This window comes from Oryzibacter oryziterrae (genome assembly GCF_021864535.1).
GTDB lineage: Bacteria > Pseudomonadota > Alphaproteobacteria > Rhizobiales > Pleomorphomonadaceae > Pleomorphomonas > Pleomorphomonas oryziterrae.
On the sequence record NZ_JAKJIC010000026.1, the window covers coordinates 1 to 52984 of the forward strand.

A 52984-nucleotide genomic window follows, 5' to 3' on the forward strand; every position below is an offset into this window, starting at 1 on the left:
TAGAGCGCCAAATGAATTGCGCCCCGTGTCCCTCGAACGCGGCGTGTCGCGCCATGCGGAAGGCTCCTGCCTCGTCAAGTTCGGCGAGACCCATGTGCTGGTGACCGCGTCGGTGGACGAAAAGGTGCCGCCGTGGCTGCGTGGCGGTGGCAAGGGCTGGGTCACCGCCGAATATGGCATGCTGCCGCGCGCCACCGGCGAGCGCATGAAGCGCGAAGCGGCGGCCGGCAAGCAGTCGGGTCGCACCCAGGAAATCCAGCGTCTCATCGGCCGCTCCATGCGCGCCGTCGTCGACCTGATCGCGCTCGGCGAGCGGCAGATCACCATCGACTGCGACGTGATCCAGGCCGATGGCGGCACCCGCACCGCCTCGATCACCGGCGCTTACGTTGCGCTTTATGATGCCATCGAGTGGATGCGCAAGCGCAACCTGATCCCCGCCGGCGCCAAGGTGCTGCGCGATCAGGTGGCCGCCATCTCCTGCGGCATCTACGAGGGCACGCCGGTGCTCGACCTCGACTACCCCGAGGATTCCTCCGCCGAGACCGACGCCAATTTCGTCATGACCGGCACTGGCGGCATCGTCGAGATCCAGGGTACGGCTGAAGGCAAGCCCTTTTCGGAAGACGAACTTGCCCAGCTGATGACGCTCGCCAAGGGCGGCATTGCGCAGCTCATTGAACTGCAGAAGAAGACCATCGCGGGGTGAGCATGACCGAACAGCGTCGCATCGACGGCAAGCGCCTGATCATCGCCAGCCACAACAAGGGCAAGATCCGCGAGATGCATTTCCTGCTCGGCGGCCTTGCGATCGAACTGGTGACGGCCGGCGAACTCGGCCTGCCCGAACCGGTGGAAGACGGCACCACCTTCGTCGAGAACGCCCGCATCAAGGCGCTGGCCGCGGCCCGCGCCTCGGGCGAAGTGGCGCTGTCGGACGATTCCGGGCTTTGCGTCGACGCACTCGACGGTCGCCCCGGTGTCTACACCGCCGACTGGGCCGGTCCGAACCGCGATTGGTCCATGGCCATGCGCCTCGTCGAGGAAGAGCTGTTCAAGGTTGGCGCCTCAAAGCCCGAGCAGCGGCAGGCCAGGTTCGTCTCGCTGCTCTGCCTCGCCTGGCCCGACGGCCACACCCAGGAATATCTCGGCGAACGGCAGGGCACGCTGGTCTGGCCGCCGCGCTCGGGTCCGATCGCCTATGGCTATGATCCGGTGTTCGTGCCCGACGGCGAGGACCGCACCTTCGGCGAGATGACAGCCGAGGAAAAGCACGGCTCGATCTGGCAGGCTCCGGGGCCGCTGTCGCACCGGGCCCGTTCGGTCAAGGCCCTGGTCGAGGGCGCCTTCCCCGTGGGTATTCGCCCATGATCGCACGCGGGGACGACCTTCTGGCCCGCATCGAACCGCGCCCGACAGGCACGCCGGACATCGGTTTCGGCGTCTATGTCCATTGGCCCTTCTGTGCGCAGAAATGCCCCTATTGCGACTTCAACAGCCACGTGCGCCACGGCGGCGTCGATGAGGCGGCTTTCCTTGCTGCCATCCGCAAGGAGCTGGCCGCCAATGCCCGCCTGACGCCGGGCCGCACCGTCACTTCGGTGTTCTTCGGCGGCGGCACGCCGTCGCTGATGGCGCCGGGCACGGTCGGTGCGGTGCTGGAGGCCATTGCCGGTCACTGGGCGGTGGCTGATGACGCCGAGATCACGCTCGAAGCCAATCCCTCTTCCGTGGAAGCGTCGCGCTTTCGCGGCTATCGCGACGCCGGCGTCAACCGCGTGTCGCTTGGCGTGCAGGCACTCAACGATCCCGACCTCAAGTTCCTCGGCCGGCTGCACGACGTCGATCAGGCGCTGGGTGCGGTGAAACTGGCCCGCGACACCTTCCCGCGCCTGTCCTTCGACCTCATCTACGCCCGTCCCGGGCAGAGCGTCGAGGCGTGGAGCGCCGAACTCCGGCAGGCCATCGGCTATGCCGCCGATCATCTGTCGCTCTACCAGCTGACCATCGAGCCGGACACCGCCTTCGCCCGCCTGCACGAGGCCGGCAAGCTGATCGTGCCCGACGCCGACGAGGCGGCCGCGCTCTATGAGGCGACGCAGGAGATCACCGCGGCAGCCGGCCTGCCGGCCTACGAGATCTCCAATCACGCCGCGCCGGGCGCCGAGAGCCAGCATAACCTCCTCTATTGGCGCTATGGCGAGTATATCGGTGTCGGTGCCGGCGCCCATGGGCGCATCGTGCTCGGCCCGAAGGGCGAGCGGCTGGCCACCGTCACCGAGCGCAATCCGGAGACCTGGGCGGCCCGGGCGGTGGAAAACGGCAATGCGGTGATCGAGGTGGAATCCATCTTCGGCGAGACCGCCGGCGACGAAATGCTGCTGATGGGCCTGCGCCTTACCGAGGGCATCGACATTGCCCGCTATCAGGCCATTGCCGGCCGCCGCTTTGATGAAAAGCGCATCGCCGACCTTCTGCACCACGGCATGATCGAAGTGCTGCCCAGCGGCCGCATCCGCACCACCCCCTCCGGCGCCTTCGTGCTGGATGCGGTGGTTGCCGATCTGGCGGCCTGACGGACGCGCTTTTCCCGAACAAGCAAAAACGGCCGCCGGACATCATCCGGCGGCCGTTTGCATTTCAAGGTATCAGCCTCGCCAAGCCGATCAGTTCGGCTGGCTCTGCTGCTGCTGGGCCTGCTGCAGGCGCACCATATACTGCTGATAGAGCTGCACGAAATCGATGGGATCGATCATCAGCGGCGGGAAGCCGCCGCGCAGCGCCGCATCGGCCACCACCTGGCGGGCGAAGGGGAAGAGCAGGCGCGGGCATTCGATGTTGACGAAGGGATGCAGGTGCTGCTGCGGCACGTTCTGCACCGTGAACAGGCCGCCGTAGAGCAGCTCGATGTTGAACACCACGTCATCGCCCGACTTGGCGCTGACGTCGATGCGCAGATCCACCTCGAACTCCGAACCGGAGCGCTGACGCGAGCTGACGTTGACGCCAACGGCGATCTGCGGACCGCTCTCGCGCGGGCGCAGGCTTTCGGGCGCCTTGGGGTTCTCGAAGGACAGATCCTTGACATACTGGGCGATGACGCTGATCGCCGGCTGCAGCTGGGCGCCTTCGTTTTCGGGCTCTACGGAACTCATGTGCTACTCCTCCGGTCGGCGCTCGAGACGTCCGGCCAGGACCCTCTTGCACGACGCATTTCTCAGGCAAATGAAAGCGTTAAATTGGCGGTTTCCCGCAATCGGACCGGCAGCAGCGCTAACAGGCTTGCCCAGCAAGTTCAAGCCTGTCGCTCTACGAGCCCTTGTTTTCTTCGGCTCCGCCCTTGGGCAGCGAGGTCCACGGAGAGTTCGGGTCCTGCGGTCCGCTCTGGCCGCGCTCGGTATACTCGTCGGCGTCGAGATCGACCACGCCGGGCTCGCTCTTCCGCGTCGTCCAGGTGGCCGAATGGCCGGTGGTGGTCAGCGTCATGCCGCCGAGCGCCAGACGGATCAGCAACTTGCGCAGGGGCGAGAACAGCAGCAGCAAGGCCATGATGTCGCTGATGAAGCCGGGCAGGATCAGGAGCAAGCCGGCGAGCGCCACGGCGAAGCCCTCGAGCATGCTGTCGGCGGGCATGCGCCCCGCATTGAGCTCGGTCTGGATGCGCCGCATCAGGCTGAGCCCCTGCAGGCGAAGGAGCGCAAGGCCGCCAAAGCCGGCCAACAACACGAGACCGATGGTGTTGATGACGCCAACCTTGCCGCCGACCCAGGCGAAGACCGCGATTTCGGCAAGCGGCCAGAGGATCAGGAGGAGAGGCAGGAACCGCCAGGCACGCATGTGATTTCCTTTCGAGGCCGACGGCCATGGACCGGAGGCTGCAGGTGCCATGCCTTGACGCACGCGCCGCAACACCGTCCGATGGCAAGATAGTCCCGGCACGGACATATTCAAGTAAGTGTAGGCCTTTGCCAGGGCATTGCACCCTTTTCGAGCCTTTCGGCGCGCGGGGGCTCTTCCCCGCCAGCCGCATCCGGGGCGGGGCAGTATCGGTAACATCAATTCACGACAGCATCTTTCAAGCGCTTCCTCTTGCCCTTACATAGGGGATGGAATTGGGTTAGGAACGAACCCTGATCTTCGCTGCCAGCCTGCGCAAGCCACGCCCGTCATCGGCGCAAGGCGCCGTCGGGCATCCGGTTGGAGGCCTGCGGTCGGCAGGGTGGTGCAAGCATCAGGTTTCGGCATTTGAACCGGGATATCGCGCGGATGAATAGCTTCATGGATTTTACCAGCCTGATCTTCCTGGTGGTTGCCATCGTCATTTTCTGGCGGCTGCGCAGCGTGCTCGGCACGCGCACGGGGCGTGAAAAGCCTCCTGTGGATCCCTTCGTCACCAAGGCGCCGCAACCGGCCCCCGAACCCGGCGACAACGTCATCACCCTGCCCTCGCGGACGGGCCGCAGTGATCCGGCGGGCGTGCAGACCGATGAGCGCCTCGAACAGGTCGCTCCGGCCGGCACCGCGCTCAACGCGGCGCTGCGCAGCGTCATGGCTGCCGATCGCAGCTTCGACGTGGACAGCTTCCTGACCGGCGCGCGCGCTGCCTATGAGATGATCGTCACGGCCTTTGCCTCCGGCGACCGCGAGGCGCTGCGCAATCTTCTTTCCCGCGAAGTCTTCGACGGTTTTTCCGGCGCCATCGGCGAACGCGAACGCCGGCGCGAGACCATGGACTTCACCTTTGTCGGCGTCGACAAGGCCGACATCACCGAAGCATCCGTCACCGGCGGCACGGTTCAGGTGGCTGTCCGCTTCTCCTCGCAGCTGATTTCCGTGACCAAGGCCGCCGACGGCTCCGTCGTTGATGGCGATCCCTTGAAAGTGTCCACGGTCAACGATCTGTGGACCTTTGCGCGCGAAGTCCGCAGCGCCGATCCCAACTGGAAGCTCGTCGCCACGGAAGGGGAAAGCTGAGCGATCGTGTCCGAGCCAGCCATTGCCGAACTGGTGCCCGTAGACTTTGCCGATCTTGAAGGGTGGGCGGCCGATGATCATCGAGCCGCCTTTGCTGCATTCCGCCTGTCGGCGGCGCGCATCGTCGACAAGCCTCCGAAGACGAAGCCTCTCGGCCCCGAGGGCACCCATCTCGTGGCGGCGGCGAAAGCTGCTCTCCTGGCGGGCGAGACCCTGACGGCGGCAGACGCGCGCGTCTTCTTCGAGACGCATTTTCAGCCGCACCGCGTCATTCCGGCCGAAGGCTCCGGCTTCGTCACCGCCTATTTCGAACCCGAGGTAGACGGCGCCCTTGAGGCGAGCGCGGCCTTCCCGGTGCCGCTCTACGGTCGGCCGGCCGATCTTGTGGAACTCGGCCCGGACGACGACCGGTCAGGGCTCGATCCGGTGCTGACCTGGGCACGCCGCCTTCCGGACGGCGGGATCGCTGAGTATCCCGACCGTGGGGCCATCATGGACGGCGCCATCGCCGGCAGCGTGCCGGTGCTCGCCTATGTGGCCAATTGGGTCGAGGCGCTGTTCATTCACGTCCAGGGCTCGGCCCGCATCCGCGTGTCGGGCGGTGGCGTGCGCCGGCTGACCTTCACCGCCAAGTCCGGCCATCCCTATTTCCCGGTGGCGCGCGTCATGGTCGAGCGCGGCCTATGCAAGCCGGCAGAGGCGACGGCGGACGTGATGAAAGCCTGGCTTCTCGGCCTCTCGCCCGACGAAGCCCGCGCCGTGATCGGCCGCAACCGCTCCTTCATCTTCTTTCGCGAGGCGCTGGTACCCGATCCGGCCCTCGGCCCCATCGCCGCGGCCGACGTGCCGCTGTCGCCCGGCCGCTCGCTGGCGGTGGACCGTCATCTCGTCACCTTCCATGTGCCCATCTTCGTCGAAGCCGACATCGACGCGCCGGTCGGCGCCTTCCGCCGCCTGATGATTGCCCAGGACACCGGCTCGGCCATCCTCGGTCCGGCCCGCGGCGACATCTTCTTCGGTACCGGTGAGGCCGCCTGGCATCTGGCGGCGCGCGTGCGCCATCCGGCCCGCTTCACGCAACTGGTGCCGCGGGAGCCGAAGTCGTGAGCCGGCGGCGCGGCCGACACCTCAATGAGGAAGAAGAGGCGCTGTGGGGTGCCGTGAAGCGGACCGTCGTGCCGCTGCGCACCCATGTGCCGATGGAAGCGCCGGCGCCCGAGGTCACCCCCGCCAAACCGGAGAAGCCAGCAGCCCGGCGCCCGGTGGCGCTTGCCCCCTATACGCCGCCCGGTCCGCCGCCGAAGCCGGCCGTTCCCGTCCTGCATCCGCTCGGACGCCGGGACCGGCAGCAGGTGGTGCGGGGCCGCCGCGACATCGACGGTCGGCTCGATCTGCACGGCTATCGTCAGGACGAAGCGCATGCCCGTCTCGCCGGCTTTCTCGGCCACGCCCAGGCCATGAGCTGGAGCCTGGTGCTGGTGATCACCGGCAAGGGCATGGGAGGCAGCGGCTTTGCCGAGTTGCACGAGCCCGAACGTGGCGTGCTGCGGCGCGTCGTGCCGCTGTGGCTGAGCCTGCCGGAATTCCGCCGTTTCGTGCTCGGTTTCGAGGATGCGCATCTGGTACATGGCGGTGGCGGGGCGCTCTATGTGCGCATCCGCAAGAGGAAGGCGCCATGACCCCCTTCGGTGCCCGCCTGCGCCAATTGCGCGACCAGCGCGGCATGACCATGAAGGCTATGGCAGCGGACATCGGCGTGTCGCCGGCTTATCTGTCGGCGCTGGAACACGGCCGCCGCGGTCGTCCGACCTGGATGCTGCTCCAGCGCATCATCGGCTGCCTCAACATCATCTGGGATGAGGCTGAGGAGCTTGAACGTCTGGCCGACCTGTCGCATCCGCGCATCGTGATCGATACCGAGGGTCTCGATCCGGCCGCCACCGAGCTGGCCAACATCCTCAGCCAGCGCATCCGCGATCTGGACGCCAAGACCATCGGCGAGATTCTCGTCCTGTTGACCCCGCGCAAGAAATAAGGCGCGACCCCTCAGAGCATGCTCGGCAGCACCCGGTCCGGCGGACGGTGACCGTCCATGAAGGTCTTGATGTTGACGATCACCTTCTCGCCCATGTCGATGCGCCCCTCGACGGTCGCCGAGCCCATGTGGGGCAGCAGCAGCACCCGATCGCATTTGACGAGCTTGGGATTGACCGCCGGCTCGTGCTCGAACACGTCGAGCCCGGCCCCGCCCAGTTCGCCGGCCAGCAGCATGCGCGTCAGCGCGTTCTCGTCGACGATCTCGCCGCGCGCCGTGTTGACCAGATAGGCGTCCTTCTTCATCAGCTTGAGTCGGCGGGCCGACAGGAGATGATAGGTGCCCGGCGTATGCGGACAATGGATCGACACCACGTCCATGCGCGCCAGCATCTGGTCGAGACTTTCCCAATAGGTGGCGTCCAGATGCTCTTCCAGCTCCGCCGACAGGCGCTTGCGATTGTGATAGTGGATCGACATGCCGAAGGCGCGGGCGCGCCGCGCAACCGCCTGGCCAATCCGGCCCATGCCGATGATGCCGAGCCGCTTGCCGCTGATCCGGTGGCCGAGCATCCAGGTCGGCGACCAGCCGCGCCAGGCGTCTCCCTCGATCACCTTGATGCCCTCGGCCACGCGCCGCGGCACGGCGAGGATCAGTGCCATGGTCATGTCGGCGGTGTCCTCGGTCAGGACGCCCGGCGTGTTGGTCACGGTGATGCCGCGCTGCGTCGCCGTGTCCACGTCGATATTGTCGACGCCATTGCCGAAGTTGGCGATCAGCTTGAGATTGGGCCCGGCCTGCGACAGCACGGCGGTATCGATTCGATCGGTGACCGTGGGCACCAGCACATCGGCGTGGCGCACGGCCTCCACCAGCTCGGCCTGCGTCATCGGCTGGTCTTCAGCGCTGAGACGAGCGTCGAACAGCTCGCGCATGCGCGTTTCGACGGCTTCGGGCAATTTGCGGGTCACCACCACCAGCGGCTTCTTGCGGGCCATGTTTCCTCGCCTTTCTTGTCTTGCGGTGCCTTCCGCTCGCAACAGTCTTCGCCAAGCCGAAGGTGCCGTCAATCCACCAGAGGGCGGCATTGCGGTACACTGCGTCGCAGCCCGGACGCGTCCGACTGTTGACGAAGCTGGCGCCTTGGATGACAAGGGGGAAACGGACCGTCGTTCCAGCGCCTCGCCTTCGAGGTGGTGGTAGCAGAGCGAGGGTCAAACACAACAGAGCAAAAAGACGAGTGGTTCCGGCGCGGCCGGGCAAGAGGAAAGTCGCAGACCATGCGGAAGGCCAAGTATGCGTATCGGGCGGCAGGGCTCTGCCTTCTCATGGGACTGGCCGGCGGCGCCTTCGCCCAGGACGTGAAGCTCGGCCCGAGCGGCCAGCCCATTCCGCGCTTCGTCAGCCTGAAGTCGGATTCGGTCAACGTTCGTCAGGGGCCGAGCCGCGATCAGGCCGTCGTCTGGCGCTATGTGCGCTCCGGCATGCCCGTTGAAATCACCCAGGAGTTCGAGAACTGGCGCCGCATCCGCGACGTGGAAGGGGCGGAAGGCTGGGTGTTTCACAGCCTGCTCTCCGGCACGCGCACGGCGCTGGTGGCACCGTGGGATACCAAGAAGACGCCCATCGACATCCATTCGAGCGCCGATGACGGCAGCCGCGTTACCGCCCATCTCGAACCGGGCGTGCAGGGCCGCGTCAACAAGTGCGACGGCTCCTGGTGCCAGCTGTCGGGCGACGGCTTCTCAGGCTGGATCCACCAGCAGCAGCTCTGGGGCGTCTATCCGGACGAGAAGTTCTGATCTTCCTGGCCCTGCGCCGGATCGGTAAGCGATCCGCGCCAGGTCCTTGCCCGCCGTCAGGTCGGCGGCGTACCGTTCTCCGCCAGCACTTCGCCGGCGAGATAAAGTGAGCCGCAGATCAGGATGCGCGGCGCGATCGGCCCGCTCCAGGTCTGGCGCAGATGGCCGAGCGCTTCGCCGACGCTGTCGCAGGCCATGGCCGCGAGGCCTGCGCCCTTCGCAGCTCCCGCCAGCGTCTGCGCCGGCCAGGCGGCGTCGGAGTTGCGGATCGGCACCGCATAGACCCGCCGGGCCAGACCGCCGAAGGCCTCGAAGAAGCCTTCAGGATCCTTGCTGGTGAGCATGCCACTGATCAACACCAGCGGCCGGGCGACGCGTTCCTCAAGATCGGCCATGGCCGAGGCGATCACCTTGCCGGCGTCGGGGTTATGCCCGCCATCCAGCCAGATTTCCGAGCCTTCCGGCGCCATTGCGTGGATGATGCCCTGGGTCAGCCGCTGCAGGCGCGCCGGCCATTCCACCGATTCCATGCCCCGTTCGATGGCGGCCGGGGCAACCGCAAGACCACAGGCGCGCAAGGCGGCGATCGCCGTGCCGGCATTGGCGATCTGGTGGCTGCCCGGCAACCGCGGTCGCGGCAGGTCGATGAGGCCATCGCCGTCCTGAAACACCAGCCGGCCATTCTCCTCGAAACTCGTCCAGTCCTGCCCGCCGATGTGCAGCGTGCCGGCGCGCGTACGCTGCGCCGCCGCCTCGATCACGGCCCGAACGCTGTCCGGGTTGGGGCCGAGCACCACGGGCCGACCGCGCTTGATGATGCCCGCCTTCTCGAAGGCGATCTTCTCGACCGTATCGCCGAGGAAGGCCTGATGATCGAGCGAAATCGATGTGATCACCGATACCAGCGGGTTGTCGATCACATTGGTGGAATCGAACCGACCTCCCAGCCCCACTTCGAGGAGCACCACATCGGCCGGCTGCTCGGCAAACAGCAGGAAACCCGCCGCCGTCAGGAGCTCGAAGAGCGTGATCGGCTGGTCGCCATTGGCCGTCTCCGTGCGCTCGAGCGCATGGGTCAGCGCCTCGTCCGAGACGAAGCTCGACCGGCCTGGTGCGTCGGCCAGGCGGAAGCGCTCGTTGAAGCGGACGAGATGCGGCGACGTGTCGGTGTGGACGCGATAGCCCGAGGCCTCGAGCATGGCGCGCAGAAAGGCGACCGTCGAGCCCTTGCCATTGGTTCCGGCCACATGGATGACCGGCGCAATCTGCTTCTGCGGGTCGCCAAGCGCCGACAGGAGCCGCCCGATGCGGTCGAGCGTCAGGTCGAAGCCCTTGGGCCACCGTTGCGACAGGCGGTTGATGATCTCGATCGATCCGTTCATCGTGTCAGGCTATCCCCGAGATTGGCGTGTCCGGCTGGTCAGTCCTTGAGGCTTGCCTCTGGGGGAGAGGCAAGCGCGGCCGGATCCTATCGACATGACGCATCAAATACCATCGGTCGAAGGCGCGCAGCCTCGACCGGTGGTTCCGAGGCCGACCGCTGCGGTCAGCGCAGGGCAACGGCCTGCGACGGCGCGTCCGTTGCGGGCAGCAGCAGGCGGACGAGACGCGCAATGGTCGAGCGAAGTTCCTTGCGGTGGACAACCATGTCCACCATGCCGTGATCGAACAGATACTCGGCCCGCTGGAAGCCCTCGGGCAGCTTCTCGCGAATGGTCTGCTCGATGACGCGCGGTCCGGCAAAGCCGATCAGGGCACCCGGCTCGGCAATGTGGATGTCGCCCAGCATGGCATAGGAGGCGGTCACGCCGCCGAGCGTCGGGTTGGTCAGCACCACGATATAGGGCAGCCCGGCAGCCCGCAGCATTTCCACGGCAACCGTGGTGCGCGGCATCTGCATCAGCGACAGGATACCTTCCTGCATGCGTGCGCCGCCAGAGGCGGTGAACATGACGAAGGGCGCCTTGCGGCTCACAGCTTCTTCCATGCCGCGCACGATCGCCTCACCGGCGGCCATGCCAAGCGAGCCGCCCATGAAGTCGAAATCCTGGACAGCGGCGACCAGCGGCTGCGTCTCGATGCGGCCGGCACCGACGATCACCGCGTCATCATGGCCGGTCTTGGCGCGGGAATCGCGCAGGCGGTCCACATAGCGCTTCTCGTCACGGAACTTCAGAGGGTCCTGCAGCACAGACGGCGTCTGGATCGCGTCATAGATGCCGTCGTCGAACAGCATCTTCAACCGCGCTTCCGCCGGCATGCGCATGTGATAGCCCGAATTGGGGATGACCCACTGGTTGGCTTCGAGATCGCGATGGAACACCATCTCGCCGGTTTCGGGGCACTTGACCCACAGATTTTCCGGAACGTCGCGCTTGGCGGACCAAAGCGAGCGGATTTTCGGGCGGACGACGTTGTTGATCCAGTTCACTGGGCTGATGACCTTGAATGGGCGGCGCCGGTCGAGCCGGTCCGTGCCGCGCGTTCTGGGGACGAAGCGACCGGGCAGGGGGTGAAATCACCGCTCCGCGCCAGCGAGCCTCACTCTTGTTGGCGCTCTCATAGCACAGGCTTGCCCCGCTGCGAAACCCGTTCGGATCCGCACACGCGTCTTTCCCTGTTTTCAGGCATTTTCCGCGACGTCGGTCATCAGATCGAGATAGGCCTCCGCCCGGCTCTTCACTGAAAAGTCGAGCGCCCGCGCCATCCGTGGGGCCGTCTGGCCGGGATCGGCAAGGCAGGCATCCAGCGCCGCAGCGAAGGCGGCCTCGTCCCCATGCGCGGTCAGGATGCCAAGCCCCGGCCGGTCGAGGATTTCGCGCGGGCCACCGCAATTGGTGGCCACCACCGGCAACCCGTGCGCCAGCGCTTCCACCACGGTGAGCCCGAAGGCTTCGACCCTGGAGGGCAGGGCGAACACCTTGGCGCTGGCATACCAGGGCCAAGGCTTCTCCTGATAGCCGGCAAATTCGACGCGCGGGCGGATTCCCACCCGGTCGACTTCCGCTTCGATCTGCGCCCGCTCGTCGCCTTCGCCCAGGATGACAAGGCGGGCATCGGGGGTTTTCAGGAGGGCAAAGGCACGGACGAGAAAGGGCAGGTCCTTCATCGGCGTCAGGCGCGACGCGGCCAGGACGATCGGCGGGCGGGCTGCAAGCGTCGCGTCGCTCACCTCGATCGGCGGCACGGCGACCGGATTGAGGATGGTCGCGATCCGGTCGGCGCGGCCACCATGGCGTCGCACCACTTCACGGGTGAGATCCTCGGAGACGGCAACGGTGCGCCCGGCGAGGCGAGTCAGCAGCGGCGCCAGCGTAAAGCTGAGGCGGCTCAGGCGCTTGGGTTCGTTCTCGGCATATCCGTGGTAGGAAATGATGGCCCGCCGCCGCCGTCCGGCCAGCAGGGCAGCCACCACATGCTTGATGTTGCTGGCCCCCAGCGCGGAAATGGAGACGTCCGGTCTCTCCCTGAGCAGGAGGCGCATCAACGCCAGGATCGCGGTGAAATGGCCGCTGCCAAGCTCGATGACGGGAATGGAGCCGGCGAGCATGCCGATATTGGCGGACGCCTTGTAGTCCACGGCGAAGAGAACCTCATGCCCCATCTGGGCAAGCGCCGTCGCCATCAGCGCCCAGACGCGCTCCGCACCGCCCCCTGCAAGTGCGTGGATATAGAAGACGATCTTCAGCTTCTTGACGACCATTTCGGTTCCGCGTTCGGGGCCCCTGTCCATCTTTGATAATGTACATTTCTTTACGGCGATTGAATGGATCGCAGCCTTCTGCGCCATTCACTTGCCTGCCGCTAAAAACGAAAATAATTTTATATTTGAATAGTTTGACTGCTGCGGAAATAATGGCGAGATAGCCAACCGCACGGAAAAAATTTCAATGTCAGTCGCTCGCAACGCCGCCGCTCAGATCGCTGCCACCGGCAGTGACGAGACCGACCTGATCCAGACCGCGATCGACCGGTTGTCGGCGGCGGGCGGTGGCCGGCTTCAACTCGAGGCCGGACGCCATGTCTGCGCCGGTCTGAGGCTCGCCGACGGCGTTGACCTTCATCTTGCCGAGGGCGCCGTTCTGGCGCCGGTTCCCGACTATGCCGCCTACGCCGCCAACACCGTTGGCGTGATCGCGGAAGACTCCGACCGGGCGATGATTGTCGCCAAGGGTGCGCGCAACATCGCCATTTCAGGCGCCGGCCGTATCGAGGCTGGCGGGGCGGCCTTTGCCATCGCCGACGATGCCGCCATGGGCACCTTCGTTCCCGCCGCCCGCCGCCCGCGCGTGGCCGTGTTCGAGGATTGTGCCGGCGTCGCGATCGCCGATGTCACGGTGTCCCGCTCGCCCATGTGGACCTGGCACATGGTCGCCTGCAACGGCGTGGCGGTGCGCAACATCGTCGTCGACAATGATCGCCGCATGCCCAATACCGACGGCTTCGTGGTCGACAGCTGCTCGGACGTGCTGATCGAGGACGCCAGGATTGATACCGCCGACGACGGCATCGTGCTGAAAACCAGCAAGCTTGCCAATGGCATAGGCGCCATGCGCGACGTTCGCGTGCGCCGCGTTTCCGTGTCGAGCCAGAGCTGTGCCCTGAAGATCGGCACGGAAACCTTCGGCGACATCGAGGACATCGTGTTCGAGGATTGCGTGATCCGCGACAGCAACCGCGCCCTCGGCCTGTTCTCCCGCGACGGCGGACGGCTCGCCCGGGTGCGCTTCTCGCGCATTTCCGTGGACTGCCACGAGACTCTCGACGGCTTCTGGGGCTCGGGCGAAGCCTTGACGGTCAACATTGTCGATCGCCGCCCCGACAGCCGGCCGGCCGGCGCCATCACCGACCTTGTGGTCGAGGACGTGACGGGGTCCATGGAAGGCGCGATCAATCTCATTGCCGCCGCACCCGCCGGCATCAGCACCATTCGCCTCTCCCGCATCGACCTCCGCCAGCGCCCGGGGCGGCTCGGCACCGGGCGCACCTATGATCTGAGGCCGACGCCGGCCGATCTCGCGCCGTCGCCGGATGCGGCCGGCAGAGCCAATGCCTGGGTCAGGGGCGCCGATGGCAAGGTGGTCGGCCTGACCGCCTATCCCAACGGGATGCCCGGTGTTTATGCCAAGTCCATCAAGGATTTGACGATGGACGACGTCAAGATCAGCCGGCCGCACCCGCTCCCCGCCGACTGGAACAAGGCCATCAAGGTCATCGAGGCCTGATCGCCATTGACCTCGCTGGGCGGATCGGTTCTCCTGTCGGTTCATACCCAGAGTTCCGGAGAGCCGCCCATGTCAGACGCCATCATCGAACGCCGCCGCATCGAAGCCGAGCTGCTGCGTCAGGTCTATGAGGCGGTCCGGGAAAGCCATGGCGAGGAGACGGCCGTCGACGTGGTCGATCGCGCCGTGCGCAAGGCTGCCGTGGCCCAGGGCGCCCGCTTCCGCGCCGAGCTCGGCCGCGAGCCGGATCTCAAGGATTTCAAGGACATCCTGCGTTTCTGGACCGCCAATGACGCCCTGACCATCGACGTCGAGGTGGCCGAGGCCGATCAGCTGGACTTCAACGTCACCCGCTGCCGCTATGCCGAAATGTATCGCGACATGGGCCTCGGCGCGCTGGGTGCGGTGCTGTCCTGCAACCGCGACGACGAATTCTGCAAGGGCTATAGCGGCCGCATGAAGCTCACGCGCACCCAGACCATCATGGGCGGGGCGAGCCACTGCGACTTCCGCTATCGCCTTGAAGATTAAGCCTTATCCGAACAAGGACCTGAGGCCGTCCCGGCTCGCCGGACAGACGCCGCGTTCGGTGATGAACGAGGTGACCAGCCGGGCCGGCGTGACGTCGAAGGCTGGATTGCCGAGCGGCGTTGCCTCAGGCGAGATGCGCACGGCGGCCAGGGCGCCGTCGTCCGTCCGACCCCAGACATGGGAGACTTCCCGGCCCGACCGCTCTTCGATCGGGATGTCGGCGCCGCGCTCCACCGACCAGTCGATGGTGGGCGAGGGCAGGGCCACATGGAAGGGCACGCCATTGTCGGCCGCTGCCAAGGCCTTGAGATACGTACCGATTTTGTTGGCGACGTCGCCATTGGCGGTGACGCGGTCGGTGCCGACGATCACCATGTCCACCTCGCCCTGCTGCATCAGATGACCGCCGGCATTGTCGGCGATCAGGGTGTGGGGAACGCCGTGGCCGGCGAGTTCCCAGGCAGTCAACGAGGCGCCCTGATTGCGCGGCCGCGTCTCGTCGACCCATACATGCAGGTCGATGCCGGCGTCGAAGGCCTGGTAGATCGGCGAGGTGGCGGTGCCCCAGTCGACGGTGGCGAGCCAGCCGGCGTTGCAATGGGTGAGGATGTTGACGCGCTTGCCACCCTTGGCTTCGGCGAGCTTGCGGATCAGCGGCAGGCCGTTTTCGCCAATGCGGCGGTTGATCTCCACGTCCTCGTCGGCGATTTCGGCGGCGCGGGCATAGGCGGCGTCGCGGCGGGCGGATGGGGCCAGCGGCTGAAGGCGCTGGCGCAAATCATTGAGCGCCCACAACAGGTTGATCGCCGTCGGCCGGGTACGGGCAAGGCGGCTGTAGGCCGCCTCCAGCGCCGCATCCGACGGGTCCGAGGCCATGGCGATGGCAAGACCATAGGCGGCGGTAGCCCCGATCAACGGCGCGCCGCGGATCCACATGTCGGTGATGGCGAGCGCCACCTCATCAAGGCTACCGAGCCGGACCACACGGAATTCATGCGGCAGCCAGCGCTGGTCGATGACGAAGACGCCGGCACTGTCCGGGTCGGGCCTGATGCTGCGATAGGGCGTGCCGGCAACCTTCATGGGTATCCTCTCGATCGGTTCTGACAGTCAATAGGAGCCCGCCAACGGCAATGAGACAGGGCCGGCGCCAACGTCGCGTTCAAGTCGCTCCGGCCCCGGAAAAGGCGGTGTCGAAAGTCACGCTTATGTCGCCGATGTCGCGGGCGGGGACAAAGCCCCCGTCAGACGTCGAGATTGGCGACCGACAGGGCGTTGGCCTGGATGAATTCGCGCCGCGGCTCCACCTCGTCGCCCATCAGGCGCTCGAAGATGTCGTCGGCCTCGACCGCCTCGGCCACCTTGACCTGCAACAGCGAGCGGGCATTGGGATCGAGCGTGGTCTCCCACAGCTGCTCGGCGTTCATTTCGCCGAGGCCCTTGTAGCGCTGCATGGAGATGCCCTTGCGTCCCACCGCGAAGACCGCGTCGAGCAGGCTGCTCGGACCGCGCACCTGCGTCTCCACGTCCTTGCGGCGCAGCACCGCCGGCTTGCCGTAGATCTCCTGCAGATGCAGGGCATGGCCATCGAGCTTGCGCGCGTCGGCCGAGGAGAGCAGGGCCGTGTCGATGGTGGTCGTCTCGGTGACGCCGCGCACCACGCGGCGGAATACCAGCGAACCGTCCTCGTTGGCTTCGCCCACCCAGCCCTTCTCGAAATCGTCGGCGAGAATGTCGAGGCGGCGGGCCACATATTCGGCGGCCGCGTGGGCCTTCGTGCGGTCGGTCAGAATGTCGGCGTTGAGCGCGCCGGCGATCGCCGCCTGCTCGACCACCGAGCGGTCATAGCGGTGATGCAGGCCATCGAGCAGGCTGCGGATCGAACGAGCCCGGTTGGCAACCGAGCGCAGGTCGACGCCGGCCCGCTCCTCGCCCGTGGCAAGGCGCAGCACGGCCTCTTCGAGACCCTGATCGATGAGATAATCCTCAAGAGCCGCCTGGTCCTTGAGATACTGTTCCGACTTGCCCTTGGTCACTTTGTAGAGCGGCGGCTGGGCAATGTAGATGTGACCGTTCTCGATCAGCTGCGGCATCTGCCGGAAGAAGAAGGTGAGCAGCAGCGTACGGATATGGGCGCCGTCGACGTCGGCGTCGGTCATGATGATGATCTTGTGATAGCGCAGCTTGCCCACATCGAACTCGTCGGCCCCGATGGAGGTGCCGAGCGCGGTGATCAGCGTGCCGATTTCCGCCGACGACAACATCTTGTCGAAGCGCGCGCGCTCCACGTTGAGGATCTTGCCGCGCAGCGGCAGCACGGCCTGGAACTCGCGATTGCGACCCTGCTTGGCGGAGCCACCGGCCGAGTCACCCTCGACGAGGAAGAGTTCGGTGTTGGCGGGATCGCGATCCTGGCATTCGGCGAGCTTGCCGGGCAGCGAGGCCATGTCGAGCGCGCCCTTGCGGCGGGTGAGCTCGCGCGCCTTGCGGGCGGCTTCGCGGGCGGCGGCAGCTTCCACCACCTTGCCGACCACCACCTTGGCTTCCTGCGGATGCTCCTCGAACCAGGTGCCGAAGGCGCCGTTGAGCGCGCCTTCCACCACGGGACGCACTTCCGAACTGACCAGCTTGTCCTTGGTCTGCGAGGAGAATTTCGGATCGGGAACCTTGACCGAGAGAACGCAGGTGAGGCCCTCGCGGCAGTCGTCGCCGGTCAGCGTCACCTTTTCCTTCTTGGAAATGCCGGAGGCGTCGGCATAGCCGGTGATCTGGCGCGTCAGCGCGGCGCGGAAGCCGGCCAGATGGGTGCCGCCGTCACGCTGCGGGATGTTGTTGGTGAAGCACAGGACATTCTCGTGATAGCTGTCGTTCCACCACAGCGCCGCTTCCACCGTGATGCCGTCCCTCTCGGTGATCACATAGATGGGCTTGGAGATGGCCGGCTTCTTGGAGCGGTCAAGATAGCGCACGAAGGCTTCGAGGCCGCCCTCATAGTGCAGTTCCTCGACGCGTGGTTCGACGCCACGGGCGTCTTCCAGGATGATGCGGACGCCGGAGTTGAGGAAGGCCAGCTCGCGCAGGCGGCGTTCCAGCGTCGCGAAATCGAAGTCGGTGATGCCCTTGAAGGTCTCGAAGCTCGGGTGGAAGGTGACTTCCGTGCCCTTCTCGCCGGGCGCCTCGCCGATCACCTTCAGTGGCGCGTCGGCGACACCATGGGTGAAGCTCATCTCGTGCACGAGGCCGTTGCGCCAGATCTTCAGCTTCAGCCACACCGACAGGGCGTTCACCACCGACACGCCCACGCCATGCAGACCGCCGGAGACCTTGTAGCTGTTCTGGTCGAATTTGCCGCCGGCATGCAGCTGCGTCATGATGACTTCAGCGGCCGAGACGCCTTCTTCCTTGTGGATGTCCGTGGGGATGCCGCGGCCATTGTCGCGCACCGAGCAGGAGCCGTCGGCGTTGAGGCGCACCTGGACGAAATTGGCGTGACCGGCCAGCGCTTCGTCGATGGCGTTGTCCACCACCTCGTAGACCATGTGATGCAGACCGGAGCCGTCGTCGGTGTCACCGATATACATGCCCGGGCGCTTGCGCACCGCATCCAGTCCTTTCAGAACCTTGATGGATTCCGCGCCATATTCTTCTGCGCCGGACGGGATGTCATCTGCCATGAGTGTCTTCGCTTTTCTGACGATAGGTGGTTCCAGTCATAGAGACTGTGGAGATGCGGTTCAATGACTGTGCGGCAAGCTTTAAAATACAAATGAATTCATGGGCTTGACGTGTGGAAAGATGGCTCGTGCCGCCCCCCTTGCACTCTTGTCTGGCAAAAGGGCGACAACAAGGCGAATCACTGGCGCCGCCGCCGGCAAGATTGCGCCGATCCGCGGGCCGTGCGGCGGCGCAAGTCTTTGAATCCGAAGTCGTCGCGGGTTGGCCAAATCCACGATTTCGGCGGCGATGGCCCTAGGTAAAATCAGGGGTGAACAGGCGGTCGTCGCCGGCGATCCCGAGGAGCGCGGCGCTGTCCCTGAGCGGGGCAAACGGCCGCGCGTCGGTGCCGGTCATGAAGGTCTGGCCGCCGAGACCGTCGAGGAGATCGAACAGCGCGTGCCGGCGCGCCTCGTCGAGATGGGCGGTCACCTCGTCGAGCAGCAGGAGCGGCTTCTGGCCGACCAGTTCCGCCACCAGCGCCGCCTGGGCCAGCACGAGGCCGATCAGCAGCGCCTTCTGCTCGCCGGTGGAACAGAGCGCCGCCGGCATGTCCTTGACGCCATGGCGCACGGCAAGATCGCTGCGATGCGGGCCGGTGAGCGTGCGTCCGGCGGCGCGATCGCGCGAGCGGCTGGCGCCGAGATCGACACGGTACCAGTCTTCCACATCCGAGGCCGGCCCGGTGCGCAGCGCGTCGTCGATGCTGCCCTCAAGTGACAGCCGCACGGGCGGGAAGGGACTCTGATGGCCCTGGCGAGCCACCAGGCGGCTCAGGCAATCCACCGCCTCGCGCCGGGCCGCGGCAATGGCAATGCCCGTCTCGGCGATCTGCTGCTCGATGGCGTCGAGCCAGGCCGGATCGGCGTTGCGATCTTCCAGCAGGCGATTGCGCGAGGTGAGCGCCGTCTCGAAGGTGGCAACGCGCCGGCCATGGCCGGGATCGAGCGTCAGTACCATGCGGTCGAGAAAACGCCGTCGCTCGCCGGCCGACCCGGTGAACAGCCCGTCCATGGCGGGAATGAGCCAGATGAGGCGTACATGGTCCGACAGGCCCTCGCTGCCCTTCTGCGGCTCGCCGTTGATGCGCACCTGCCTCAGATGCCCGTCCGGCTCGATGCCCGTGCCGATGCGCGTCTCGCCAAAGGGGCCGCCGTCGAGATCGGCGGAGACGGCAAAGCCGCCGCCGCCGCCGTGGCGCGCAAGTTCGGCCAGCGTCGCCCGGCGAAAGCCGCGTCCGGGTGCGAGCAGGGAAATGGCTTCGAGAATGTTGGTCTTGCCGACGCCATTGTCGCCGATGAACACAGCCGAGCGGCCGCCGAAATCCAGCGTCAGGGCTGCGTGATTGCGAAAATCGGTGAGGCGAAGGCGCGTGAGTGCCACGCGCGCGGCCGGGTCGTCAGACATCATGAAGGCGCTCCGGATCGACCGACGGCCGCCGTCGGCGACGGCACCATCGGTGCGTCGGCTCAGACGCGCATCGGCATCAGCACATAGAGCGTGTCGCCGTCGCCGGAGTCCTGCACCAGCGTCGGCGAACCGGAGTCGGCGAGGCGGAACACGGCGGTCTCCGACGTGAGTTGCGAGGTGATGTCGAGGAGATAGCGGGCGTTGAAGCCGATTTCGAGCGGCTCCTGGTCATACTCGACCATCACCTCTTCGGTGGCCGAACCGGAATCGGGATTGACCACGGTCAGCACCATCTTGCCGTCGGAGAGCGCCAGCTTCACGGCACGGCCGCGCTCGGAGGAAATGGTCGACACGCGGTCGACCGCCTCGGCGAACTCGGCCTTGTCCACCTTCAGTTCCTTGTCATTGCCTTGCGGAATGACGCGGCTGTAGTCGGGGAAGGTGCCATCGATCAGCTTGGAGGTGAGCACCACGTCGCCGACGGACATGCGGATCTTGGCATCCGACAGCTCGACGGTGACTTCGGCCTTCGGGTCTTCGAGAAGGCGCTGGATCTCACCCACGGTCTTGCGCGGCACGATGATGCCCGGCATGCCCTGCGAGCCCGCCGGTGCCGCCACGTCGGCGCGCGCCAGGCGGTGGCCGTCGGTGGCGACGGCGCGGAACAGCGGGCCGTTCGGGCCATCGACCGTGTGCAGGAAGATGCCGTTCAGATAATAGCGGATCTCCTCATTGGAGATGGCGAACTGGGTGCGGTCGATCAGCATCTTGAGCTGACCGGCTTCCAGCTTGAAGGAATGGCTGAGGTCGCCGACGGTGATGTCGGGGAAATCGCTTTCGGGCAGCATCTGCAGCGAGAAGCGCGAGCGGCCCGAGGAAATCGACAGCGTCGCGCCGTCGGTGGAGGCTTCCAGCGACACCTGCGCGCCATCCGGCAGCTTGCGCACGATGTCGTAGAACATGTGCGCCGGCACCGTGGTGGCGCCCGGCCGTTCGACCACCGCCGGCACGCTTTCCTGCGCCTCGAGGTCAAGGTCGGTCGCCTTCAGGCGGAGCGAGCCGCCGTCGGTGCGCATCAGCACGTTGGACAGGATCGGAATGGTGTTTCGCCGTTCAACGACCCGATGCACATGGGCGAGGGAGGAGAGAAGATGTGACCGCTCCAGCGTAACGCGCATCGAATAAACCCGTTTGTCCCGGAAGACGGAGAGACGGCCGGGCGATCGCGCCGCAGCGGGACCAGTCTCCGCGTTCCTGCATGCCTTTTTTGTCCCCGCGCCATCAGGCAGCGGGACAGGCACATTACGGCAACCCACAATTTGTGCAAGGGACCACGCGGAGGATCAGACCAATTCGCCCAAAAAAATGCGGAGCCCCTGATCACAGGGGCTCCGCATCTCCAATCAGACTGGCGAATGTCTCAGGCTTCAAGCATGCGCTTGAGGACCTCGATCTCCTGCATCAGCGCGTCGTCGGTGCCGAGCAGCTCCTCGACCTTGCGCACCGCATGCAGCACCGTGGTGTGATCGCGACCGCCGAAGCGCCGGCCGATTTCCGGCAGCGAGCGCAGCGTCAGCGCCTTGGCCAGATACATGGCGATCTGGCGCGGCCAGACGATGGTCCGGGTGCGGCGCGAGGACAGGAGGTCCTGCTTGGACACGTTGAAATGCTTGGACACCACGCGCTGGATGTCCTCGATCTTGACGCGACGCGTTTCGGAGACGCGGATCAGATCCTTGAGCGAGGTTTCGGCCATGCCCAGCGACAGCGGCAGGCCGGTCAGCTGGTTGTGGCCGGCGAGGCGAGTGACGGCGCCTTCGATGTCGCGGCCCGACGTTGTCACGTTGCGCGCGATGAAGTCGATCACGTCCTCAGGCACCGAGAAGGTGGGCATCTGCTGCTGCGTGATGGCGATGCGGCGTTCGACGATGGCCCGGCGCAGGGCGGAATCGGGCGCGCCGATCTCGATGAGCAGGCCGCCGGACAGACGCGAGCGCACCCGCTCGTCCAGCGCTTCCAGCTCCACCGGCGGACGGTCGGCGGCAACGACGACCTGACGGGCGCCGTCGATCAGCGAGTTCACCGTATGGCAGAATTCCTGCTGGATCTGCTTGCCATGCAGGAACTGCATGTCGTCGATCACCAGGAGGTCGATGGTGCGCAGCGCTTCCTTGAAGGCGATCGCCGACTGGTTCTGCAGCGACTGCACGAAGCGATACATGAAATGCTCGGCGGTGAGATAGAGCACCTTGAGGCCGGGATGATCGGCACGGATGCGGTGTGTGATCGCCTGCAGCAGATGGGTCTTGCCCTGGCCGACGGCCGCATGCACGAACAGCGGATTGAACTTGACGCCGCCGCCATTGGGGCCGTCCGCCACCTGGCGGGCCGCGGCAAGCGCGAGGCGGTTCGAGGCGCCCTCGACGAAGTTGTCGAAGGTGTAGCGCGGGTCGAGCGGCGAGGAGATGTCGTCAAACAGGGCGGCAGCAGCATCCTGCGTGCGGGCGGCGGCATTCGTCACCGGCGTGTCGCGCTTGACCGGGGCAGCGGTCTGCGGACGGGCGGCCGGGACGGCCTGCGGGCGCTCGGCGCCATTGAAACGGGCGGGCGCTTCCACCTTGGCGCGGACGGCGCTGCGCACGGTCACTTCCACCTTGCGGAAGGAGGCGCCCTCGCTCTGCCACAGATGGGTCAGCTTGTCGCGATAATGGGTGGAGATCCAGGTCTTGAGGAAGCGGCTGGGAACAGACAGCACCACGGTGCCGTTTTCCATCTGCTCCACGTTCATGCCGGCGAACCAGCAGGAGAAGACTTCATCACCGAGGTCGGCCTTGAGACGCCCACGCACCCGCGCCCACGCGTCCACTTGCGGCCCAGCCTCTGTGCCGATCTTCTCGATGCCCGCTTCAAACATTCTTGGCCCCTTTCAATTTGCCCCTCGAAACGCTGCCGCTCAGCACGCTTCGATCTTGAACCCATTTCCAATCCGGAGTTGACCGTTCAACCGTTGGCTGATCAGCCCTTTCTTCCGCTCCGATGACACCGGAGCCTCCGTCCGCCCCCCCCGTTGTCCGCCTGATGCACCCCTCCCCGAAGGTATTTCAGAGGACGAAAGCTCCCTTCAGCATCGGGCCGCCGCCCGAGCCGTCGCACACGCCATCACCCACTTTAGAAACTCAGCTCTGGATCCAGGGCAGACCGGCGGCCTTCCAGCCTCCGACCCCGCCCCGATGCCGCTCAGGATCGAGCGGTCCCTCAAAGCCTTCCGCCACATTGAAGGCGGCCGTATGCCCGTCCGACGTTGCCGCGATGGCCGCCGACTTGCTGCGCGCTCCCGACCGGCAGATGAAATACACCGCCGCGTCCTTGCCGAGACCACGCTCCGCCAACCCGTCGGCCAGCTCGGCAAGAAACTTGCCGTTCTGGTTCATGGTCGGAAAGGACTGCCATTCGATCAGCAGCACGCGCTTGCTCAGCGAGCTGAGATCGGGGATGCCGACGAAATTCCATTCGGCAACCGTCCTCACGTCGACAAGCACGGCATTGGGGTCGGCACTGAGCGCCTTCCACACCGTCTCGACATCAAGGTCGCCGGAATATTCGAGACCATTGGTCAATCTAGCAACTCCATCTCAACAATCAGCATTACACTTGCGTTGACTGTCGACTGGTGTGGTAAAACAAACAATTCTCGTGGCGCTCTTCGCGCACGATCATTGAAAATCTTCCCGGATGATTTAGGAGCTGTGGCACGAATAACATTATTGCAATGTATTCCGTGACCTAGCCCTTCTTTCGTCTGGTGTCCGATCAGATTTTGTCTGGCCGGTCCCGATTGAAGCGACCATACACAGACGAAATTTGTGGAGCAAGATCGGAATCTTCCGAAGCGATTAACAGCATTTTAACGATGACATCGTTGTTCCGCTTCGACCCCGGAAGGGTGTGGAGAACGCTTTGGGATTCCTCTCTTTTCGGATTCCGATCGCCTGTTGTCCCCTCGGACTGAGGCGAAATCGCGGCACGAAAAGCTTAGCCGCATTTCGGTTTCCGACGACCCCGGATCTGTCCCGGCAAAGACGACGTATGTCTAAGCCATTGAGATCACTGAGTGAATTTTGACAGGCCCAAGAAGCTCCCAAAGCGGAATACCATAGCTTGACAAGCCGGCGAAAATGAAAAAGCCCGGCGCGAGGCCGGGCATAATTCATCGATTCGCCACAATGTGACAAAGCCGCGAAAGCGTCTCAGGCAGAGAGCTTCTTCACGCGGGCGGCAAGGCGAGACACCTTGCGCGAGGCAGTGTTCTTGTGAACGATGCCCTTGATCGAAGCACGCATCAGCTCCGACTCGGTGACCAGGAAGGCCGCCTTGGCAGCAGCAGCGTCGCCCGAAGCAATCGCTTCCTCGACCTTGCGAACGTAGGACCGCATGCGGCTGCGGCGAGCCTTGTTGACCTCAGCGCGAGCCGCAATCTTGCGGGTCGCCTTCTTGGCCGACGGCGTATTGGCCATAACGAAACTTCCTTGCACCCGGCCGAGCCGGATCTTGTGTTGAACCCTTAGAACGGTGTGGGCCGCTTGAACCCGGCTGCACACAGCGGCAAAAATACCGCCGGCGGCCAAAAGGCTTCAGCCACCGTTGTTGGTGGGGGCTTATAGACGCAGATTGAGCCGGCGTCAACGCCCGTTACGCCTGACATCGCGCACAAAAGAAGGTCGAGCGCCCCGACTGGGTCTGCCGCACGACGGTGCCGCCGCACCCCGGGCGCGGACAGTCGCATCCCTCGCGGTCATAGACCTTGAAGCTGTGCTGGAAATAGCCAAGCGAGCCATCGGTGCGCATGTGGTCGCGCAAGGTGGAGCCGCCCGCCTCGATCGCCTCGGCGATCACCTCGCACACCGCTGCCGCCAGCCTCGCGCATTCGGCGCTGCCGAGGCTTGCAGCGGTCCGCAAGGGGCTGATGGCCGACCGATGCAAGGCCTCGCAGACATATATATTGCCCAGACCCGCCACCACGCTCTGGTCGAGCAGCACCGTCTTGATCGGCGATTTCCGCCCGGCAAAGGCCTCCTCCAGCAAGCCGCCGCTGAAGGCGTTGGAGATCGGCTCCGGCCCGAGCCCGGCAAGGCGCGGGTGACTGGCCTCCCCGGAGCTTGCAAAGAGATCCATGAAGCCGAAGCGGCGCGGATCGTTGTAGATCACCTCGAGGCCCGAGGTGAGGTGGATGCGCACGTGATCATGGGCGCTGTCGCGCGAGCGGGCCATGGCAAAGGCCCCAGGGGCAAAGGCGCCGGACGGTTCGGCACCGGCCACGCGGAAGGAGCCGGACATGCCCAGATGGGCCAGCAGCACGAAGCCGTCGTCGAGATCGGCGAGGAGATATTTCGAGCGCCGGCGCAGTGCGGTGACCGTTCGGCCCGTCAGGCGCGCGGCAAAATCGGTCGGAAAGGCAAAGCGCAGGTCCGGCCGGCCGAGATCGACGGACGCGATCACCGCCTGCTCGAGCACGGGCATGAGGCCCCGCCTGACGGTCTCTACCTCCGGCAACTCCGGCATGACGTCTCCCTGATCGCTGAAGGACGGGCCGCTTCCGGGCGGCATCCCGGACCGGCGGATCAAATCGCAATGCAACATAGCGTCCCGTCCGGACTTCGGCTATGGTCGCGCCAAATAATGAGGCAGCAATCTTCGGCAGGTTCCCATGAGTGAGGTCAACTCCACTTCCTTCGGCTTCCGCGAGGTCGATCCCGGCGCCAAGCAGGGGTTGGTCAACGACGTCTTCCATCGCGTGGCCAACCGCTATGACGTGATGAATGACGTGATGTCGGGCGGGCTGCATCGCCTCTGGAAGGACGCCATGGTCTCCCGCCTGGCGCCGCCGCGCTCGGGCCGCCGCCCCTTCAAGGTGCTCGACATGGCCGGTGGCACCGGCGACATCGCTTTCCGCATCCACGATCGTTCCGCCGGCCACGCGGAAATCACGGTGGCCGACATCAACGGCTCCATGCTGGAAGTCGGTCGCGACCGGGCCGAGAAGCGCGGCCTCAAGGGGCTGACCTTCACCGAAGCCAACGCCGAGGAACTGCCCTGGGAGGCCTCGACCTTCGACGCCTATACCATCGCCTTCGGCATTCGCAACGTGCCGCGCATCGAGGTGGCCCTCAAGGAAGCCTATCGCGTGCTGAAGCCGGGCGGGCGCTTCTTCTGCCTCGAATTTTCCGCCGTCGATACGCCCTTTGTCGACAAGGTCTATGACCTCTATTCCTTCCATCTGGTGCCGGTCATGGGGCGTCTGGTGGCCAAGGACGAGGACAGCTACCGCTATCTCGTCGAATCCATCCGCCGCTTCCCCAATCAGGAGCGCTTCAAGGCGATGATCGAGGCTGCCGGCTTCTCGCGCGTCACCTATACCAACATGACCATGGGCGTCGTGGCGCTGCATGTGGGCGTGAAGATCTGATGTTCCTCGTCGACCTGGCCCGTCTCGCGCGTGCCGCCTATGTGCTGGCGCGCGAGGGCGTGGCAACCGTGCTGCCCTTCCCCGAGCCGCGGCCACTCGGCCTCAGGATTGCGCTTGTCTTCGCCGCCCTCATCCAGCGGCGCGGCACCGCCGTATCGGGGGCCGAACGCCTGACGGCGGCGGTCAACCGGCTCGGCCCGTCCTATGTGAAGCTCGGCCAGTTCCTGGCAACCCGTCCCGACGTGGTCGGCCGCTCCATGGCCGATGACCTGACGGCGCTGCAGGACAATCTGCCGGCCTTCGGCCTCGACGGCGCCAAGGCCGCCATCCGCCTCAGCTTCGGCGTCGAACCGGATCGGGTCTATACCGCGCTGAGCGAACCCATCGCGGCGGCCTCCATCGCCCAGGTGCACAAGGGCAAGGTGCGCGATCGCGGCGATGACCGCGAGCGCGCCGTCGCCGTCAAGGTGTTGCGGCCCGGCGTCGAACGCCGCTTTGCCTCCGACCTCGGCGGCTTCTATCTCGCCGCCCGCCTGATCGAGCGGCTGCACAAGGCGTCGCGGCGGCTGAAGCCGCTCGCCGTCGTCGACACGCTGGCCCGCTCGGTGTCGCTGGAGATGGACTTCCGCCTCGAGGCCGCCGCCCTGTCGGAAATGGCGGAGAATACCCGCGACGATCCCGGCTTCCGCGTGCCCTCGGTGGACTGGGAGCGCTCTTCGCGCACCGTCCTGACCATGGAGTGGATCGACGGCCGCAAGCTGTCCGACGTCGAGGGCATTCGGGCGGACGGCCATGACATGAAGGCGCTGGCCGCGACGCTGATCCAGTCCTTCCTGCGCCACGCCATCCGCGACGGCTTCTTCCACGCCGACATGCACCAGGGCAACCTGTTCGTCGACGCGGAGGGGCGCATCGTCGCCGTCGATTTCGGCATCATGGGGCGGCTTGGCGCCGAGGAACGCCGCTTCCTGGCCGAGATCCTCTACGGCTTCATCACGCGCGACTATCGCCGCGTTGCCCGGGTGCATTTCGAAGCCGGCTATGTGCCGCCCGACCAGGACATGGAGACCTTCGCCCAGGCGCTGCGCGCCGTCGGCGAACCGTTGCAGGGCCACAAGGCCTCGGAAATCTCCATGGCGCGCCTGCTCACCCAGCTGTTCGAGGTGACCGAGCTGTTCCAGATGGAAACCCGGCCCGAGCTGATCATGCTGCAGAAGACCATGGTGGTGGTCGAAGGCGTCGCCCGTTCGCTCGATCCGGAGCTCGACATGTGGAAGAGCGCCGAGCCGGTGGTCACCGAATGGGTGGCCCGCAATCTGGGGCCGATCGGTCAGGCCCAGAGGCTGTTCGGCCATCTTGGCGCCATTGCGGCCCTTGGCGCGCGCCTGCCGGCGCTGGCCGACGACTTCAGCCGCCTTGCCGCCAGCCTCACGGCGCCGCCGCCGCGTCGCCATTGGCCGCCCCTGCTGGCCGCCCCGCTCTGGATCATCGCGCTGGCGCTGGTCTGGATCGCCGTCCATGTGATTTGAGCGCAGGCCTCGATCTGGAGCGCCTGTCGATCTGACGGAATCGCCTGATCGACAAGCGGCTGCTCCAGCGAGGCTGCGCGCAAGCAGATTTCAAGCCCGGGGAATGGGCGCCGCCCGGCGCCGGGTCAGCCCGCCGCCGGTGGCGCGATCGTGCCGCGCAGCGTCAGCCGGCAACCGAGTTCCACGCGGAACGCCGGCATGGCCGGATCATTGGCGAGGAGCCGCTGCTCGATGAGACGCAGGGCGGTCGGTCCCAGCTGTTCCACGGGCACATGGATCGTGGTCAGCGGCGGCTGGGACAGCTCGCCCAGCAGCGTGTCGTCAAAGCCCATCACCGAGACGTCCTGCGGCACGCGGATGCCATGGCGGGCGAGCGCCCGGAGCACGCCGAGCGCCAGATTGTCGGCGGCGCAGAACACGGCGGTGGCGCCGCCAAGGCCGACGCCGGAGGCGACCAGGCGATCGATGGCCGCCTCGGCATGCTCGGGCTCGAAACTCGGAACCTCGAGAATGCGCGGCTCGCCAATGCCCTCCACGCCGCGCAAGGCATCGCGGAAACCGTCGACGCGCCGGCGAATGGTGGCCCGGCCCGGCCAGGTCATGTGCAGGATGTTGCGATGGCCGAGCGACAGAAGATGCTCGACGGCGAGGCGCGCGCCATAGCGGTTGGCCGGCAGGACGGTGTCCACCGACATGGTCGGGTCTTCGCCGTTGATCACCACCACGGGAACGCCGATGTCGGAGAACTGCTTGAGCGCCTCCGGCCGGTCGTCGCTCATCAGGACGACGCCACGGGCGCCCTCGGTGCGCACGGCCTCGCGCACGGCGGCCGTATCGATTTCATTGGTCTCGCTGACGCTGGCGACGACGCGGATCGAGCGACGGTCGCATTCGCGGCGAAGGCCATTGAGGATGCCGAAGGTGAACAGGTTGGTGTCCACCTCGCGGGCTGCATCGCGCGGCATCGCCAGCACGATCACGCTCAATGTCGCGATCGAGGCCTTGATGCGCCGCTGATCCAGATAACCCATACGACGGGCGATCTCGATGATCCGATCGCGCACCTCACGGCTGATGGGCGCCGTCCCGTTGAGGGCGTGCGAAACCGTGCTGACTGCCACGCCAGCCTCTCGCGCTATGTCGCGTACGCCAACCTTCATTGGTAAAGAATCCACTTCCTCGATACCGGCCACACACAACGTCACCGATCGAAGAGCTTGAAAAGCCTGTCGGTGCTGTATGTCGACATTTTGTCCGCCTAAACCAGGCGATCTTACAAAAATGTAAATCTAGTCACACCAATTTGCGCGAAAACTCAAGACGTCAGGTTATGTGCTTGCAAGATTTTCTGTTGAGCGCGCGCGGTCGAGCAAAATTATCGCTCAAAGTGGCAATGTGCAATAACAGAAAAAATATTTTTATTTAACAATCGGATGGAAGCCGCAGCCCCGCAAAATCCGGATTGACAGTCGCCGAAAATCCGCGACATATTGCGCCGGACAAGACGGAGGGCGATGAATCGCTGTCTTGTCAGGGCGGAAAAAACAACAAAAATATTTTTATGGACTGGGAAATGAACGCGCTGGGCACTCTCTGTCAGGAGCATTTGGGCGTTGGCGCGGCTGTCACCGCTTGGCAAGTTTCCCCGCTTGAGGCGTCGCCCTTTGCTGGAATTGCCCGTCCGGCTGAAGATCGTGTTGGTTACCGTTTCATCAACGGATTTGTCGATGTCGGCAATCTGCCCTGTCGCGAAGCCTTCTGGGCAACCATGCAGGGACGGCCGGTCGCGCTGCGAACGGACTGGAGCGACGTCATGGCGCACCTGCCCGGTGCCAATCGTCGCGTTGAGTTCTCCACCTTCCGCCATACGCCGACCCATCTGGCGCGCTGGGCGCGGGCAACCTTCGATGCCGACGTGTCCGGGGTCCGCGCCTTCCGCCTGTCCACCTGCGGCGGTGTCCGCATCTGGGTCGATGGCGTCGAAGAGGTGCGCTTCGAGCCCTTCCAGCGCAATGTGGAATCAAGCCTCGATATCGCGCTGCCGCTGAAGGCCGGCGCGAACGAGGTGGTCGTCTTCATGGAGGAGATGGCCGAGCGCGACACCAACTGGTTCTTCGAACTGGTGCTGACGGGCGGTGCGCCCTTCGACGTCTTTCTGCCCATCGTCAGCGATCGTCGCGTGATGGCCGACCTGCAGGCGCTCGCCGCCTCGGTGCGCCCGGCCGAGGACGTGTTCACGCTGAAGGCCGCCGAACTCCTGTTCGAGACGGGGCCGAGCGTGCCGGTGGACGTCGAGGTCGTCGTCCGCAGCCATGGCCATGACCGGGCCGCGCTCCTGAAGCGCAAGCTGGTTCTCGCTCCCGGCGCCCGCAGCCTTGCCTTCGCCGAGCCGGGCAGCGTGGCCGACGGCTATCACGGCCTCGAACTCACCTTTTCCGCCGGTGGCCTCGACGTCGCCAGAGCCATCGACGCGGGCTTCCTGTCGTCGCTGGTGCCCGAGCGGGAAGGCGGCACGCTCGCCGAGCGCAAGGCGACCGCGCAGATCTTCATGGCCGATCACGGCGCGCCGCGCGCCGGCCGCCTGCTTGCCATGCTGGAGACCGGCCGGATTGACGCGGTCGCCTTCGAGGACATCCTTACCGACACGCTTGCGGCCATCAACAGCCGTGAGGACTGCTCCGACTTCGTGATGGTGCCGCTGCTCTGGCTGTGGCGGGCGCATGCCGAGCGGCTGTCGCCGGCTGACGCCGATCGCACCCGCTCCGCGATCCTGGGCTATCGCTACTGGGTCGACGAGCCCGGCAACGACGCCATGTGGTTCTGGAGCGAGAATCACGTGCTCTGTTTCCACGTGTCGCAATATCTCGCGGGCCGATTCCTGCCCGACGAGACCTTCTCCTGCTCGGGCCGCCTCGGCGCCGAACAGAGCGACCTGGCCCGCGTCCGCCTGCATCGCTGGTTCGACGCAGTAGAAGCGCACGGCTTCGTCGAATGGAACTCGGCCGCCTATTATCCCATCGATTTCATCGGCCTGCTGGCGGTTGCCGAATGGGCGGAGCCCGACCTCGCCGGTCGCGCCACGCGCCTGCTCGACGGCCTGTTCCGCATGATCGCACTGCATACGCTCGGCGGCGTGCCGGCGGGATCGCAGGGCCGCGCCTATGACAAGGAACTGCGCGCCGGCCCGCTGACCGAACTCGCCCCCTTCGCCCGCGTCGCCTTCGGCACCGGCTGGCTGAACAACGGCGTCGCCGCCCTGCCCATGTTCTGCGCCGGCGCCTATGTGCCGCCCGAAGACGCCCTGGCCTTTGCCGACCTCGAGCCCGGTCGCGCCGTCGAGGCGCGCTATGTGCAGGGGCTCGATCATTTCGCCCGCCTCGTCGTCTACAAGACGGCCGCCGCCCAGCTGTCGACCGTGGTCGACCACGGCACCGGCACCAGGGGGCACCAGCAGCATGTGATGGACATCCGCCTCGTCGGCCATCCCATGGCGCGCCTGTGGGTCAACCATCCCGGCGAAGACGATCCCTTCGGCACCCAGCGCCCCTCCTATTGGGCCGGCAACGGCATCCTGCCGCGCGCCGCGCAATGTCTCGACGTGACGCTGCTGGTCTTTGACGTGGCCGGTGCCCGCGTGCCCTGGACGCACGCCTATTTCGGCCGCGACGGCCTCGACGAGATCCGCCTGCAGGACGGCTGGCTGTTCGTCCGCTCCGCCGACGGCTATGGCGCATTGCATGCCGCCAACGGTCTCACCGAGGTTACCGAGGGGCCGATGGCCGGCCGCGAGCTGCGCTCGCCGGGCATGGTCAACGGCTGGGTCGCCGTGGTCGGCGACGGGCGCACCCCGGCCGATTTCGACGCCTTCATCCGCGAGGTCTCGGCGGCGACGGTCACCTTCGACGCCGACCGTCGCCGCCTGACGCTCAGGAACACTGCCGGACATACGCTCTGCCTCGACCATGCCGACGGACTGTCCGTCGACGGCGAGCCGCGTCCCTTCGTCCATTTCGATCCGGCACCGGCCGTCACCTATGACAGCGCCCGGACCGTCGCCACCACTCGCCGACCCATGTTCAGCCGCACCAGGAAGGATCTGCCGTGATGAGCCACCGCAGCGAAGACATCGCCGAAGCCCTCGACCGGGTAGCGCTCGGAATGTGCCGGCTGAAGGGCATTCACGACGTCGGCGGCACCGACGGCGAGGTGCGCATCCAGTTCGACGAATGGGACTGGGAGGTCGGCGTCGGTCTCTACGGCCTGTTCCGTCAGGCCGTGCAGCGCCAGGACAAGGCGACCTTTGCCGCCCTGGAAGCCTGGTATGACTGGCAGATCGGCCGCGGCCTGCCGCCGCGCCAGATCAACTCCACCGCCCCCATGCTGCCGCTGGTCATGCTGCTTGACCATGTGGATCGCCCCGACTTCCGGGCGCTGGTCTGCGACTGGGCCCAGTGGCTGGTCACGTCCCTGCCCAAGACCGAGGACGGCGGCTTCCAGCATGTGGTCAAGGAGCGCCTGAACGAGGGCGAGTTGTGGGACGACACCCTGTTCATGGCCTGCCTGTTTCTTGCCCGCGCCGGCAAGATCACCGGGCGCCGCGACTGGGTCGACGAGGCGGTCTACCAGTTCCTGCTGCACGCCCGCTATCTGTCCAATCCGGCGACGGGCCTGTGGTATCACGGCTGGACCTTCCTTGGCCGGCACAATTTCGCCCGCGCCTTCTGGGCGCGCGGCAATGCCTGGATCACCGTGGCGATCCCCGAACTGCTCGATCTCGTTCCCGAGATCGCCGGCGCCGATCGCCGTTTCCTGATCTCGGTGCTGACCTCGCAGGTTGCGGCGCTGAAGCGCCTGCAGCGCGACGACGGCATGTGGACCACGCTGCTCGATGATCCCGCCTCGCCGATCGAGGCTTCGGCGACCGCCGGATTTGCCTATGGCATCCTGCGCGGCATCGATGCCGGCGTGCTGTCGCCCGACGATCGCCATCACGCCGACCGGGCGCTCGCGGCCGTTCTGGCCCGCATCGATCCCGACGGCATCGTGCTGGATGTCTCGGACGGCACGCCCATGGGCCATGACCTCGATTTCTACCGCCGCATCGGCAACGTGGCCGCCCCCTACGGGCAGGCCCTGGTGATCCTGCTACTCGCCGAAGTGTTGCGTGGTCTTGGTCGGAAGGTGACATCCGCGGTGGCATGATCGGGGGATCATGCCACCTGTGATGAAAAACTTTTCTTATTGCTTTTTTTTGAGTTGAGAGATCATATAGCCAGGAATTGAGGATAAAGCTCGGTATATCAGGATTTTTTCTAGAAAAATTTTCATGAAATCCTCCTGTAGATCTGAAATTCTACCGAGTCATGAAATATTTTTTATTGATATTGGACGGCGGTTCGAGTGAGGAAATCTCGACCTGTGGCTGTCCGAGGGTGAGGAAAGCGGGGGTGTCTTCACGAGGGGGCATCGCCGGGAGAAACGCGGGGATCCCGCCGGGAGACCCTTTTGGAGGAACAGGTCATGTCGAGAATTGGCATTCTGAAAACCGCCCTGATCGCGCTTGCCGCGACGACGGCTCTGCCGGTCGTTGCCTATGCGTTCCAGGAAGCTCCGATGCTTGCGGACGAAGTGAAGGCCGGCAAGTTGCCGCCGGTTGACCAGCGTCTGCCCAAGAATCCGCCCGTGCTGGCTGGCGAGACCGTCGGCACCTATGGTGGCACCTGGCACCGCGCCTACAAGGGTCCTGGCGACCGTTGGGGTCCGACCAAGCTGATCGAAGAGCGCGTCGTCAAGTTCCAGCAGGACAAGGACGGCAAGCTGAGCCTGATGCCCGGCTATATCGAGAATTACTCGGTGAACGCCGACGCGACCGAATTCACCTTCACGCTGCTGGACGGCCTCAAGTGGTCGGACGGTGTGCCGGTGACCACCGACGACGTGAAGTTCTGGTATGAGGACGTGTTCACCAATCCGGACGTGGTGCCGACCATCGACACCATCTACGCGCCGGGCGGCAAGCACCTCGAAGTCGAGATCGTCGACGCGCGCACCTTCAAGGTCAAGTTCGCGACCCCCTATATCTACTTCCTGGACATCCTGGCCAAGGACTCCACCGGCGAGCCGAGCCTCGACCGCGCGTCCTTCATCATGCCGGCCCACTATCTCAAGAACTTCCTGCCCAAGTATTCCAAGGCCGAGGACCTGGACAAGGTCGTTGCCGCCAAGGGCGTGAAGAAGTGGCAGGACCTGTGGGGCTCCAAGGGCCCGATCACGGCCTGGAACCAGAATCCGGACCTGCCGGTGATCACCGCCTACAAGATCACCGTGCCGCCGCCGGCCGACGTCATGGTCATGGAGCGCAACCCCTACTACTGGCGCGTCGACAGCGCCGGCAACCAGCTGCCCTATATCGATCACATCGAGCACAAGCTGTTCGACAATCCCGAGACGTTCAACCTGATGATCGTCCAGGGCCAGATCGACATGCAGCAGCGCTATGTCCAGACCGGCGACTTCACCTTCCTCAAGGAAAACGAGGAGAAGGGTGGCTACAAGGTTCTGAAGTGGGTCAACGCCGAGACGTGGTCGATCGTTCCGAACTACAACGTCAAGGATGCCGGCATCGCCAAGCTCCTCGGCGACATCAAGATCCGCGAAGCGCTCTCGATCGGCATCGATCGCGACACCATCAACGAGCTCGGCTTTGCCGGTCTCGGCGAGGGGCGCCAGGCCGCTCCGGTGACCGGTTCGCCCTATTTCAATGCGGACCTCGAAAAGCACTGGGCCGAGTATGACGCCGACAAGGCCAACAAGCTGCTCGACGAAGCCGGCCTCGACAAGAAGGACGCCGACGGCTTCCGCCTCGGTCCGGACGGCAAGCGCGTGACCTTCGTGGTCGAATATGCCGAAAACGGCATGGCCAACGTGCTCGAGCTGATCCGTACCAACTGGAAGGACATCGGCATCGAACTGCAGCCGCGTCTCATCGACCGCACCGCCTTCGATGCGAACCGCGACAACAACGACTTCGTGATGCAGTTCACCAGCTTCGACCGCCTGTCGGACGTTCCGTCCGACCCGCGCCTGATGCTCGGCAACGACGGCTTCGCCCAGCAGTATTACGTCTGGTACCAGACCCATGGCGAAAAGGGCATCGAGCCGCCGAAGGACGACGCGATCCGCACCTCCTGGGCTGACTGGGAAAAGGCCTCGACTGCTGCGACCCGTGAGGCGGCCGACGCGGCCACCAACGACATGATCGCCAACTTCGTCAACAACGGCTGGGTGATCGGCGTTGTCGGCGAGACGCCGGCGCTCGCGGTGGTGTCGGCCAAGGTCCACAATGTGCGTGACGGTCTCACCAATGACGACGTGACGCGCGGCGAAGGCCTCGCCTATCCGGCGCAGATCTGGATGGACCAGAAGTAACAACAGGTCGCGGGCGGCGGCCGAACAGGGCCGCCGCCCCGATTCCCGGCCGATTTCAAGACAATAACAACACCGGGAGGATGACCGATGGTCGGCTTCATCATCAGACGCATTGCCTGGGCGATTCCGACCCTGGCTTTCGTCTCCTTCATCGCCTTCTTCATCATTCAGCTTCCGCCGGGCGACTATGTCACCGCCTATGCGGCGCAGCTCAAGCACAGCGGCGAGTATCTCTCGCCCGATCAGGAAGAGCTGCTGCGCCAGCAATTCGGCCTCGATCAGCCGATTTTCATCCAGTATCTCGACTGGATCGGCAACATTCTCCTGCACGGGGATTTCGGCCGCTCGCTGGAATGGAACGCCAACGTGTCCGATCTCATCTGGGATCGCCTCGGGCTGACGCTGGCCATCTCCACCTTGTCGATGATCTTCACCTGGGCGATCGCCATTCCCATCGGCGTCTACTCGGCCACGCGGCAGTATTCCTTCTTCGACTATGTCTTCACCATCTTCGGCTTCGTCGGCAAGGGCATTCCCGAGTTCATGCTGGCGCTGGTGCTGATGTGGCTGGGCTTTGTCTATTTCAACTTCGACGTCGGCGGCCTGTTCTCGGCTGAGTATGCGACGGCCCCCTGGTCCTATGACCGGGTGATCGACATGCTCAAGCATCTGTGGGTGCCGGTCGTCGTGCTGGCCACCGGGGGCGCCGCCGGTCTCATCCGCGTCATGCGCGCCAACATGCTGGACGAAATGGGCAAGCCCTATGTGGAGACCGCCTATGCCCAGGGTCTCAGCGAACGGCAGGTGATCTGGCACTATCCGGTCCGCGTGGCGCTGAACCCCTTCATCTCCACGGTCGGCTGGGCCCTGCCGGCGCTGTTCTCCGGCGACATCATCGCCGCCGTGGTGCTGAACCTGCCGACCACCGGCCCGCTGCTGCTGAAGGCCCTGCAGATGCAGGACATGTATCTGGCCGGCAGCTTCATCCTCATCCTGAGCGTGTTCACCGTTGTCGGCACGCTTCTCTCCGACATCCTGCTTGCGTGGTCCGACCCGCGCATCCGCTACGGTTGATCCCCATGAGCACCCTTGCATCGACCGCGCCCGAGGACGTCAGACAGGAAGAGCGGCTTTACACCGCCAAGCCCTGGACGCTGATCTGGTGGCGCTTCCGCAAGCACAAGCTGGCCGTGGCCTCGCTTGTCCTTCTGATCCTGTCCTACAGCGGCGCCCTCTTCGCCGACTTCGTCTCGCCCTATCGCCCCTTCGACATCGAGAAGCTGCAGACTTTCGTGCCGCCGCAAAGCGTGCACCTGTTCAGCGCCAACGGCTTCGAAGGCCCCTTCGTCTACGGCCTGAAGCGCTCGCGCGATCCGGATACGGCCCGCGTGATCTATGCCACCGACGAGACCAGGATCATCCCGGTGCGCTTCTTCGTCGAAGGCCCCGAATATGATTTCCTCGGCCTGATCCCGACCAAGCTGCACCTGTTCGGCCTCGACGATCCCAAGCAGAAGCTCAACCTTCTGGGCACCGACGCCCTTGGCCGCGACCTGTTCACCCGCCTCATGTACGGCGCGCGAGTGACGCTGTCGGCCGGCCTCGTCGGCGTCAGCTTCTCCTTCCTGCTCGGCCTCGGTCTCGGCGCCATCTCCGGTTATTACGGCGGCATGCTGGACACCTCGATCCAGCGGTTGATGGAGTTCATCCGCTCGATCCCGACCATCCCCTTGTGGATGGGCCTTGCTGCCGCCGTGCCTATCGCCTGGGATCCGCTCTATGTCTACGTGCTGATCACGGTGATCCTCTCGCTGATCGGCTGGACCTATCTGGCGCGCGTGGTGCGCGGGCGCTTCCTTGCCTTGCGCAACGAGGATTACGTGATGGCGGCCCGCCTGTCGGGGGCTTCCGAATTCCGCATCATCACCAAGCACATGCTGCCGGCGATGACCTCCTACATCATCGCCGCCCTGACGCTGGCCGTGCCCGAGATGATCCTCGGCGAGACGGCGCTGAGCTTCCTCGGCCTCGGCCTCCGGCCGCCGGTCGTCAGCTGGGGCGTGCTGCTGCAGGACGCGCAAAACCTTCGTTCCATCGCGCTCGCTCCCTGGCTGCTGCTGCCGGGCGTGGCCGTGGTCATCATCGTTCTGGCCTTCAATTTCCTTGGCGACGGCCTCAGAGACGCGGCGGATCCCTATGGCCGGTGAAACCCTCCCTCCCATGCCGCCCGAGCGGCTCATCGAACTCAACGACGTCGCGGTGCATTTTTCCCTGCGCGAAGGTCTGGTGCGCGCCGTCAACGGCGTCTCCTACCACGTGAACAAGGGCGAGGTGCTCGGGGTCGTCGGCGAAAGCGGATCGGGCAAGTCGGTGACGGTGCGCTCCATCATGCGCCTGCAGCCGAAGACGGCCCTCGACGCCGGCGGCGCCATCCGCTTCCGCCTGCCCGACGGCTCGGTGACCGAACTCAACCGTCTGCCGCGCGACGGACGCGAGATCCGCTCCATCCGTGGCCGCCACATCGGCATGGTGTTCCAGGAGCCGATGACGGCGCTGTCGCCGGTGCACAGCATCGGCACCCAGATCGCCCGCACCTACCAGCTGCACACCGGCGCCAGCAAGGAAGCGGCCCGCAACCGTGCCATCGATCTGCTGGCCCGCGTGCAGATGCCGCGCCCCAGGGAAATGGTCGACGTCTACCCCCATCAGCTCTCCGGCGGCATGCGCCAGCGGGCGATGATCGCGCTGGCGCTGACCTGCGAGCCGTCGCTGCTGATCGCCGACGAGCCGACCACGGCCCTCGACGTGACGACGGAAGCGCAGATCCTCGACCTGTTGCGCTCGCTGCAGGCCGAGTTCGGCATGGCCATCATCTTCATCACCCATAATTTCGGCGTGGTCGCCGACATCGCCGACCGCGTGGCGGTGATGTATCTCGGCCGCGTCGCCGAGACGGGCACGGTGGACCAGATCTTCTACCATCCCAAGCACCCCTATACCCGGGCGCTGCTGCAATCGATCCCGCGCCTCGGCCAGAAGCGCGTGCATCGGCTGAAGACCATTCCGGGCATGGTGCCCGATCCCTTCAACATCCCCGCGGGTTGCGTCTTCCATCCGCGCTGCGAGCACGCCGTTGCCGGTCGCTGCGACGTGGCCGAGCCCGCTTCCCGGACCTTTGACGGTGGCCAGATCGCCCGCTGCCACCTCGCCGACAGCCTGCCGGAGCTCGTGTCATGACAGCCCTCGCCGACGACACCCTCATCTCCGTCAGGGGCCTCAAGAAACACTTCCCGATCCAGAAAGGCTGGTTGCAGCGCGTGGTCGGCCATGTGAAGGCCGTCGACGACGTCTCCTTCGACATCAAGCGCGGCGAGACCTTCGGCCTCGTCGGTGAGTCCGGCTCGGGCAAGTCCACCGTCGCTCGCCTGATCCTGCGCGCTTACACGCTGACCGCCGGCGAAATCCTGTTCCGCCAGCCGGATGGATCGAACCTCGACATCTCCACGCTCAGGGAAGCCGAACTCCGGCCGATCCGCGAGCAGATGCAGATGATCTTCCAGGATCCCTATTCCTCGCTCAACCCGCGCATGACGCTGCTCGACCTGATCGGCGAGCCGCTGATCATCCACGGCCGCGGCAGCCAGGGCGAGATCCGCGACCGGGTGCAGGAACTGCTGACGCTGGTGGGCCTGAGGCCCGAATATGTGTCGCGCTATCCGCACGCCTTCTCCGGCGGCCAGCGCCAGCGCATCGGCATTGCCCGCGCGCTTGCCCTCAACCCGAGCTTCATCGCCGCCGACGAAGCGGTGTCGGCGCTCGACGTGTCGGTGGCCGCGCAGAACATCAACCTCCTGCAGGACCTGCAGGAAAAGTTCGGCCTGACCTATCTGTTCATCACTCACGATCTGTCCATGGTGGAGCATATCTCCAACCGGATCGGCGTGATGTATGTCGGTCGTCTCGTCGAGGTGGCGCCGACCGAGGCCTTGTTTGCCAAGCCCTTGCATCCCTATACGGAAGCGCTGCTGTCGGCCGTGCCCGAGCCCGATCCGCGCGCCCGCCACGCCCGCAAGCGCGTGGCGCTCAAGGGCGAGATCGCCGATCCGGCCAACGCGCCGTCGGGTTGCGCCTTCCACCCGCGCTGCGCCTATGCCACCGACCGCTGCAAGGCCGAGGTGCCGGAGCTGCGCGACATGGGGCAGGGACGCAAGGTGCGCTGTCACCACGCCGACGGTCTGTCGCTGACCGGTGTGATCCCGGCATGAACGGCCTGCCCGTGGAGACCCGGGCGGGAGCCGACGGCGACATTGCCGTCCGCCACCGCCCGCTGCTGCGCCTCGACGACCGCGAGCCCTTCCGGCCGCTCGTCTTCGGCTGGGCGGTCTATCACGGCCCGGCCCGGTCGCTGTCCTCGAAGTTCGAGATCCGTCCGCAGGCAGCCTATGTGGCCGAATATGCGGTCTGGTACGACTGGGACATCCAGCATCTCTACGATCTCGAGCATGTCTGGGTGCATGCCGAGGCCGACGGTACGGTGGTCGCCGTCGAGGCTTCGCAGCACGGACAGCGCCTCGCCATGCGCCGCGCCGACGGCAGCCTGCCGCTCGAGGGCATGCGCCCCCTGCTGGTGAGCGAACCCGGCAAGCATGCCCACTGGCCCGAGCCAGACGCGCTGATCGCCGCCTCGCGCCGGATCGAGGGCCAATGCGGCCGCGACGGCGCCGGCCTTGAGGGCGTGCACCTCGGCAATCGCTTCGCCGAAGCCGGCCGCTTTTCCGCGAGCCGCTTCGACGCCCGCCTGGCCCGCCTGTTCCTGAAGCGGCGGGCGTTCCAGCCGGCCTTCAGCTTCTCCGACAGCTCTGACCGGCACGCGCCGCGCCTCGTTGCCTGGGGCGAACTCGACGCCTGGATACCGGCCCGCGTCACCGATCTCATCGCCGGCCTGCCGACAAGCGTGCCCCATCTTGCCGCCCTCTTCCTCGATTGCGGCGACACGCTTGTCGATGAAGGCAGCGAGGTGAAGTTCGAGGACACCGAAGTGGTGACGGCGGCCGAGCTCATTCCGGCGGCCCGCTGGTGTCTCGACCGCCTGGTCCTGGACGGTCATCGTCTTGCCCTGGTCGCCGACGGTCCGCGCGCCACCTTCGAGAATGTGCTGAAGCCGCGCGGCCTGTGGGATCATTTCAGCGCCCACGCCATTTCCGAGGATGTGGGTGTGCACAAGCCCGACCCTCGTATTTTTGCGAGGGCAATTACGGACCTCGGCCTTGATTGCATTGATCGAGGTCTGATAGCCATGGTTGGCAACAATCTGGCGCGGGATATTGCCGGTGCCAATCGTCTCGGCCTGATCAGCATCTTCATGGGCTGGTCGCGCCGTCGCAGCCATCAACCGGCGGACGATTGGGAATGTCCCGACCATACCATCTACGCCCTGTCCGACCTGCCGCGCCTCATCGAGCAGATCGAACTCAACCTCCAGGCTTGAAACATGAACCGACTAGCCAAGATCGACCGTCTGCTCCAGGTGCTGTCGGAGCGGATCTTCACGCCGCTCGGCGAGTTCGTTCCCCTGATCTACAAGTCGGCACCCGAAGATGACCGGCCGAAGGTTCTGGCCGAGACCCGGGGTGACTGGGCGCCAGTGGTCAAGGATCTCGTCTGGAGCGGTCCGGACGTCTACACCTGGTTCGCCGGGACGGCGGTGATCCCCGAGGCGGCGCGCGGCCAGCGCGTCTTCGCCCGCGTCATCGCCGAGTTCGCCTATCCCATGGGCCGCAGCCTGCCGCAGTGCCTCGTTCGGGTGAACGGCAAGCTGCATCAGGGCGTCGACGGCTTCCACCAGGAATTCCACCTGATGGACAATGCCGTGCCCGGCACCGCCTTCGAACTGCTGATCGAAGCGGGCTGCGTGCATGACGGCCGCCGCCTGATGGGCTTCGAGATCGAGCTGATGGTCAACGATACTCTGGCCGAGAAGATCTATTACGATCTGAAGGTGCCGACCGACGTGGCGCGTCTCCTCAAAGACGACGACGCCCGCAAGCATCTGATCCTCAACCGCGTCGACGAGGCGCTGAAGCGCGTCGACCTGCGCGCCGGCAACCCCGAGCGCTTCGCCGCCTCGCTCCAGGCGGCCGAAAAGCTTGCGGACGAGATCTATGCCGCCGCCGATTTCACGGGCATGCCGGAGATCGTCGCCACCGGCCACACCCATATCGACATCGCCTGGCTCTGGCGCGTCAAGGAAACCCGGCAGAAGGGCGCCCGCTCCTTCTCCACCGTGCTGGCGCTGATGGAGCAATATCCCGACTATCGCTTCATGTATAACCAGTGCGTGCTGTTCGATTACATCGCGCAGGACTATCCGGAGCTGACGGGCCGCATCAAGGACAAGGTCAAGACGGGCGAGTTCGAGATCGAGGGCGCGCTCTGGCTGGAGCCGGACGTCAACGTCACCGGCGGTGAAGCGCTGGCCCGCCACATTCTCTACGGCGTCCGCTATCACGAGCGCGAGTTCAAGGTGACGCCGCATGTGGTGTGGCTGCCGGACACCTTCGGCTATTCCGCCGCCCTGCCGCAAATGATGCGGCTCGCCGATCTCGACGTCTTCGTCACCCACAAGCTGTCGTGGAACGACACCAATCGCATGCCCTACGAGAAGTTCCACTGGCAGGGCATCGACGGCAGCAAGGTGCCGGCCTATTTCCTGACCACGCAGAACTATACCTACGACGGCATCAACACCACCTATAACCCGGACGTGGCGCCGCGCTACATCATGGGCGCCTACAAGCGCTTCAGCCAGAAGCCGATCGAGGGCGAGCTGTTCATGGTCTACGGCCATGGCGACGGCGGTGGCGGCCCGACCCGCGGCATGCTGGAAAATATCCGCCGCATGGAACGCGGCATTCCCGGCTGCCCCAAGGTGCGCCACGAGCATATGCGTCCCTTCCTGGAACGCCTCGTCAACGCCATGAAGGCCGACCCCGAGGCCTATCCGACCTGGGTGGGCGAACTCTATCTCGAACTGCATCGCGGCACGCTGACCTCCGTGGCCAAGAACAAGGCCAACAACCGTCAGGCCGAGATCGCGCTGCGCGAGCTTGAAGCGCTCGCAACGCTGGCCCTCGTGGACGGCAGCTTCGACTATCCGGCGGAACGCCTGTGGCAGCTGTGGAAGATCGCCCTGCTCAACCAGTTCCACGACATCCTGCCCGGCTCCTCCATCGGCCCCGTCTATGACGACAGCGACGTGGACTACGCCGCCTTCTTCGCCGCTGCCGCCGCCCTGCGGGACGAGTTGGCCGGTCGCCTGACCGCCGGCGAGGCGGACCATTTCGTGCTGAACGTGCTCGGCCGCAAGCGCACCGGCTTCGTCACCCTGCCCGAGGGCAAGACGCTGGTGGACGGCGGCAAGGCCGTGGCGAGCCAGACCATTCATCGCGCCGACGGCCGGATCGAGGCCATCGCGCCGCTCGCCGCCGTGCCGGCCAGTGGTGGTCGTGCCGTGGCGCTGAGTGGGGCCGCGGCCACGGCTGCCGACGTGGGACCGGTCGCCGGCTCGACCCATCACCTTGAAAACGCCCTTCTTCGCGCCGAGTTCAACGCGCTCGGCCAGATCACCTCGCTGGTGGACAAGCGCACCGGCCGTCAGGCTCTGCCGCTCGGCCGTCAGGCCAATCGCCTCGTGGCCTATCGCGACATTCCCATGGACTGGGAAGCCTGGGACATCGACGACTATTTCGAGGAAGTGTCCTGGCCGATCGAGGACCTGCGGTCGCTCGAACTAGTGGAAGCCGGTCCCTATCGCGCCGCCATCCGCGCCGAATATGCCTATGAGTCTTCCAAGATTGTGCAGGTGATCAGCCTTGAGGCGGGTGCCGCGCGCCTCGACATCGACACCTTCGTCGACTGGCAGGAGCGGCGCACGCTGCTGAAGGCCGAGTTCCCGGTGGACGTCAACTCCGACGAGGTGCGCTCGGAAATCCAGTTCGGCCACGTCAAGCGCTCGATCGCCAAGAACACCTCCTGGGATCGCGCCCGCTTTGAATGCTCCATGCAGCGCTGGGTCGACATTTCCGAACCCGACTTCGGCGTCGCACTGCTGAACGACTGCAAATACGGCTATGACGCGCGCGATCGCATGATCCGCCTGACGCTGCTGCGTTCGCCCATCTATCCCTGGCCCAAGGCCGACGAGGGCGAGCACCGTTTCCGCTATGCCGTCTTCCTGCACCACGGCACCGCCGAGGCCGTGCCGGACGAGGCGGAAGCCTTCAACCTGCCGCTGCGCCTGATCGCCGGCAGCGGTGCGGCAACCGCGGCGCCGAGCCGCAGCCTGTTCGAGATCGACGGCCACGGCGTTACCGTCGAGGCGGTGAAGAAGGCTGAAGACAATGACGGGCTGATCGTCCGTCTTTGGGAAACGCGCGGCCGACGGACCGAGGTCGATCTGGTGCTGGCCGACTTCGTCGTCTCTGCCGACGAGGTCAACCTGCTCGAGCGCGACATCCGGCCGTGTTTCGTCGATGACGGTCGCGTGGCCCTGAGCTTCTCGCCCTTCGAGATCCGCACCCTGCGGCTCAACCGCCGTTGAGGCGGCGGGGGCGTCAGCGCCTGCGGCCTCCGGGCCGCCGGCGCGCCCCCAGGAGCATCAGCAGGATCGCCGGCACGCCGATCACCGCAAAGGCCGGCCAACCGATGATCGGCGCGACCAGGCCCGTCCAGCTGTCGGCGCCGATACGGGCTTGCAGGAAGCTGCGGGCGGCGGCGAACGAGGCGCTGTCGAGCGCCGTCCAGCTGTCCTCGAGCGAGGTGAACACCAGGTCGTTGGCGGCGATCGATCGGATGCCGTCGGCAATCAGTGCAACGATGGCAACGGCAAACAGCGCAAGGCCCGTGGTCCGGACCAGGAAGGCGATCATCGTCGGGTCTCCGATAGGCTCGTCCCTGCCTTGGTAGGGCAGGCCTTGCGCCCTGTCCAGTGAGCCGAACCGCTGCGATCTTGCAGATGCGACCCGCTTTTGCCAATTGTGGCGTTTTCCTTGATGGACAACCCCGCTATCATATGCCGGAAAATGAGAGAATCAGCTGGATAGCCGCAGCTGGTCTCGCACGCCTCTGCAGTCGGTGAGGCAACGGGTGGGCCTTCAGGGGCTGTCCGGGAACCGAAGGCAGACGGCTGGACCGATTGGGAGTTGTGAAGATGCGCATGAAACTGGTGTTGAGCCTTGTCCCGGCCGTTCTGATGGCAGCTTGCGGAACCTATTCGGCGCCGCCTCCGATGATCCAGCCGCTGCCGGCGGCGCCCACCAGCCCCGTGGCCTCGCAGACCCTGCCGCCGCCGATCACCATGCCCACCGACCAGATGGCAGCCGCCGACGCCGCCACCGGTGCGGGCGCTGCCGCCGCCATGCCGTCGGCCGCCACCGCGACGGAAGTTCGCAAGACCGATCTCATCGGCGGCTGGACGCTGGCGTCGGCCGGCGAAACCTGCCAGCTCTCCATGAACCTGACCACCTGGACCGGCGGTTACCGCGCCTCGACGCGCGGCTGCGCCTCGGACGAGCTGAAGTCCATCGGCGCCTGGGACCTCAACGGCAAGGAAGTGCTGCTGAAGGACGCCTCCGGCGCCGTCGTCGCGCGCCTGCTCGCCTCCGCGCCCACCCGCTTCTCCGGTCAGACCGACGTCAGCAAGCGCGGCGTCCAGTTCTTCCGCGGTTGAAGCCCGGCGCATGAAAGACGGACGGCCGTCGCGGGCGCAGACGGATTTTCGCGCCGATCTGCCCCGCGGACGCGGGGTCACCGATTGCTATGACCAGAAGGTGGCGGCGGGCGAGATTTCGCCCGACCCCGCCCAGCGGCTCGTTGCCGTCGAACTCGACCATGTGCTGCACGGCCTGGAAGAGGAAAAGCTCGCCGCCAAGGGCTCGGCTCTTGGCTGGCTGTTCGGCCGCAAGAAGCCGGCCGGAAATGCCCCCCGCGGTCTCTATGTCTGGGGCGGTGTCGGGCGCGGCAAGACCATGCTGATGGATCTGTTCTTCGAGCTCGCCTGCGAACCGCGCAAGCGCCGCCAGCATTTCCATGCCTTCATGGCCTCGACCCATGACCGCGTGGCCCGCGCCCGCAAGGCCATGGCCGCCGGCGACAGCCGCGATCCCATCGAGATCGTCGCCGCCGAGCTCGGCGCCGAGGTCAAGCTTCTCTGCTTCGACGAATTCTCGGTGACCGACATCGCCGACGCCATGCTGCTCGGCCGGCTGTTCTCCAGGCTGTTCGCGTTGGGCGTGGTGCTGGTGACCACCTCCAACGTGGTGCCCGACAATCTCTATCGCGACGGCCTCAACCGGGGCAGCTTCCTGCCCTTCCTCGGCGAACTGAAGGCGCGCTGCAAGGTGATCCATCTCGGCTCGGACACCGACTACCGCCTCGACAAGCTCGGCACGCACGAGGTCTATCTCTCCCCGCTCGGCCGCGACACGGCCGTCGCCTTCGATCGCCTGTGGGAGCGCCTGACCGGCGCCGAGCACGCCGCCCCGCTCGACCTCTCCATCAAGGGGCGGACGCTGCACGTACCCCATGTGGCCGGCGGCCATGCCCGCTTCACCTTCGACGACCTCTGCGCCCGCCCGCTCGGCGCGGCCGACTATCGCCTGCTGGCCGAGCGCTTCCACACCATCTTCGTCGAGAATGTGCCGGTGCTCGTCTACGAGCGGCGCAACGAGACCAAGCGCTTCATCACGCTGATCGACGTGCTCTATGACGAGGGCATCAAGCTGGTGCTGTCGGCGGCGGCCGAGCCCAACCACCTCTACCGCGCCGACCATGGCACCGAGGCCTTCGAGTTCGACCGCACCGCCTCGCGCCTGACCGAGATGCGTTCGGAAGTCTGGCGCACCAACCCGCCGCGCCGGGCCGACGACGCCTCTGTCAATGCCGGGTAAACCCCTTCAGGTCCTTGCCTTACGCAAACGTAAGTAAGTAAGAAGTCTGGGGCAAAACGAACACGAAAACCTCCTCTTTTTCTCAAAAATTCGCCATTAGCCTTCAGTTTGGCTTGCGTGTTTGCAGTAGTCATTGTATTGCGGGCCGACTGATGTCAGTCTAATTGACCTTTACGTAAACGGAAGGCATATAACAATGGCGCGGAAAAAGATCGCACTGGTGGGCGCTGGCCAGATTGGCGGCACCCTGGCTCACCTGGCCAGCCTGAAGGAACTTGGCGACGTCGTCCTGTTTGACATCGCGGAAGGAACGCCTCAGGGCAAGGCCCTGGATCTTGCCGAATCGTCGCCCGTCGACGGCTTCAATGCCAAGCTCGCGGGGACCAACTCTTACGAAGCCCTTGAAGGCTCCGACGTCGTGATCGTCACTGCCGGCGTGCCCCGCAAGCCGGGCATGAGCCGCGACGACCTCCTCGGCATCAACCTCAAGGTCATGGAACAGGTCGGCGCCGGCATCGCCAAATATGCCCCCACCGCCTTCGTGATCTGCATCACCAACCCGCTCGACGCCATGGTCTGGGCCCTGCAGAAGTTCTCGGGTCTGCCCAAGTCGCATGTGGTCGGCATGGCCGGCGTGCTCGACAGCGCCCGCTTCCGCTATTTCCTCTCCGAGGAATTCAACGTCTCGGTGGAAGACGTCACCGCCTTCGTGCTCGGTGGCCACGGCGACACCATGGTGCCGCTGCCGCGCTATTCGACCGTTGCCGGCATTCCGCTGCCCGACCTCGTCAAGCTCGGCTGGACCACCCAGGAAAAGCTCGACAAGATCATCCAGCGCACCCGCGACGGCGGCGCCGAGATCGTCGGCCTGCTGAAGACCGGTTCGGCCTTCTACGCTCCGGCTGCTTCGGCCATCGTCATGGCCGAGTCTTATCTCAAGGACCAGAAGCGCGTGCTGCCCTGCGCCGCCTATCTCAACGGTGAATATGGCGTCGAAGACATGTATGTCGGCGTACCCACCATCATCGGCGCCGGCGGCATCGAGAAGGTCATCGAGATCGAGCTCAAGGGCGATGAGAAGGCCGGCTTCGAGAAGTCGGTTGGCGCAGTCAAGGGTCTCGTCGACGCTTGCAAGACGATTGCTCCGTCTCTGGCCTGATACGAAGAAGGCCACAAGCCTCCTTCTTTAGTATAACCGCCTCGCCCTGGACTGGCATAAATACGGATAGTTCAGGTCAAAGCGGCAAAAAATTGGATCGGCGTGCGAAAAACTACTTAGTTTTCGCGCGCCGCTCTCGTAACCACTCTCCCCTTATTCGAGGACGCCGGATGAACATCCACGAATACCAGGCCAAGGCCCTGCTCAAAGGCTTCGGTGCCCCCGTTGCTGCAGGTGTGCCCATCTTCACCGCCGATGAAGCCGAGGCTGCCGCCAAGTCGCTTCCCGGCCCGCTCTGGGTCGTCAAGAGCCAGATCCATGCCGGCGGTCGCGGCAAGGGCAAGTTCAAGGAAGCCTCCGCCGGCGAAAAGGGCGGTGTTCGTCTGGCCAAGTCCATCGAAGAGGTGAAGCAGTTCGCTTCCCAGATGCTCGGTGCGACGCTGGTGACCAAGCAGACCGGCCCGGCCGGCAAGCAGGTCAACCGCCTCTACATCGAGGGTGGCGCCGACATCGATCGCGAGCTCTACTGCTCGCTGCTGGTCGACCGCTCGGTCGGCAAGGTGGCCTTCGTGGTGTCCACCGAAGGCGGCATGGATATCGAGACGGTGGCCCATGACACCCCTGAAAAGATCATCACCGTGGCGATCGACCCCATCAGCCGCGTGACCGCCGCCGACGTGGCCAAGATCTGCGCCGCGCTGAAGCTCGAAGGCGCTGCCGCCGAAGACGCCGCCAGCCTGTTCCCGGCGCTCTACACCGCCTTCACCGAGAAGGACATGAGCCTGCTCGAAGTGAACCCGCTGATCGTTATGAAGGACGGCCACCTGCGCGTCCTCGACGCCAAGGTCTCCTTCGACGGCAACTCGCTGTTCCGCCACAAGGACGTGCAGGCCCTGCGCGACCTGACGGAAGAGGACGAGAAGGAAATCGAGGCCTCCAAGTTCGACCTCGCCTATGTGGCGCTGGACGGCAACATCGGCTGCATGGTCAACGGCGCCGGTCTTGCCATGGCCACCATGGACATCATCAAGCTCTATGGCGCCGAGCCGGCCAACTTCCTCGACGTGGGCGGTGGCGCCTCCAAGGAAAAGGTCACGGCCGCCTTCAAGATCATCACCGCCGATCCGGCCGTGAAGGGCATCCTGGTCAACATCTTCGGCGGCATCATGCGCTGCGACGTCATCGCCGAGGGCGTGCTGGCGGCCGTGCGTGACGTGGGCCTCAAGGTGCCGCTGGTGGTGCGCCTCGAAGGCACCAACGTGGCGCTCGGCAAGAAGATCATCAACGAGAGCGGGCTCAACGTGATCTCCGCCGATGATCTCGACGATGCCGCCCAGAAGATCGTGGCCGCGGTTAAGGGGAACTGAGAACGATGTCCATTCTCGTCAACAAGGATACCAAGGTCATCGTCCAGGGCCTCACCGGCAAGACGGGTACCTTCCACACCGAACAGGCGCTCGCCTATTACGGCACCAAGATGGTCGCCGGCGTGCATCCCGCCAAGGGCGGCGAGACCTGGACCTCGGGCGTCGACGGCGCCGCCAGCCTGCCGATCTTCGCCTCCGTCGGCGAAGCCAAGGAGGCCACCGGCGCCAATGCTTCGGTGATCTACGTGCCACCGGCCGGTGCCGGCGCCGCCATCATCGAGGCCATCGACGCCGAGATCCCCTTCATCGTCTGCATCACCGAGGGCATCCCGGTGCAGGACATGGTCAAGGTCAAGGCCCGTCTCGACAAGTCCAAGTCGCGCCTGCTCGGCCCCAACTGCCCCGGCGTGCTGACGCCGGAAGAGTGCAAGATCGGCATCATGCCGGGCTCCATCTTCAAGAAGGGCTCGGTGGGCATCGTCTCGCGCTCGGGCACGCTGACCTATGAGGCGGTGTTCCAGACCTCCAACGAAGGCCTCGGCCAGACCACGGCCGTCGGCATCGGCGGTGACCCGGTCAAGGGCACCGAGTTCATCGACATGCTCGAGATGTTCCTCGCCGACGAAGCGACACAATCGATCATCATGATCGGTGAGATCGGTGGTTCGGCCGAGGAAGACGCGGCGCAGTTCATCAAGGACGAAGCCAAGCGCGGTCGCAAGAAGCCCATGGTCGGCTTCATCGCCGGCCGCACGGCGCCTCCGGGACGCACCATGGGCCACGCCGGCGCCGTGATCTCCGGCGGCAAGGGTGGAGCCGAGGACAAGATCGCCGCCATGGAAGCGGCGGGCATCCGCGTGTCTCCCTCGCCGGCCAAGCTCGGCAAGACGCTGGTGGAAGTCCTCAAGGGCTGAGGCAGCAGTTTCAACGAGCCGATGCGTCAGCATCCTGGCGAGTTGGTACCAGAACAAGAATGATGGAGCCGCGGGGTATTCCCTCCGCGGCTTTTCCCCCCGGATAGGCGCGGGACGACAAGCGCCGATACCTGAGGACGGGGCCCGACGGTCCCGATGCGGTCATGGCACGACAGGACGAAAACGAAGCATTCGCCCGCTCTTCCTTCCTCTACGGCGGCAACGCCAAGTATATCGAGGAGATCGAGGCCAAGTATCTCAAGGATCCCAAGTCAGTGGATCCGGAATGGGCGGCCTTCTTCGGCGACCTTTCCGAAGCGACCCATGACGTGGGCGAGAAACGCGGCGCCTCCTGGGCCCGGCCTGACTGGCCGCCCAAGCCGACGGGCGACTGGGTGTCCGCCCTCGACGGCGACTGGAGCGAGACCGCCAAGAAGGTCGAGAAGAAGATCGAAGCCAAGGCGGCGCCCGCCGGTGGCATCTCCGAGGCTCAGCTGCGCCAGGCGACCCTCGATTCGGTCCGTGCCATCATGATGATCCGCGCCTATCGCATGCGCGGCCACCTGCACGCCAACCTCGATCCGCTGGATATCGCCAAGAAGCAGGATCACGAGGAGCTGCATCCCTCGTCCTACGGCTTCACCGAAGCCGACATGGACCGTCCGATCTTCATCGATCACGTGCTCGGGCTCGAATTCGCCACCGTGCGGCAGATGATCGAGATCCTGCGCCGCACCTATTGCTCGACGCTGGGCGTCGAGTTCATGCACATCTCGAGCCCCGAGGAAAAGAGCTGGATCCAGGCCCGCATCGAAGGCCCGGACAAGCACATCGAGTTCACCCGCGAGGGCAAGCGCGCCATCCTCAAGAAGCTGATCGAGGCCGAAGGCTTCGAGAAGTTCCTCGACGTCAAGTTCACCGGCACCAAGCGCTTCGGCCTCGACGGCGGCGAGTCGCTGATCCCGGCGCTCGAGCAGATCATCAAGCGCGGCGGCAATCTCGGCGTCAAGGAAGTCGTCGTCGGCATGGCCCACCGCGGCCGCCTCAACGTGCTGACCCAGGTGATGGGCAAGCCGCACCGTGCGCTGTTCCACGAGTTCAAGGGCGGCTCCTACGCCCCCGACGACGTGGAAGGCTCCGGTGACGTCAAGTATCACCTCGGCGCGTCCTCGGACCGCGAGTTCGACGGCAACAAGGTGCACCTGAGCCTTACGCCGAACCCCTCGCATCTGGAAATCGTCAATCCGGTGGTGCTGGGCAAGGCCCGCGCCAAGCAGGACCAGACCGCCACGGTCTGGGAAGGCGACATCATTCCGCTCTCCGAGCGCGTGAAGGTGCTGCCGCTGCTGATCCACGGTGACGCCGCCTTCGCCGGCCAGGGCGTGGTGGCCGAGTGCCTCGGCCTGTCGGGCCTGCGCGGTCACCGCACCGGCGGTTCGGTGCATTTCATCATCAACAACCAGATCGGCTTCACCACCAACCCGCATTTCTCGCGCTCCTCGCCCTATCCGTCGGACGTGGCGAAGATGGTCGAGGCGCCGATCTTCCACTGCAACGGCGACGATCCCGAAGCCGTGGTCTTCGCCACGAAGATCGCCACCGAATACCGGCAGAAGTTCCACAAGCCTGTTGTCGTGGACATGATCTGCTATCGCCGCTTCGGTCACAACGAAGGCGACGAGCCGGCGTTCACCCAGCCGATGATGTACAAGAAGATCCGCAGCCACGATTCGACGCTGCAGATCTATTCCAGGAAGCTGACCGGCGAAGGCGTGGTGACGGCCGATGAGGTTGCCGCCTGGCAGGCCGAGTTCCGCTCCAAGCTCGACACCGAGTTCGAGGCGGGCCAGGCCTACAAGCCCAACAAGGCCGACTGGCTCGACGGCGCCTGGGCCGGCCTCAAGGTGGCCGACAGCTTCGACGAACAGCGTCGCGGCCAGTCGGGCGTCAACCTCGACATGCTGCGCGAGATCGGCCTCAAGCTGAACACCGTTCCGCCGACGCTCAACGTGCACCGCACGATCCAGCGCTTCCTCGACGCCCGCAAGAAGGCGATCGAGACGGGCGAGGGCATCGACTGGGCGCTGGCCGAGGCGCTGGCCTTCGGCTCGCTGGTGGTCGGCGGTCACAAGATCCGCCTGTCGGGTCAGGACTGCGAACGCGGCACCTTCTCCCAGCGTCACACCGTGCTCTACGATCAGGAGACCGAGGCGCGCTATATCCCGCTCGCCAACCTGTCGCCCGATCAGGCGCCCTATGAAGTGATCAACTCCATGCTGTCCGAAGAGGCGGTGCTGGGCTTCGAATATGGCTACTCGCTGGCCCGTCCGAACGCGCTCACTCTCTGGGAAGCGCAGTTCGGCGACTTTGCCAACGGCGCGCAGGTGGTGTTCGACCAGTTCATCTCCGGCGGCGAGCGCAAGTGGCTGCGCATGTCCGGCCTCGTCTGCCTCTTGCCGCATGGCTATGAGGGCCAGGGTCCGGAGCATTCCTCCGGTCGCCTCGAGCGCTGGCTGCAGCTGTGCGCCGAAGACAACATGCAGGTCGCCAACTGCACCACCCCGTCCAACTATTTCCACATCCTGCGCCGTCAGCTGACCCGCGACTTCCGCAAGCCGCTGATCCTGATGACGCCGAAGTCGCTGCTGCGCCATAAGCGTGCGGTGTCCAAGCTGGAGGAAATGGGCGCCGACACCTCGTTCCATCGCCTGCTCTGGGACAATGCTCAGTCGGACCCGGAGACGGTGACGGTCAAGCTGAAGCCGGACGCGGAGATCCGCCGCGTCGTGCTCTGCACGGGCAAGGTCTACTACGACCTCCTGGAGGAACGCGAGAAGCGCGGCGTCGACGACATCTACCTGTTGCGCGTCGAGCAGCTCTATCCCTTCCCGGCCAAGGCCCTGGTGGCCGAGCTCAGCCGCTTCCCCAAGGCGGAGTTCGTCTGGTGCCAGGAAGAGCCCAAGAACATGGGTGCCTGGACCTTCATCGACCCGTATCTGGAATGGGTGCTCAAGCAGATCGGCGCCAAGGTGCCGCGTGCCCGCTATGCCGGCCGTGCGCCGGCGGCGGCGACCGCCACCGGCCTGATGTCCAAGCACCTGGCCCAGCTTGCCGCCTTCCTCGACGAAGCGCTCGGCGACTGATCCCGGCAACCGAACCTGACACAAGTGGCGGGAGCTCAAGCCTCCCGCCTTTCCCCCGACACGATATTTCAGACGAAAGACGAGACGATCATGGCGACGGAAATTCGCGTTCCGACCCTCGGCGAATCGGTGACGGAAGCCACCATCGGACGCTGGTTCAAGAAGCCCGGCGAGGCCGTGAAGGCCGACGAGCCGGTGGTGGAGCTCGAGACCGACAAGGTCACCATCGAAGTGCCGGCCCCGGTTGACGGCGTGCTGGCCGAAGTTCTGGTCAATCCCGGCGAGACCGTCGGCGTCGGCGCGCTGCTCGGCTCGCTGGCCGCCGCCGGCGGCGCCGTTGCCGC

At 65.4% G+C, this 52984-nt stretch carries 45 protein-coding genes; 28 read left to right on the top strand and 17 right to left on the bottom strand.

Annotation, left to right across the window (positions count from 1 at the left end; translation table 11 throughout):
• The 3 genes from rph to hemW form a co-directional block, all read left to right on the top strand.
• Positions 1-709: ribonuclease PH (gene rph / locus L2I41_RS19365; protein ID WP_390634502.1), on the top strand; the 709-nt coding region annotated here is incomplete at its 5' end.
• 2 nt (positions 710-711) lie between these two features.
• Positions 712-1371 carry a non-canonical purine NTP pyrophosphatase gene (locus L2I41_RS19370; protein WP_237155232.1) on the top strand — a complete coding sequence of 220 codons (660 nt, stop codon included), beginning with the start codon at positions 712-714 and terminating at the stop codon, positions 1369-1371.
• Entirely contained in the window at positions 1368-2576 is a 1209-nt protein-coding gene (gene hemW, locus L2I41_RS19375; protein ID WP_237155233.1) for a radical SAM family heme chaperone HemW, read from the top strand. Before L2I41_RS19370 ends, hemW begins: the two co-directional genes overlap by 4 nt.
• A 90-nt stretch (positions 2577-2666) precedes the next feature.
• Here the strand turns inward: hemW and secB are convergent, their stop codons facing one another.
• Together secB and L2I41_RS19385 are read right to left on the bottom strand one after the other, a co-directional pair.
• Positions 2667-3155, bottom strand: coding sequence for a protein-export chaperone SecB (gene secB, locus L2I41_RS19380; protein ID WP_237155234.1), 489 nt, complete (start codon positions 3153-3155; stop codon positions 2667-2669).
• Between the two features lie 154 nt (positions 3156-3309).
• The gene (locus L2I41_RS19385) at positions 3310-3837 is read right to left on the bottom strand and encodes an FxsA family protein (protein WP_237155235.1); all 528 of its coding nucleotides are present in this window, start codon (positions 3835-3837) and stop codon (positions 3310-3312) included.
• Between the two features lie 441 nt (positions 3838-4278).
• Here L2I41_RS19385 and L2I41_RS19390 point away from each other — a divergent pair, with 441 nt between their 5' ends.
• From L2I41_RS19390 to L2I41_RS19405, 4 genes are read left to right on the top strand one after another with little or no spacing between them, the layout of a single operon-like run.
• A complete protein-coding gene (locus tag L2I41_RS19390) occupies positions 4279-4974 on the top strand; it encodes a Tim44/TimA family putative adaptor protein (RefSeq protein ID WP_237155236.1) in 696 nt (231 codons plus the stop codon).
• Between the two features lie 6 nt (positions 4975-4980).
• Positions 4981-6081 carry a murein transglycosylase A gene (mltA, locus tag L2I41_RS19395; RefSeq protein WP_237155237.1) on the top strand — a complete coding sequence of 367 codons (1101 nt, stop codon included), beginning with the start codon at positions 4981-4983 and terminating at the stop codon, positions 6079-6081.
• Positions 6078-6653 carry a Smr/MutS family protein gene (locus L2I41_RS19400; protein ID WP_237155238.1) on the top strand — a complete coding sequence of 192 codons (576 nt, stop codon included), beginning with the start codon at positions 6078-6080 and terminating at the stop codon, positions 6651-6653. Before mltA ends, L2I41_RS19400 begins: the two co-directional genes overlap by 4 nt.
• A complete protein-coding gene (locus L2I41_RS19405) occupies positions 6650-7009 on the top strand; it encodes a helix-turn-helix domain-containing protein (RefSeq protein WP_237155239.1) in 360 nt (119 codons plus the stop codon). The genes L2I41_RS19400 and L2I41_RS19405 overlap by 4 nt, the downstream gene beginning before the upstream one ends.
• A gap of 11 nt (positions 7010-7020) precedes the next feature.
• Here the strand turns inward: L2I41_RS19405 and L2I41_RS19410 are convergent, their stop codons facing one another.
• Positions 7021-8007: a 2-hydroxyacid dehydrogenase gene (locus tag L2I41_RS19410; RefSeq protein ID WP_237155240.1), complete on the bottom strand. Its 987-nt coding sequence runs from the start codon at positions 8005-8007 to the stop codon at positions 7021-7023.
• Between the two features lie 282 nt (positions 8008-8289).
• Between L2I41_RS19410 and L2I41_RS19415 the strand changes: the two genes are divergently transcribed.
• Positions 8290-8811 (top strand): SH3 domain-containing protein, encoded by a 522-nt coding sequence (locus L2I41_RS19415; protein ID WP_237155241.1) that lies wholly within the window; start codon positions 8290-8292, stop codon positions 8809-8811.
• 56 nt (positions 8812-8867) lie between these two features.
• Here the strand turns inward: L2I41_RS19415 and L2I41_RS19420 are convergent, their stop codons facing one another.
• The 3 genes from L2I41_RS19420 to L2I41_RS19430 all read right to left on the bottom strand — a co-directional run bounded on the left by L2I41_RS19420 (position 8868) and on the right by L2I41_RS19430 (position 12514).
• Positions 8868-10193 carry a bifunctional folylpolyglutamate synthase/dihydrofolate synthase gene (locus L2I41_RS19420; RefSeq protein WP_237155242.1) on the bottom strand — a complete coding sequence of 442 codons (1326 nt, stop codon included), beginning with the start codon at positions 10191-10193 and terminating at the stop codon, positions 8868-8870.
• Positions 10194-10357: 164 nt separating this feature from the next.
• Entirely contained in the window at positions 10358-11242 is an 885-nt protein-coding gene (gene accD, locus L2I41_RS19425) for an acetyl-CoA carboxylase, carboxyltransferase subunit beta (RefSeq protein ID WP_237155243.1), read from the bottom strand.
• Between the two features lie 192 nt (positions 11243-11434).
• Positions 11435-12514 (bottom strand): glycosyltransferase, encoded by a 1080-nt coding sequence (locus tag L2I41_RS19430; RefSeq protein ID WP_237155244.1) that lies wholly within the window; start codon positions 12512-12514, stop codon positions 11435-11437.
• Between the two features lie 187 nt (positions 12515-12701).
• On the opposite strand from L2I41_RS19430, the gene pglB reads away from it, so the two are divergent.
• Positions 12702-14036 carry a polygalacturonase PglB gene (pglB, locus tag L2I41_RS19435; protein WP_237155245.1) on the top strand — a complete coding sequence of 445 codons (1335 nt, stop codon included), beginning with the start codon at positions 12702-12704 and terminating at the stop codon, positions 14034-14036.
• A gap of 69 nt (positions 14037-14105) precedes the next feature.
• On the top strand, positions 14106-14567 hold the full coding sequence (locus L2I41_RS19440; RefSeq protein WP_237155246.1) for an L-2-amino-thiazoline-4-carboxylic acid hydrolase: 462 nt from the start codon (positions 14106-14108) through the stop codon (positions 14565-14567).
• Positions 14568-14570: 3 nt separating this feature from the next.
• Here L2I41_RS19440 and mtnA read toward each other — a convergent pair whose 3' ends face one another.
• The 8 genes from mtnA to mutM form a co-directional block, all read right to left on the bottom strand.
• The gene (mtnA, locus tag L2I41_RS19445) at positions 14571-15650 is read right to left on the bottom strand and encodes an S-methyl-5-thioribose-1-phosphate isomerase (RefSeq protein ID WP_237155247.1); all 1080 of its coding nucleotides are present in this window, start codon (positions 15648-15650) and stop codon (positions 14571-14573) included.
• Positions 15651-15811: 161 nt separating this feature from the next.
• Positions 15812-18241, bottom strand: coding sequence for a DNA topoisomerase (ATP-hydrolyzing) subunit B (gyrB, locus tag L2I41_RS19450; RefSeq protein WP_237155248.1), 2430 nt, complete (start codon positions 18239-18241; stop codon positions 15812-15814).
• 295 nt (positions 18242-18536) lie between these two features.
• On the bottom strand, positions 18537-19691 hold the full coding sequence (recF, locus tag L2I41_RS19455) for a DNA replication/repair protein RecF (protein ID WP_237155249.1): 1155 nt from the start codon (positions 19689-19691) through the stop codon (positions 18537-18539).
• Between the two features lie 59 nt (positions 19692-19750).
• Positions 19751-20869 carry a DNA polymerase III subunit beta gene (dnaN, locus tag L2I41_RS19460; protein ID WP_237155250.1) on the bottom strand — a complete coding sequence of 373 codons (1119 nt, stop codon included), beginning with the start codon at positions 20867-20869 and terminating at the stop codon, positions 19751-19753.
• 242 nt (positions 20870-21111) lie between these two features.
• Complete coding sequence (dnaA, locus tag L2I41_RS19465; RefSeq protein WP_237155251.1) at positions 21112-22605, bottom strand: chromosomal replication initiator protein DnaA; 1494 nt, start codon at positions 22603-22605, stop codon at positions 21112-21114.
• 262 nt (positions 22606-22867) lie between these two features.
• Positions 22868-23308, bottom strand: coding sequence for a rhodanese-like domain-containing protein (locus L2I41_RS19470; protein WP_237155252.1), 441 nt, complete (start codon positions 23306-23308; stop codon positions 22868-22870).
• A 630-nt stretch (positions 23309-23938) separates the two neighbouring features.
• Complete coding sequence (rpsT, locus tag L2I41_RS19475) at positions 23939-24205, bottom strand: 30S ribosomal protein S20 (RefSeq protein ID WP_237155253.1); 267 nt, start codon at positions 24203-24205, stop codon at positions 23939-23941.
• Between the two features lie 175 nt (positions 24206-24380).
• A complete protein-coding gene (gene mutM / locus L2I41_RS19480) occupies positions 24381-25250 on the bottom strand; it encodes a bifunctional DNA-formamidopyrimidine glycosylase/DNA-(apurinic or apyrimidinic site) lyase (protein WP_237155254.1) in 870 nt (289 codons plus the stop codon).
• Positions 25251-25395: 145 nt separating this feature from the next.
• On the opposite strand from mutM, the gene ubiE reads away from it, so the two are divergent.
• Both ubiE and ubiB read left to right on the top strand, forming a co-directional pair.
• A complete protein-coding gene (gene ubiE, locus L2I41_RS19485) occupies positions 25396-26154 on the top strand; it encodes a bifunctional demethylmenaquinone methyltransferase/2-methoxy-6-polyprenyl-1,4-benzoquinol methylase UbiE (protein ID WP_237155255.1) in 759 nt (252 codons plus the stop codon).
• Complete coding sequence (gene ubiB, locus L2I41_RS19490; RefSeq protein WP_237155256.1) at positions 26154-27683, top strand: 2-polyprenylphenol 6-hydroxylase; 1530 nt, start codon at positions 26154-26156, stop codon at positions 27681-27683. The genes ubiE and ubiB overlap by 1 nt, the downstream gene beginning before the upstream one ends.
• A gap of 125 nt (positions 27684-27808) precedes the next feature.
• Here ubiB and L2I41_RS19495 read toward each other — a convergent pair whose 3' ends face one another.
• Together L2I41_RS19495 and L2I41_RS19500 are read right to left on the bottom strand one after the other, a co-directional pair.
• The gene (locus L2I41_RS19495) at positions 27809-28843 is read right to left on the bottom strand and encodes a LacI family DNA-binding transcriptional regulator (protein WP_237155257.1); all 1035 of its coding nucleotides are present in this window, start codon (positions 28841-28843) and stop codon (positions 27809-27811) included.
• Positions 28844-29058: 215 nt separating this feature from the next.
• Complete coding sequence (locus L2I41_RS19500) at positions 29059-29550, bottom strand: hypothetical protein (protein ID WP_237155258.1); 492 nt, start codon at positions 29548-29550, stop codon at positions 29059-29061.
• Between L2I41_RS19500 and L2I41_RS19505 the strand changes: the two genes are divergently transcribed.
• The 9 genes from L2I41_RS19505 to L2I41_RS19545 all read left to right on the top strand — a co-directional run bounded on the left by L2I41_RS19505 (position 29497) and on the right by L2I41_RS19545 (position 43710).
• Complete coding sequence (locus L2I41_RS19505; RefSeq protein WP_237155259.1) at positions 29497-31788, top strand: hypothetical protein; 2292 nt, start codon at positions 29497-29499, stop codon at positions 31786-31788. The two genes, L2I41_RS19500 and L2I41_RS19505, sit on opposite strands and share 54 nt — an antisense overlap.
• A complete protein-coding gene (bglB, locus tag L2I41_RS19510; protein WP_313791153.1) occupies positions 31788-32885 on the top strand; it encodes a beta-galactosidase BglB in 1098 nt (365 codons plus the stop codon). Before L2I41_RS19505 ends, bglB begins: the two co-directional genes overlap by 1 nt.
• Positions 32886-33203: 318 nt before the next feature.
• Positions 33204-35111 carry an ABC transporter substrate-binding protein gene (locus tag L2I41_RS19515; RefSeq protein WP_237155260.1) on the top strand — a complete coding sequence of 636 codons (1908 nt, stop codon included), beginning with the start codon at positions 33204-33206 and terminating at the stop codon, positions 35109-35111.
• 87 nt (positions 35112-35198) lie between these two features.
• On the top strand, positions 35199-36185 hold the full coding sequence (locus tag L2I41_RS19520; protein ID WP_237155261.1) for an ABC transporter permease: 987 nt from the start codon (positions 35199-35201) through the stop codon (positions 36183-36185).
• A 5-nt stretch (positions 36186-36190) separates the two neighbouring features.
• A complete protein-coding gene (locus L2I41_RS19525; protein WP_237155262.1) occupies positions 36191-37318 on the top strand; it encodes an ABC transporter permease in 1128 nt (375 codons plus the stop codon).
• Entirely contained in the window at positions 37308-38348 is a 1041-nt protein-coding gene (locus L2I41_RS19530) for an ABC transporter ATP-binding protein (protein WP_237155263.1), read from the top strand. The genes L2I41_RS19525 and L2I41_RS19530 overlap by 11 nt, the downstream gene beginning before the upstream one ends.
• Positions 38345-39376 carry an ABC transporter ATP-binding protein gene (locus L2I41_RS19535; RefSeq protein ID WP_237155264.1) on the top strand — a complete coding sequence of 344 codons (1032 nt, stop codon included), beginning with the start codon at positions 38345-38347 and terminating at the stop codon, positions 39374-39376. The genes L2I41_RS19530 and L2I41_RS19535 overlap by 4 nt, the downstream gene beginning before the upstream one ends.
• A complete protein-coding gene (locus L2I41_RS19540) occupies positions 39373-40599 on the top strand; it encodes an HAD family hydrolase (protein WP_237155265.1) in 1227 nt (408 codons plus the stop codon). The genes L2I41_RS19535 and L2I41_RS19540 overlap by 4 nt, the downstream gene beginning before the upstream one ends.
• Positions 40600-40602: 3 nt before the next feature.
• A complete protein-coding gene (locus tag L2I41_RS19545) occupies positions 40603-43710 on the top strand; it encodes an alpha-mannosidase (RefSeq protein ID WP_237155266.1) in 3108 nt (1035 codons plus the stop codon).
• A gap of 13 nt (positions 43711-43723) precedes the next feature.
• On the opposite strand, the gene L2I41_RS19550 is transcribed toward L2I41_RS19545, so the two are convergent.
• Complete coding sequence (locus L2I41_RS19550; protein WP_237155267.1) at positions 43724-44038, bottom strand: hypothetical protein; 315 nt, start codon at positions 44036-44038, stop codon at positions 43724-43726.
• A gap of 281 nt (positions 44039-44319) precedes the next feature.
• Here L2I41_RS19550 and L2I41_RS19555 point away from each other — a divergent pair, with 281 nt between their 5' ends.
• The 7 genes from L2I41_RS19555 to L2I41_RS19585 all read left to right on the top strand — a co-directional run.
• The gene (locus tag L2I41_RS19555) at positions 44320-44838 is read left to right on the top strand and encodes an AprI/Inh family metalloprotease inhibitor (protein WP_237155268.1); all 519 of its coding nucleotides are present in this window, start codon (positions 44320-44322) and stop codon (positions 44836-44838) included.
• Positions 44839-44848: 10 nt separating this feature from the next.
• Positions 44849-46057: a cell division protein ZapE gene (zapE, locus tag L2I41_RS19560; RefSeq protein WP_237155270.1), complete on the top strand. Its 1209-nt coding sequence runs from the start codon at positions 44849-44851 to the stop codon at positions 46055-46057.
• A 196-nt stretch (positions 46058-46253) separates the two neighbouring features.
• Entirely contained in the window at positions 46254-47216 is a 963-nt protein-coding gene (mdh, locus tag L2I41_RS19565; protein WP_237155271.1) for a malate dehydrogenase, read from the top strand.
• Positions 47217-47386: 170 nt separating this feature from the next.
• Complete coding sequence (gene sucC, locus L2I41_RS19570) at positions 47387-48583, top strand: ADP-forming succinate--CoA ligase subunit beta (RefSeq protein WP_237155272.1); 1197 nt, start codon at positions 47387-47389, stop codon at positions 48581-48583.
• Between the two features lie 5 nt (positions 48584-48588).
• Positions 48589-49497 (top strand): succinate--CoA ligase subunit alpha, encoded by a 909-nt coding sequence (gene sucD, locus L2I41_RS19575; protein WP_237155273.1) that lies wholly within the window; start codon positions 48589-48591, stop codon positions 49495-49497.
• 164 nt (positions 49498-49661) lie between these two features.
• A complete protein-coding gene (locus L2I41_RS19580; RefSeq protein ID WP_237155274.1) occupies positions 49662-52640 on the top strand; it encodes a 2-oxoglutarate dehydrogenase E1 component in 2979 nt (992 codons plus the stop codon).
• A 90-nt stretch (positions 52641-52730) separates the two neighbouring features.
• Positions 52731-52984: biotin/lipoyl-containing protein (locus L2I41_RS19585; protein ID WP_304610567.1), on the top strand; the 254-nt coding region annotated here is incomplete at its 3' end.

Excerpts from the sequence above, each read along its gene's own strand:
- hemW (WP_237155233.1), top strand. The coding sequence starts at position 1,368 with ATGATCGCACGCGGGGACGACCTTCTGGCCCGCATCGAACCGCGCCCG.
- recF (WP_237155249.1), bottom strand. The coding sequence starts at position 19,691 with ATGATGTCTGACGACCCGGCCGCGCGCGTGGCACTCACGCGCCTTCGC.
- L2I41_RS19390 (WP_237155236.1), top strand. The coding sequence starts at position 4,279 with ATGGATTTTACCAGCCTGATCTTCCTGGTGGTTGCCATCGTCATTTTC.
- bglB (WP_313791153.1), top strand. The coding sequence starts at position 31,788 with ATGAGCCACCGCAGCGAAGACATCGCCGAAGCCCTCGACCGGGTAGCG.
- L2I41_RS19545 (WP_237155266.1), top strand. The coding sequence starts at position 40,603 with ATGAACCGACTAGCCAAGATCGACCGTCTGCTCCAGGTGCTGTCGGAG.
- L2I41_RS19525 (WP_237155262.1), top strand. The coding sequence starts at position 36,191 with ATGAGCACCCTTGCATCGACCGCGCCCGAGGACGTCAGACAGGAAGAG.
- mdh (WP_237155271.1), top strand. The coding sequence starts at position 46,254 with ATGGCGCGGAAAAAGATCGCACTGGTGGGCGCTGGCCAGATTGGCGGC.
- dnaN (WP_237155250.1), bottom strand. The coding sequence starts at position 20,869 with ATGCGCGTTACGCTGGAGCGGTCACATCTTCTCTCCTCCCTCGCCCAT.
- L2I41_RS19540 (WP_237155265.1), top strand. The coding sequence starts at position 39,373 with ATGAACGGCCTGCCCGTGGAGACCCGGGCGGGAGCCGACGGCGACATT.
- secB (WP_237155234.1), bottom strand. The coding sequence starts at position 3,155 with ATGAGTTCCGTAGAGCCCGAAAACGAAGGCGCCCAGCTGCAGCCGGCG.
- L2I41_RS19500 (WP_237155258.1), bottom strand. The coding sequence starts at position 29,550 with ATGGCGGAAGGTGGAGAACTCAACGCGACGATTGGCACCGGGCAGGTG.
- rpsT (WP_237155253.1), bottom strand. The coding sequence starts at position 24,205 with ATGGCCAATACGCCGTCGGCCAAGAAGGCGACCCGCAAGATTGCGGCT.
- mtnA (WP_237155247.1), bottom strand. The coding sequence starts at position 15,650 with ATGAAGGTTGCCGGCACGCCCTATCGCAGCATCAGGCCCGACCCGGAC.
- pglB (WP_237155245.1), top strand. The coding sequence starts at position 12,702 with ATGTCAGTCGCTCGCAACGCCGCCGCTCAGATCGCTGCCACCGGCAGT.
- L2I41_RS19410 (WP_237155240.1), bottom strand. The coding sequence starts at position 8,007 with ATGGCCCGCAAGAAGCCGCTGGTGGTGGTGACCCGCAAATTGCCCGAA.
- L2I41_RS19505 (WP_237155259.1), top strand. The coding sequence starts at position 29,497 with ATGGCGCACCTGCCCGGTGCCAATCGTCGCGTTGAGTTCTCCACCTTC.
- L2I41_RS19385 (WP_237155235.1), bottom strand. The coding sequence starts at position 3,837 with ATGCGTGCCTGGCGGTTCCTGCCTCTCCTCCTGATCCTCTGGCCGCTT.
- L2I41_RS19555 (WP_237155268.1), top strand. The coding sequence starts at position 44,320 with ATGCGCATGAAACTGGTGTTGAGCCTTGTCCCGGCCGTTCTGATGGCA.
- L2I41_RS19535 (WP_237155264.1), top strand. The coding sequence starts at position 38,345 with ATGACAGCCCTCGCCGACGACACCCTCATCTCCGTCAGGGGCCTCAAG.
- L2I41_RS19415 (WP_237155241.1), top strand. The coding sequence starts at position 8,290 with ATGCGGAAGGCCAAGTATGCGTATCGGGCGGCAGGGCTCTGCCTTCTC.
- L2I41_RS19550 (WP_237155267.1), bottom strand. The coding sequence starts at position 44,038 with ATGATCGCCTTCCTGGTCCGGACCACGGGCCTTGCGCTGTTTGCCGTT.
- gyrB (WP_237155248.1), bottom strand. The coding sequence starts at position 18,241 with ATGGCAGATGACATCCCGTCCGGCGCAGAAGAATATGGCGCGGAATCC.
- sucC (WP_237155272.1), top strand. The coding sequence starts at position 47,387 with ATGAACATCCACGAATACCAGGCCAAGGCCCTGCTCAAAGGCTTCGGT.
- L2I41_RS19580 (WP_237155274.1), top strand. The coding sequence starts at position 49,662 with ATGGCACGACAGGACGAAAACGAAGCATTCGCCCGCTCTTCCTTCCTC.
- sucD (WP_237155273.1), top strand. The coding sequence starts at position 48,589 with ATGTCCATTCTCGTCAACAAGGATACCAAGGTCATCGTCCAGGGCCTC.
- L2I41_RS19520 (WP_237155261.1), top strand. The coding sequence starts at position 35,199 with ATGGTCGGCTTCATCATCAGACGCATTGCCTGGGCGATTCCGACCCTG.
- L2I41_RS19430 (WP_237155244.1), bottom strand. The coding sequence starts at position 12,514 with ATGGTCGTCAAGAAGCTGAAGATCGTCTTCTATATCCACGCACTTGCA.
- mutM (WP_237155254.1), bottom strand. The coding sequence starts at position 25,250 with ATGCCGGAGTTGCCGGAGGTAGAGACCGTCAGGCGGGGCCTCATGCCC.
- dnaA (WP_237155251.1), bottom strand. The coding sequence starts at position 22,605 with ATGTTTGAAGCGGGCATCGAGAAGATCGGCACAGAGGCTGGGCCGCAA.
- zapE (WP_237155270.1), top strand. The coding sequence starts at position 44,849 with ATGAAAGACGGACGGCCGTCGCGGGCGCAGACGGATTTTCGCGCCGAT.
- ubiE (WP_237155255.1), top strand. The coding sequence starts at position 25,396 with ATGAGTGAGGTCAACTCCACTTCCTTCGGCTTCCGCGAGGTCGATCCC.
- L2I41_RS19405 (WP_237155239.1), top strand. The coding sequence starts at position 6,650 with ATGACCCCCTTCGGTGCCCGCCTGCGCCAATTGCGCGACCAGCGCGGC.
- L2I41_RS19420 (WP_237155242.1), bottom strand. The coding sequence starts at position 10,193 with ATGAACGGATCGATCGAGATCATCAACCGCCTGTCGCAACGGTGGCCC.
- L2I41_RS19440 (WP_237155246.1), top strand. The coding sequence starts at position 14,106 with ATGTCAGACGCCATCATCGAACGCCGCCGCATCGAAGCCGAGCTGCTG.
- L2I41_RS19495 (WP_237155257.1), bottom strand. The coding sequence starts at position 28,843 with ATGAAGGTTGGCGTACGCGACATAGCGCGAGAGGCTGGCGTGGCAGTC.
- L2I41_RS19370 (WP_237155232.1), top strand. The coding sequence starts at position 712 with ATGACCGAACAGCGTCGCATCGACGGCAAGCGCCTGATCATCGCCAGC.
- L2I41_RS19530 (WP_237155263.1), top strand. The coding sequence starts at position 37,308 with ATGGCCGGTGAAACCCTCCCTCCCATGCCGCCCGAGCGGCTCATCGAA.
- ubiB (WP_237155256.1), top strand. The coding sequence starts at position 26,154 with ATGTTCCTCGTCGACCTGGCCCGTCTCGCGCGTGCCGCCTATGTGCTG.
- L2I41_RS19515 (WP_237155260.1), top strand. The coding sequence starts at position 33,204 with ATGTCGAGAATTGGCATTCTGAAAACCGCCCTGATCGCGCTTGCCGCG.